45 protein-coding genes (1 of these 45 only partly in view) are annotated in these 57,671 nt (G+C 40.9%); 25 read left to right on the forward strand and 20 right to left on the reverse strand.

Going from position 1 to position 57,671, the window contains the following annotated elements:
* Nucleotides 1-200 precede the first annotated feature (200 nt).
* Together AACW45_RS18425 and AACW45_RS18430 are read left to right on the forward strand one after the other, a co-directional pair.
* Complete coding sequence (locus AACW45_RS18425; RefSeq protein WP_190628288.1) at nt 201-902, forward strand: calcium-binding protein; 702 nt, start codon at nt 201-203, stop codon at nt 900-902.
* 272 nt (nt 903-1,174) lie between these two features.
* Nucleotides 1,175-2,806, forward strand: a complete 1,632-nt coding sequence (locus AACW45_RS18430; RefSeq protein WP_190628292.1) for a tetratricopeptide repeat protein — start codon at nt 1,175-1,177, stop codon at nt 2,804-2,806.
* A 260-nt stretch (nt 2,807-3,066) separates the two neighbouring features.
* On the opposite strand, the gene AACW45_RS18435 is transcribed toward AACW45_RS18430, so the two are convergent.
* Nucleotides 3,067-3,216 (reverse strand): hypothetical protein, encoded by a 150-nt coding sequence (locus AACW45_RS18435; protein WP_190628294.1) that lies wholly within the window; start codon nt 3,214-3,216, stop codon nt 3,067-3,069.
* Between the two features lie 205 nt (nt 3,217-3,421).
* On the opposite strand from AACW45_RS18435, the gene AACW45_RS18440 reads away from it, so the two are divergent.
* Nucleotides 3,422-3,991 carry a hypothetical protein gene (locus tag AACW45_RS18440; protein ID WP_373462036.1) on the forward strand — a complete coding sequence of 190 codons (570 nt, stop codon included), beginning with the start codon at nt 3,422-3,424 and terminating at the stop codon, nt 3,989-3,991.
* Between the two features lie 75 nt (nt 3,992-4,066).
* Nucleotides 4,067-4,693, forward strand: a complete 627-nt coding sequence (locus tag AACW45_RS18445; protein ID WP_190628298.1) for a Uma2 family endonuclease — start codon at nt 4,067-4,069, stop codon at nt 4,691-4,693.
* Between the two features lie 199 nt (nt 4,694-4,892).
* Here AACW45_RS18445 and AACW45_RS18450 read toward each other — a convergent pair whose 3' ends face one another.
* From AACW45_RS18450 to AACW45_RS18460, 3 genes are all read right to left on the reverse strand, one after another.
* Entirely contained in the window at nt 4,893-5,873 is a 981-nt protein-coding gene (locus tag AACW45_RS18450; protein ID WP_190628300.1) for a PRC-barrel domain-containing protein, read from the reverse strand.
* 58 nt (nt 5,874-5,931) lie between these two features.
* A complete protein-coding gene (smc, locus tag AACW45_RS18455; RefSeq protein WP_190628301.1) occupies nt 5,932-9,603 on the reverse strand; it encodes a chromosome segregation protein SMC in 3,672 nt (1,223 codons plus the stop codon).
* 228 nt (nt 9,604-9,831) lie between these two features.
* A complete protein-coding gene (locus AACW45_RS18460) occupies nt 9,832-10,020 on the reverse strand; it encodes a hypothetical protein (protein WP_190628303.1) in 189 nt (62 codons plus the stop codon).
* A gap of 68 nt (nt 10,021-10,088) precedes the next feature.
* Here AACW45_RS18460 and AACW45_RS18465 point away from each other — a divergent pair, with 68 nt between their 5' ends.
* The 4 genes from AACW45_RS18465 to AACW45_RS18480 all read left to right on the forward strand — a co-directional run bounded on the left by AACW45_RS18465 (nt 10,089) and on the right by AACW45_RS18480 (nt 15,422).
* Nucleotides 10,089-12,275, forward strand: a complete 2,187-nt coding sequence (locus AACW45_RS18465) for a glycoside hydrolase family 10 protein (protein ID WP_190628305.1) — start codon at nt 10,089-10,091, stop codon at nt 12,273-12,275.
* A gap of 650 nt (nt 12,276-12,925) precedes the next feature.
* The gene (locus AACW45_RS18470; RefSeq protein ID WP_190628308.1) at nt 12,926-13,519 is read left to right on the forward strand and encodes a COP23 domain-containing protein; all 594 of its coding nucleotides are present in this window, start codon (nt 12,926-12,928) and stop codon (nt 13,517-13,519) included.
* Between the two features lie 63 nt (nt 13,520-13,582).
* The gene (locus AACW45_RS18475) at nt 13,583-14,302 is read left to right on the forward strand and encodes a S1 family peptidase (RefSeq protein ID WP_199330937.1); all 720 of its coding nucleotides are present in this window, start codon (nt 13,583-13,585) and stop codon (nt 14,300-14,302) included.
* A 229-nt stretch (nt 14,303-14,531) separates the two neighbouring features.
* The gene (locus tag AACW45_RS18480; protein WP_190628311.1) at nt 14,532-15,422 is read left to right on the forward strand and encodes a S1 family peptidase; all 891 of its coding nucleotides are present in this window, start codon (nt 14,532-14,534) and stop codon (nt 15,420-15,422) included.
* Nucleotides 15,423-15,505: 83 nt separating this feature from the next.
* Here the strand turns inward: AACW45_RS18480 and AACW45_RS18485 are convergent, their stop codons facing one another.
* The 5 genes from AACW45_RS18485 to trxA form a co-directional block, all read right to left on the reverse strand.
* Nucleotides 15,506-16,204 carry a glutathione binding-like protein gene (locus AACW45_RS18485; RefSeq protein ID WP_190628737.1) on the reverse strand — a complete coding sequence of 233 codons (699 nt, stop codon included), beginning with the start codon at nt 16,202-16,204 and terminating at the stop codon, nt 15,506-15,508.
* Nucleotides 16,205-16,283: 79 nt separating this feature from the next.
* A complete protein-coding gene (locus AACW45_RS18490; RefSeq protein ID WP_190628313.1) occupies nt 16,284-16,973 on the reverse strand; it encodes an SDR family NAD(P)-dependent oxidoreductase in 690 nt (229 codons plus the stop codon).
* Between the two features lie 173 nt (nt 16,974-17,146).
* Nucleotides 17,147-17,812, reverse strand: coding sequence for a nitroreductase family protein (locus AACW45_RS18495; RefSeq protein ID WP_190628315.1), 666 nt, complete (start codon nt 17,810-17,812; stop codon nt 17,147-17,149).
* Between the two features lie 597 nt (nt 17,813-18,409).
* Nucleotides 18,410-19,525 (reverse strand): alkene reductase, encoded by a 1,116-nt coding sequence (locus tag AACW45_RS18500; protein WP_190628317.1) that lies wholly within the window; start codon nt 19,523-19,525, stop codon nt 18,410-18,412.
* Nucleotides 19,526-19,642: 117 nt separating this feature from the next.
* On the reverse strand, nt 19,643-19,969 hold the full coding sequence (gene trxA / locus AACW45_RS18505; protein WP_190628319.1) for a thioredoxin: 327 nt from the start codon (nt 19,967-19,969) through the stop codon (nt 19,643-19,645).
* An 80-nt stretch (nt 19,970-20,049) separates the two neighbouring features.
* Here trxA and AACW45_RS18510 point away from each other — a divergent pair, with 80 nt between their 5' ends.
* Nucleotides 20,050-20,403: an ArsR/SmtB family transcription factor gene (locus AACW45_RS18510; RefSeq protein WP_190543295.1), complete on the forward strand. Its 354-nt coding sequence runs from the start codon at nt 20,050-20,052 to the stop codon at nt 20,401-20,403.
* 46 nt (nt 20,404-20,449) lie between these two features.
* On the opposite strand, the gene AACW45_RS18515 is transcribed toward AACW45_RS18510, so the two are convergent.
* Together AACW45_RS18515 and AACW45_RS18520 are read right to left on the reverse strand one after the other, a co-directional pair.
* Nucleotides 20,450-21,253, reverse strand: coding sequence for a creatininase family protein (locus AACW45_RS18515; protein ID WP_190628321.1), 804 nt, complete (start codon nt 21,251-21,253; stop codon nt 20,450-20,452).
* Nucleotides 21,254-21,620: 367 nt separating this feature from the next.
* A complete protein-coding gene (locus tag AACW45_RS18520) occupies nt 21,621-22,517 on the reverse strand; it encodes a LysR substrate-binding domain-containing protein (protein WP_190628323.1) in 897 nt (298 codons plus the stop codon).
* A 316-nt stretch (nt 22,518-22,833) separates the two neighbouring features.
* Between AACW45_RS18520 and AACW45_RS18525 the strand changes: the two genes are divergently transcribed.
* Nucleotides 22,834-23,733 carry an aspartoacylase gene (locus tag AACW45_RS18525; protein ID WP_190628325.1) on the forward strand — a complete coding sequence of 300 codons (900 nt, stop codon included), beginning with the start codon at nt 22,834-22,836 and terminating at the stop codon, nt 23,731-23,733.
* A 282-nt stretch (nt 23,734-24,015) separates the two neighbouring features.
* Here the strand turns inward: AACW45_RS18525 and AACW45_RS18530 are convergent, their stop codons facing one another.
* From AACW45_RS18530 to AACW45_RS18540, 3 genes are all read right to left on the reverse strand, one after another.
* Nucleotides 24,016-24,744 carry a DUF3891 family protein gene (locus tag AACW45_RS18530; protein ID WP_190628326.1) on the reverse strand — a complete coding sequence of 243 codons (729 nt, stop codon included), beginning with the start codon at nt 24,742-24,744 and terminating at the stop codon, nt 24,016-24,018.
* 95 nt (nt 24,745-24,839) lie between these two features.
* On the reverse strand, nt 24,840-25,532 hold the full coding sequence (locus AACW45_RS18535; protein WP_096641605.1) for a manganese catalase family protein: 693 nt from the start codon (nt 25,530-25,532) through the stop codon (nt 24,840-24,842).
* A 165-nt stretch (nt 25,533-25,697) separates the two neighbouring features.
* The gene (locus AACW45_RS18540; RefSeq protein WP_190628328.1) at nt 25,698-25,976 is read right to left on the reverse strand and encodes a GlsB/YeaQ/YmgE family stress response membrane protein; all 279 of its coding nucleotides are present in this window, start codon (nt 25,974-25,976) and stop codon (nt 25,698-25,700) included.
* Nucleotides 25,977-26,444: 468 nt separating this feature from the next.
* Between AACW45_RS18540 and AACW45_RS18545 the strand changes: the two genes are divergently transcribed.
* Together AACW45_RS18545 and AACW45_RS18550 are read left to right on the forward strand one after the other, a co-directional pair.
* Nucleotides 26,445-27,803, forward strand: a complete 1,359-nt coding sequence (locus AACW45_RS18545; RefSeq protein WP_190628330.1) for an amino acid permease — start codon at nt 26,445-26,447, stop codon at nt 27,801-27,803.
* A gap of 170 nt (nt 27,804-27,973) precedes the next feature.
* Nucleotides 27,974-28,621 (forward strand): SAM-dependent methyltransferase, encoded by a 648-nt coding sequence (locus tag AACW45_RS18550; RefSeq protein WP_190628740.1) that lies wholly within the window; start codon nt 27,974-27,976, stop codon nt 28,619-28,621.
* A gap of 265 nt (nt 28,622-28,886) precedes the next feature.
* Here AACW45_RS18550 and hemN read toward each other — a convergent pair whose 3' ends face one another.
* Complete coding sequence (gene hemN, locus AACW45_RS18555; RefSeq protein ID WP_190628332.1) at nt 28,887-30,269, reverse strand: oxygen-independent coproporphyrinogen III oxidase; 1,383 nt, start codon at nt 30,267-30,269, stop codon at nt 28,887-28,889.
* A 619-nt stretch (nt 30,270-30,888) separates the two neighbouring features.
* Here hemN and acsF point away from each other — a divergent pair.
* The 10 genes from acsF to hypB all read left to right on the forward strand — a co-directional run bounded on the left by acsF (nt 30,889) and on the right by hypB (nt 41,231).
* Entirely contained in the window at nt 30,889-31,965 is a 1,077-nt protein-coding gene (gene acsF, locus AACW45_RS18560) for a magnesium-protoporphyrin IX monomethyl ester (oxidative) cyclase (RefSeq protein WP_190628334.1), read from the forward strand.
* 474 nt (nt 31,966-32,439) lie between these two features.
* A complete protein-coding gene (locus AACW45_RS18565; protein ID WP_190628336.1) occupies nt 32,440-33,657 on the forward strand; it encodes a hypothetical protein in 1,218 nt (405 codons plus the stop codon).
* Nucleotides 33,647-36,025 (forward strand): carbamoyltransferase HypF, encoded by a 2,379-nt coding sequence (hypF, locus tag AACW45_RS18570; protein ID WP_190628338.1) that lies wholly within the window; start codon nt 33,647-33,649, stop codon nt 36,023-36,025. The genes AACW45_RS18565 and hypF overlap by 11 nt, the downstream gene beginning before the upstream one ends.
* Nucleotides 36,026-36,089: 64 nt before the next feature.
* On the forward strand, nt 36,090-36,335 hold the full coding sequence (locus tag AACW45_RS18575; protein WP_190549382.1) for a HypC/HybG/HupF family hydrogenase formation chaperone: 246 nt from the start codon (nt 36,090-36,092) through the stop codon (nt 36,333-36,335).
* 357 nt (nt 36,336-36,692) lie between these two features.
* A complete protein-coding gene (gene hypD, locus AACW45_RS18580) occupies nt 36,693-37,877 on the forward strand; it encodes a hydrogenase formation protein HypD (protein WP_190628340.1) in 1,185 nt (394 codons plus the stop codon).
* Between the two features lie 33 nt (nt 37,878-37,910).
* Nucleotides 37,911-38,126, forward strand: a complete 216-nt coding sequence (locus tag AACW45_RS18585) for a tautomerase family protein (protein ID WP_096594867.1) — start codon at nt 37,911-37,913, stop codon at nt 38,124-38,126.
* Nucleotides 38,127-38,322: 196 nt separating this feature from the next.
* Nucleotides 38,323-38,736 carry a hypothetical protein gene (locus AACW45_RS18590; protein ID WP_190628343.1) on the forward strand — a complete coding sequence of 138 codons (414 nt, stop codon included), beginning with the start codon at nt 38,323-38,325 and terminating at the stop codon, nt 38,734-38,736.
* A gap of 87 nt (nt 38,737-38,823) precedes the next feature.
* Nucleotides 38,824-39,927: a hydrogenase expression/formation protein HypE gene (gene hypE / locus AACW45_RS18595; protein WP_190628742.1), complete on the forward strand. Its 1,104-nt coding sequence runs from the start codon at nt 38,824-38,826 to the stop codon at nt 39,925-39,927.
* A 102-nt stretch (nt 39,928-40,029) separates the two neighbouring features.
* Nucleotides 40,030-40,371 (forward strand): hydrogenase maturation nickel metallochaperone HypA, encoded by a 342-nt coding sequence (gene hypA, locus AACW45_RS18600; RefSeq protein WP_190628345.1) that lies wholly within the window; start codon nt 40,030-40,032, stop codon nt 40,369-40,371.
* A complete protein-coding gene (hypB, locus tag AACW45_RS18605) occupies nt 40,362-41,231 on the forward strand; it encodes a hydrogenase nickel incorporation protein HypB (protein ID WP_190628347.1) in 870 nt (289 codons plus the stop codon). Before hypA ends, hypB begins: the two co-directional genes overlap by 10 nt.
* Before the next feature lie 103 nt (nt 41,232-41,334).
* On the opposite strand, the gene AACW45_RS18610 is transcribed toward hypB, so the two are convergent.
* The 4 genes from AACW45_RS18610 to AACW45_RS18625 all read right to left on the reverse strand — a co-directional run bounded on the left by AACW45_RS18610 (nt 41,335) and on the right by AACW45_RS18625 (nt 47,366).
* Nucleotides 41,335-44,295: an SdrD B-like domain-containing protein gene (locus tag AACW45_RS18610; protein ID WP_190628349.1), complete on the reverse strand. Its 2,961-nt coding sequence runs from the start codon at nt 44,293-44,295 to the stop codon at nt 41,335-41,337.
* A 380-nt stretch (nt 44,296-44,675) separates the two neighbouring features.
* Nucleotides 44,676-46,541 carry a WD40 repeat domain-containing protein gene (locus AACW45_RS18615; RefSeq protein ID WP_190628351.1) on the reverse strand — a complete coding sequence of 622 codons (1,866 nt, stop codon included), beginning with the start codon at nt 46,539-46,541 and terminating at the stop codon, nt 44,676-44,678.
* 254 nt (nt 46,542-46,795) lie between these two features.
* Nucleotides 46,796-47,083: a hypothetical protein gene (locus AACW45_RS18620; protein WP_190628353.1), complete on the reverse strand. Its 288-nt coding sequence runs from the start codon at nt 47,081-47,083 to the stop codon at nt 46,796-46,798.
* 67 nt (nt 47,084-47,150) lie between these two features.
* Nucleotides 47,151-47,366, reverse strand: a complete 216-nt coding sequence (locus tag AACW45_RS18625) for a hypothetical protein (RefSeq protein WP_190628355.1) — start codon at nt 47,364-47,366, stop codon at nt 47,151-47,153.
* A gap of 1,751 nt (nt 47,367-49,117) precedes the next feature.
* On the opposite strand from AACW45_RS18625, the gene AACW45_RS18630 reads away from it, so the two are divergent.
* The 3 genes from AACW45_RS18630 (at nt 49,118) to AACW45_RS18640 (ending at nt 52,776) form a co-directional block, all read left to right on the forward strand.
* Nucleotides 49,118-51,211: a hydantoinase/oxoprolinase family protein gene (locus AACW45_RS18630; protein WP_190628357.1), complete on the forward strand. Its 2,094-nt coding sequence runs from the start codon at nt 49,118-49,120 to the stop codon at nt 51,209-51,211.
* A gap of 571 nt (nt 51,212-51,782) precedes the next feature.
* The gene (locus tag AACW45_RS18635) at nt 51,783-52,319 is read left to right on the forward strand and encodes a protein-tyrosine phosphatase family protein (RefSeq protein WP_190628359.1); all 537 of its coding nucleotides are present in this window, start codon (nt 51,783-51,785) and stop codon (nt 52,317-52,319) included.
* 283 nt (nt 52,320-52,602) lie between these two features.
* Nucleotides 52,603-52,776: a hypothetical protein gene (locus tag AACW45_RS18640; RefSeq protein ID WP_190628776.1), complete on the forward strand. Its 174-nt coding sequence runs from the start codon at nt 52,603-52,605 to the stop codon at nt 52,774-52,776.
* Between the two features lie 108 nt (nt 52,777-52,884).
* Here the strand turns inward: AACW45_RS18640 and AACW45_RS18645 are convergent, their stop codons facing one another.
* On the reverse strand, nt 52,885-57,671 hold the 3' portion of the coding sequence (locus AACW45_RS18645; RefSeq protein WP_190628361.1) for an ATP-binding sensor histidine kinase. The gene runs 610 nt beyond the window's last position; only the last 4,787 of its 5,397 coding nucleotides appear in the window; its start codon lies off the right edge, out of view — the gene reads right to left on this strand; the stop codon is at nt 52,885-52,887.

The raw sequence follows: 57,671 nt of genomic DNA on the forward strand, positions 1-57,671 counted from the left end.
GCGGGGTTTCCCCGCCCTGGTGAGGGTTTCAATGTTACGTTTTAGATTGCAGTTTGGTATAAATTGAAAATCAGGACTATACCCGGATTTCTAACCCCTAAAGCTTTCAGCCGCTATAAGCACAAAGCCCATTTAGATGGGATAACCTCAAAGGCTTATTAATCGACAACAAGCATTTCTGAAAATTTAGGAGATTACCCATGTTTGCAGCAGATAGAACAAACATTCATCCTTTAGATGCTAAAAATACCAGTTTTGTGAATGGTACTCAAGCAAGCCTACTTGACTCCAGCTTGGATCTGAAAGTCCTCAGTACAGACAATGGATTTATTAGCAAGTCTAGCAGTAGTGCCTCAAGCTTAACAGACTTGACTGTATCTCAACAATCATCGCACTTTTCAGTTGGTGAGTATAGCAACAAAAATACCACTTACAGCTTAAAAGATTACAATACCAATGCTCTCCTCAGTAGCGACGATAATGACCTCACTGGTACCAGTGGCAATGATACCCTAGAGGGTGGCAGCGGCGATGACATCCTCTTAGGTTTGAGTGGTGATGATATTTTGTTTGGTGGAGATGGAGACGATCGCCTTGACGGTTATGGAACTAGTGGCACAGAATATGACACTCTAGTTGGTGGTGCTGGGTATGATACTTTCGTAATTGGTGGTGACTGGGGAGTTTCATACCAAGACGATGGTTTTGCGACTATTACTGACTGGGATTTCCAGACAGATTTTATCGAAGCTGTTGGTGATGCTAGTCAATATACACTAGTGTCAGAAGACTACTCTGGTAGTTCCGCTCTCGATACGGCGATTTACTTTGGTGATGATTTGATTTGTGTTGTAGAAGACTCAACCAACGTAAACTTTGATCGGGATTTCATCTTTGTTTAAAGTGGTTAGGGACTGTTTTCAAGTCTGACGTTATTCCTCAAATTTTGCGCCGATCCCCCCAACCCCCCTTAACAAGCAAAAAGCCTTAGATCCCCTTTTTCAGGGGGAATTAAGGGGATCTAAGACTTTGAAAATACGCCCTAGTGAAGGAGAAGAAGGGGAAAAATAGGAATGCCCAATGCCCAATACTTCGACTTCGCTCAGTACAAGTGCCCCATGCCCAATGCCCCATCACCTGATATAATCTCATCAAAAGACTCGCAGAATTTTCAATGGACTGGATTACTTTACTGCGATCGCTACAGTCTGATTTTATTAAGAGGTTAACGTCTGGTTGTCTGCTTCATTGTGAAACAGAAGGTCAATATAGTGAGTTAACTATAATCTCTGGAGAGAGGTTAAAAGCACTCAGAGATTTTTGCTGGCTGATGGCTGAAAAATATAAACGTACTTCGCCAGTGCGGGATGTTTTTATTAGTAATTTAAAAGGGAAACTCGGTGAGGAAGTTGTTAAAGAACGTTTAGCCGATTTTATTACAGAAGTTGATTATGAAAAACGTTTCGGTGGTGATGGTAAAATTGATTTTACTTTAACTGCTAACCCTACAATTGGAGTTGAAGTAAAATCGCGTCACGGCACTATTGATAAGGTAAGATGGTCGGTTAGTTCGGAAGAAGTGGAAAAAAATGCAGTTATTGTCTGTGTTTTAATCCAAGAAGAAGTGCATGAAGCGCAAAGCGAATATCATCTTTTTTTAGCTGGTTTTCTACCAACACAAATGATTAAACTCAAAAGAGGAAGAATTGCTTTTGGGATTAATCAATTACTTTATGGTGGTGGTTTATATGCTTATTTAGAACAGTTACAAGGCGAACAACCAATTCAACAACCAGCAACAAATAATAATTATCATCCGCCGCAAGTTACAGCAATTCATCAAAATAATCATCAGCTAAACAAGCTAGTTGCATATCCGAAAAAAGAAGAGGTTTTGTTAGAACCAGAACCAGATTTAAATTTAATTTATGTAAATCTCGGCGATAAATCTTTTGAGCAAGGCGAATCTGATAAAGCGATTATCAACTATAATCAAGCCTTGGAACTTGACCCTGAGAATGCCGAAGTTTATTACAAACGGGGAATGGTGCGCTATCACCTGGGAGATTACGAAGGTGCGATCGCAGATTATACTCAAGTTATCCAAATTAATCTCAATCATCCCAAAGCTTACCAGCAAAGAGGTTTAGCTCGTTATCAGCTAGGAGATTATCATTCAGCAATTGATGATTATACTCAAGCCATCAGACTTAATCCCCATGTAGCCGTGACTTACAGGAACCGTGGTGATGCTCGTTCTCATTTAGGCGATCGTCAAGGCGCTATTGAAGATTATTCTCAGGCAATCAAAATTAATCCCCATTATGCAGTTACAGATAAAAATAGCAGTATTTCTCGCTATTTACTGATAGAACAACAAAAATTTACCCAAGCCATTAAAATTAATTCAAATGATGCTGTTGCTTATTATAACCGCGCTCAAGCCCGTGCTGATTTAGGCGATTATGAGGGAACAATTGCTGATTATACCCAAGCAATTAAGATTAATCCTAATTATGTGGATGCTTATTATAGCCGTGGTAATGCCCATTTTGATTTAGGGGATTATCACAATGCCATGAAAGATTATACTCAGGTAATTAAGCTAAATTCTCATTATGTTGATGCTTATTATAATCGCGGTCATGCTCGTTTTGGTATTGGCGATAAGCAAGGCGCATTAGAAGATTTCCAAAAAGCAGCAGATATTTATTGGAAAGAAGGAAAGATAGCCGAACACAACGAAGCTAGAGAAAAAATTTTAGATTTAGAAATTGAGGAATCATTGGATATTTTAAATTTTTAATGAGTTCTTTAGATTTAGTTGGGCATTGGGCATTGGGCACTTGTACTGAGCGAAGTCGAAGTATTGGGCATGGGAAAGCGATATTTTCATGTTTATTTGTGAGATTATTTCGTGATTGACTACCTTAAAAATAGGAGTTAGAGACTAGAGAAGATAGATTTTTATTGTTCTTGGTGAAAGCAGTTTAAAGTCTCTTGTAAAAGTCCTAATTTCCGCGTTCTTCTCTGCGCCTCTGCGCCTCTGCGTGAGCTTTCAACCTTCTAATCAACAAAACCATAATATTTATACAATAACTCTATTCCATTGATTTCGCGGTACAATGGTTTATTGGGTGAAATTTGCGCGATCGCATGATAATTAACGGCAGATATACTGAGGACAGTGAGGAATATAAAACCGATTTTTCGCATATTTAAGTTATTTCCTCAGACTGTATCTGTATAAATTGTTAAATTTACAATTCTCAGACTTATATCTCAAAATAACAGTTCCTTGATTAGCTACAATTTTGCAGACCGCTATTTTTTAAAACTCTGGACAATCGGCGTAATTCAATACTAGAATTGGGCTAAAAACTTAAGTATTTACTAGTAAATAGGTGAGAGGATTGTGATGATAACCTTTGGTTTTAAATATTTCACTGCTGCTTGTACTGCAATTTTACTAGCCAGTACTCACCATTTACCCGATCCGGCGATCGCATCTGTAAACAATCAGTCTCAGCAAATAGCCCAAAATCAAGCTCAAACAACTAATTCTGAACCTAATTTAGTATTTAGACCTATTTTAGCTAAAATCAAGCAAAAGAGCCGAATTCGTATATTATTACCCAAATTTATTCCTGAATCCGATGGCGTAACCAAAATTTACGCTATTGTCGAAAGCGCTACCAGAAATAAATACGAAATTTTACTAGGTTTTAGTCCCGATTGTAATGGTGGAACGGCTTGTAGGTTGGGCGTTGTCACTGCGGAAGCTGTAACGCGGAAAACACCTAGCCTCACAGGTAAAACTGTGACTTTAGCAAGGGGAATCAGGGGTTATTTTGTCGATGCTACCTGTGGTGCGAATTGCTCAGATGCTACCTTGACTTGGCGGCAACGGGGAGTGCAATATACTGTAGGGTTAAAAGCAGGCGATCGCGCTTCGTTGATTAAAATGGCTAATTCTGCGATTAATCCCTAAATGTCGATGCAGTTTTGCAGTGGCTTGTTGGTGTAGATTTGAAAGATATATAAGGCGATATAAAGGCGAAAAATTATGACTCAAGCCTTACGTAAGTTGGTAACATTTGATGATTTTATCGCTTGGTATCCAGAAAACTCCCAAAAACGCTATGAATTGTATGACGGAGTAATTGTTGAGATGACACCACCTACAGGCGATCATGAACAAGTAATTGGGTTTTTAGTTGGAGAAATAGTTGCAGAATATAAACGGTTAAAACTACCTTACTTCATTCCTAAAACAGCGTTTATCAAGCCGTTAGAGGGTGATTCAGCTTATTCTCCAGATGTGTTGGTATTAAATCAGCCTAATTTAGTCAATGAGCCTCGATGGAAAAAAGAATCGACTGTCAGCCAAGCTGAATCAATTCCCTTAGTAATTGAGGTGGTGAGTACTAACTGGAGAGATGATTATTTAAAAAAAGCGGCTGACTATGAAGCGGTAGGTATCCCGGAATACTGGATTGTTGATTATGCAGCGTTAGGTGGTAGGCGGTTTATTGGTAACCCAAAAAAACCAACTATTACAGTTTACTCGTTAGTTGAGGGGGAATACCAAGTTCGGCAGTTCCTTGCAGGAGAACGCCTGATATCACAAGCTTTCCCAGAATTAAATTTGAATGCTGAACAAATTTTTCAAATTGGCGGTGTGTCAAGCTAGAACATCGATTCAGTAGTAGTAAGTAGGTTGGGTAGAACGAAGTGAAACCCAACAATTGCAAGACTTTGAGGTGTTGGGTTTCGTTCCTCAACCCAACCTACGCAGTTTAAGATTAATAAATTAAACCCCTCTTCGCGGGCGAGGAGAGGTTTAAATTTAAAATCAATTACGAATTACGAATTATGAATTACGAATTACTTTAATATCCTTCTTCTTCGTATTCTGGCTGTTTCTCTTTGACTTTCTTGGGAATATTCACGGGTTGGGGTTCATCTTCCCAAGCATCGCCTTCTACGTCGTCGTAATTGTCGTATTCATCGACATAAGGCTTTTTGTAGGGTTGCGCTTCAAATTTCACAGGCTGTTGATACCTGTCTTTGTCTGTCGCTTCACTCCAGTTGTCTTCTTCGTCGTCTTCTTCGTATTGAATCGATTCGTATTGACGCGCTTGCATGACTTGGCGCTGGGGTTTTTCTTCTTCAATATAATCTTCGTCCCATTCTTCCCTCGCTACGGGTTCGGGGGTGCGGACTTTGGGTTTGGGTGGTTGTAATGGTACACCACTTGGGAGTTGATTTCCAGGGGCGACGGTACGGGGTGCGGCGTAGTATTCTTCATCAGCGTCTCGTTCCCAAGGTGCTTTACCAATACCCAGACGTTCGAGAACGCCAACTGACAATTGGGTGGTTCTTTCTTCTGCACCTTCAAAGACAATCAATCTACTAGGCCCTGTGCTGACGACTTCATCAATTGAAAGTTCGTAGGTACTTAGGACTTGTTCGGGAATTTGGGGTAATCCCAAGGAGGCGATGACTATGGAGTGGAGTTTACCATTTTCACCGTTAAATTTAAAGCCGCGCACTCTTCCTAATACTTCACCTGTTTCTGTAATTACTTCCCAGTTAATCAGGTTACTTAAGGCTTCAATTTCAATATCTTCGATTACGTCCTCGTTATCTACCAGGATGACATCGCCAATCTGGCTGATACTGCTCAGGTACATGTTGCGTGGTATACCAGAAATAGAGATCAGGCTGTCTCTCAAGCCAAGAGCTACAACCTCTCGTTGATCTATATCCACCCAGACTTGACTAACGATACCTACTCGCTTACCGTTGTCGCGGGTAATCACCTGAGTATTTAATATGTCGGAACGCCTAATTATCTGTTCAGAGGTCATTCTATACCGAGTCCTGATCTCGAATCCGGTTAATCTATACACTATTATTAACAAAAACTCAAGCAGATGTATGGTCGGCTGGCAATTTAATTCCCAAAACTTGGGTGTAAGCTCCCCGTGCTTGAGTAACGCCTATTGTGCGTTCGGCTGATTCTATCATCGGGCGGCGCAAACTCACAACTATAAATTGTGCTTGTTTAGCCTGTTGTTTAATCATTTTAGCTAATCGTTCTACGTTTGCCCCATCTAAGAACATATCAACTTCATCGAAGGCGTAGAAGGGGGAGGGACGATAGCGTTGCAAAGAAAAGATAAAACTTAAGGCTGTGAGGGATTTTTCACCCCCAGACATGGAAGCTAATCGCTGTACTGGTTTACCTTTGGGGTGCGCAACTAAGTTTAAGCCACTGCTAAAGGGATCTTCGGGATCGTCTAGTTGTAAGTATCCGTCACCTTCGGAAAGGGTGGCGAAAATTGATTGGAAGTTTTCGTTCACGGCGTCGAAGGCTTCTTTAAAGGCGCGTTGGCGTAATGTAGTAAAGTTTTCAATGCGCAAAAGTAATTCGGTGCGCTCTCCTTCTAGGGTTTCCAGCTTTTGCGTCAGTTCTTGGAGACGGTTTTGTGTGCGTTCGTATTCTTCTAAGGCCAGCATATTTACTGGTTCCATTGCTTGTAAACGTTTGGCAAGCGATCGCAATTCTTTCTGCAATTCTTCTAAGTCTACTTGATCAGGGACTTCTGGCAGTGGATCAGGTAATTCTGGCGCTAAGGTTTGCAGTTGTTCTCTGACGTTAACTAATTCCTCGCGCCTAGCTGTGAGGGTTTCTTGCAGTTTTTCTAGTTCCCATTCTAGTTGTTGTTGCCGCAGTAAATGCGATCGCAATTCTTGTTCGGTGCGATCGCGTTTTTGTTTCTCTTCCCCTAAATTCTGTTCCATCTCGCTCAATTTGGCACGAGTTTCGGCAATTTGGCTGCTGAGGGCGCTATGTTGAGTTGTAATGGTTGCGAGTTGATTTTGCTGGGTTTCTTGCTCTTGCTGGTACTGGGTGATGCGTTCTTCGGCTTCTTGGATTTTCTCTTGTAAGCGTTGCTGTTGATTTTCTAAATTTCTTAATCTTTGTTCTGCTTCCCGTAAAGCTGTTTCTCTTTGTTGTAATTGTTGCTCTTGGTTTTTAATGGTGGCTTGGATTTGTTGCCATTCGCTAGGGGTTTGGGAGGCTTCTAACTCTGCTAGAGTTTGTCGCAATTGTTGCAACTGCGTTTCCTGTCCCGGTAATTCCCGATCCAAAACTTCTAAGCGGGATTGTGCTGTGGCAAATTTTTCGCTATTTTGGGCTAATTGCGATCGCGTGTTTTCTAACTGCGCTGTTAAGGTTTTAATTTCTTTTTGCAGCTGTTCTAATTGAATTTGCTGTTCTCTTCTGGCTTGACGCGCTTCTGTCACTTGCTGCGATAAAGTTTTGGCTTTGGTTGCGAGAGTAGAAATCGCTTCGCCACACCGTTCTAAAACCTTCTCAATTTCCCCTAAACGTCTGCGTAATGCGGCGACTTCTTCCGGTTCTGCTGCTTCGCTGTTCCCAAACCGCAAAGATGAACGCTGGGTGTTACTACCGCCAGTCATCGCGCCACTAGTTTCTAGTAATTCCCCGTCTAGGGTAACGATACGGTATAAACCGAGGTTTTTCCGCGCTTGTTCTAAGGTGGAGAAAATAACAGTGTTACCAAAGACATAACTAAAGACATCTTTATAACGGCGATCGCATTCTACTAAGTTCACCGCATAATTAACAAAACCGCTAGCTAATCGGAGAGTAGCATCTTGGGTAAATCTCGGCGGATTAATTTTATTTAAAGGTAAAAATGTCGCTCTCCCGGCGCGTTTCTGCTTTAACAGTTCAATTCCCGCAGCCGCAATCCCGTCATCTTCTACCACTATATGTCCCAATCTGCCGCCAGCCGCAATTTCTAAAGCCAGTTGATAGCGGGGTTCGACTCTGCCTAACTGTACCACTAAACCACACAATCCCGGCATTCCCGATTGTAAAATCACTTTGCTGGCTTGGGTTCCTTGAATTTCCTGCTGTGCTTGCGCTTGTGCTTCTAATTTATCTAATTGGCGTTGTTTTTCTCGCTGTTCTTGTAATAATCGCTTTTGCGTATCTTGTTGAATTTGCAGTTCTTGTTCTGTGGCGGCGAGATTTTGCGCGAGATTTTGAATCGGTTCGCTAGAACTATTAAATTCTGTTTCTAAGCGACTGCATTCAGCTTGTTTTGTCGCTAATTCTGGTTCTAAACTAGTTACGAGTTGAGTTTGTTCTTGAATTTGCTGCTGTAACTGATCGTTCCGTTCTCTCAGCGTCGCTTGTTCGGTACGTTGGGGTTCGAGAGTTTGCAGCAGCGTTTCAATTTGATGGTTTAACGCCGTTTGTTGCTGTACCCAAGCTTCAGAAGCAGAAGCGATTTCCGTTGCTGCTTGGCGAGAAGTTTCTAAAGCTTGTTGCGTTTCATCCCGTTGTTGCTGACAGTAAACAATCGATTGCTTTTCCACAACCTGAGTTTCTGCTATTTGTTCGAGGGAACGCTGATGTTGTTGAATTTCTTGCTGACTTTGCGCTTGGCGTTTTGTCGTTTCTTGAATTGCGGTGTCTAATTCGCTGCGCTGACGCTGGAGTTGTTTGTGTTCGGCTTCTTGGGTAGCTAGGGTAGATTGTACTGCTAATAATTCTTCTTCACCCAAAGCTTTCACATGGGCATTGAGTTGATCTAATTCAACAGTAGTTTGCTCAATTGTAGTATTTAGGGCAGTGAGTTCGGTAGAAAGTTCTACGGATTTGCGATCGCCATTTTGAATTTGGTTAGCTAATTTTTCCTGCTGTGCTTGGAGGGAACGCCAAGATAACACTGCTTCCCAAGATTGCTTTGCTAAATATTCCGCGCGGAGTTTTTGATATTTTTCCGCTTTGGCGCGGTCTTGCGACAGGCGATCGCGTTGTACAGTTAATTCAGTTTCAATAATCCGACAACTATCTTCCTTTTCCTTCACCTCATCTAAAGTCGCCTTCGCTTGGTGAATTTTGCGATCAAATGCTGCTACACCCGCTAATTCGTCAATAATTTCGCGCCGTTCCCTGGCGTTCATCGAGATAATACTGGTAACGTCCCCTTGCAGTACAACGTTATAACCTTCAGGATAAATCCGCAGCGTCTCTAAAGCTTCATGTAATTCCGTCAGGGTACAGGATGCACCATTAATATAGTAATTCGATGTATAAGTTCCTTGGTAAGTTACCCGCAGCTTTCTGGTAACACTCCACTCATTTGAGGTTTCTGGGTTAGGAAGCTTAGAATTTGTCTTAATTTCTTCCGTTTCCTCGATTTCCTCGGTTTCCTCAACTTCTACAACTTCTACATCCTCTAAACTATCTTGTACTGTTGGCTTGGTATCATTAATCGAAACCGCATCGCTAATATCAAAAGTCACCGTCACACTAGCTTCCACAGTCGCGCGACTTTTCGCCGTTTGAGTATTATTCACCAAATCCGGTAAGCGATCGGCACGCATTCCTTTAGAACTAGCCAATCCCAGACAAAACAGCAGCGCATCGAGAATATTCGATTTACCAGAACCATTCGGCCCAGATATTACAGTAAACCCCCCCAGTAAAGGAACTTGGGTAGTACCACCAAAGGACTTAAAGTTGGTAAGTTCGACGCGCTTGACATGAACCATAGGCGCTATGCTGCTAGGCTAATGAAGTAAAAGTGTAGCAAGTAAATTTAGATTGTCTACTAATTCCGCTAGAGAATTTAGGATTTATCTATCCAAACAACAGTCAGGTGAGTTTAGCAGCATTGCCGATAAATTGGTATAGTTTTACGCAATTTTTCGCCATAGCTATTTCCGTGAGGAAGCAAACTCTGCAATTTGAACAATTGTACTAGCGTGAATATAGCAGTCTTAACTTATATCATGTTTGACGAAATAAATGTTATTGGATGAATATTTTATTGCGCTGCGCATATCAAAGGTTTGTGAAATTTTCTCCCCATTAGGGACTTCCAGAAAATCAATTATCCAATATACTCCGAAAATATTTTCTTTCTCCCCCTTACTCCCTGCTCCCTGCTCCCCTGCTGCTGAATTCACCCGCGATCGCCTTTCTGTTGCTAAATTAACAAAGTAGAATAAAAAATCACAGCTAGGTGCAATCCACAATGGTATCTACTTCTACATCATTCTCGGATATCAAAAACCATTGGGCACGCTTATTTATTGAAGCTTTATCAGCGCGTCGTATTTTAAGTGGGTATCCAAACGGGACTTTTCGTCCAGATAACTCAGTAACTCGTGCAGAATTTGCTGCCATTATTAAGAAAGTATTTACAGTAGCGCAAAAGCGCCAATATGTGCCTTTTACTGATGTCCCTACTAGCCATTGGGCTTTTAGTGCGATTCAGCAATCCTATGAAACAGCATTTATCAGTGGATATCCCGATCGCACTTTTCGCCCTAATAATAGAATTGCCAGGGGCGATGTCTTTGTCGCCATAGTCAATGGCTTGGATATTGCCACTAAAATTAAACCCGATTTGGTAAATAAGCTGTCGCAATTTTATCAAGATGCCAATGCGATCGCGGCTTATGCGAGAAATCAAGTAGCTATTGCTACTAGTACTGGGTTAGTAGCTAGCTATCCCAATATCAAATTACTCAACCCCAATATCGCCGCCACTCGCGGTGATGTTGCAGTAATAGTCTATCAAGCTTTAGTTTACCTGGGGCAAGCAGATAAAATTACCTCTACTTATTTGATTGCGCCACCCACGCCAATCCCCTCATCAACGCCAGTACCAACACCCGCACCAGCGCCAGTACCAGTACCAGTTCCAGTTCCAGCACCCGCACCAGTACCAGTTCCAGTTCCAGTACCAGCACCAGCGCCAGTTCCAGTTCCAGTTCCAGCACCCGCACCCGCACCAGTTCCAGTACCAATACCAACCCCAACACCAGCAAATACGGTGAGGGTAAATCATCAACGGGAATTTCGCGGTGTGTGGGTAGCCTCAGTTTGGAATGGAAATTGGCCTTCTAAACCGGGATTACCAACCGAACAACAAAAATCAGAATTAGTTGCGATTATTAAACGATTGCAGCAACTTAACTTTAATGCGCTAATTTTGCAGGTACGTCCCGAAGGTGATGCGCTGTATGCTTCGACTTTAGAACCTTGGAGTGCTTGGCTTACAGGAACTCAAGGGAAAGCACCAGATCCATTTTATGACCCCTTAGAATTTGCGATCGCCGAATGCCACAAACGCAACATTGAACTTCACGCTTGGTTCAATCCCTATCGCGCTAAAACCTCTATTAGACAAGGAACAAACGTCATTCCTCACATAGCCGTCACTAATCCCCAAGTTGTTTATCAATGGGGTAGTCAGCTATGGATGGACCCTGGATTGCAAATAGTCCAAGATAGAGCTTATAATGTCATTCTCGATGTTGTGCGCCGTTACGATCTCGATGGCGTTCACTTAGACGATTATTTTTACCCTTATCCCATATCCGGTCAAAATTTCCCCGATAGCAAAACCTACGAAACTTATCGACAAGCTGGCGGCGGATTGAATATCGGTGACTGGCGCAGAGAAAACGTCAACCTCATGGTGCTACGTCTAGCGGAAGGCATTAAAGCTGCCAAGCCCCATGTTAAATTTGGCATCAGTCCCTTCGGTATTTACCGACCCGGACAACCAACAGGAATTACCGGCTTAGATGCCTATGATGTTCTGTATGCCGACGCAAAGAAATGGTTAGAACAAGGTTGGATTGATTACATTGCCCCTCAACTCTACTGGCGTACCGACCAAGCACAACAAAGTTATACCGCCTTACTTAGATGGTGGACGCAGGTAAATACTAAGCAAAAACATGTTTATGCTGGTAACAATTTAACAGAACCCAGTAACAAGAGCCGGGAGAGTGAAGAAATTGAAAAACAAGTAGTATTTAGCCGTAGCCAAACGGCAAACTTGTCTTTAGGAAATATCTTCTTTAATCTCGATGTCTTGATCCAAAACAGTCAAGGTATCGCTGATAAATTCCAAACTCAGCTTTATACCAAACCTGCCATAGCACCAATTATGCCTTGGCGCGACACCACACCGCCAGCACCCCCCACCGCATTGCAATATGTCAACGGTAGACTTAATTGGCAACCAGGGGATAATCAACCAGTTCGTTCTTGGGTACTGTATCGCCAAGCGGGAGAAAATTGGGAGATTCAGCGCATTTTATCTGCTGGTACTAACTTTGCTACAGTAGGGGCAGGTACCTATGCAGTCTCCGCAGTGAATAGGTTAGCAACTGAGAGTTTAGGCGTGGTAATTACAGTTAGTTAATTTTTGCAATCTATATCTGCAAATTGAGATTATTTGTGTAACTTCCCGTCATCAAATTGATGACGCGGAAGTTTTTTAATATGGGAGTAATTAGTCACAGATATAACACTAATCTTAAACAAGAATGCGAAAGATTGTAGGGGCATGGCATTGCCATGCCCTCTAGAATATTTTGATGTGTCGCTAAAAATATTAGTACATGCATAAGTCTATATACAGTTTCTAACCCTTTTTATAGCTCAGTAATTAGCTATAAATTTTCAATTATTCAAGACTCAGGATGGTAATTCATTCTTGATATAAATACTTACAGCATATTTCAGGTAAATGAGTAAGCGCTTCGGGGCATGGCAGTGCCAGTGCCCCTACAATCAACGATTATCTGTACCTCACTAACTGGCAATCTGCTGTAATTCATGAATGTTAATAAGCGAATTTTGACGATTAGATAATTATAATTGCCAAAATTGTGCTGAATTGACTATAATTAATGGAACAATTCATTTTTGCTGATTATCGCAATTGCGTTGCAATTAGTTGGGGATTTTTGCTGATAATTAGGCAAAAAATGAGATGAATTTAAAATTGGGGAATCCTTAAAAAAGAATAAAAAGCTAACTTTATTTACATTTAAGGAGTATAGCATCACGATGAAACTGCAATCATTAACAACAGTTTTCACAGTAGGTGCGATCGCATTTGGGGCTACTGTTTCTCTACATCAACCAAGCTACGCCCAAGCAAGAGGATTTTATTGCGATCGCACCACAGGCGTACCCGTAACAGTGTACCAAACTTACTCCGGTGCGAGGGAACCTTGGATTCGCTGGACTTCTAATTATTTCACACAATCAGGCTACGACCCAGTACAACGTTGTGAAGAAGTCAGTGCCAGATTAGAAACATATCGACTGAGCAAAAAGCTGAGATTTATTACTGTCGGTATCATGAATGGGCAAAGAGTTGTCTGTACTGCTAGCAGATTTAATGGACGTTGTGAAGGCTTGATATTTACCCTCAAACCCCGTGAAGATGGAGTAAGAACCCTAAATAATCTCTTAGCATGGCGTGATGGACAAGCTGGTGCCCCATCCCTCTATGAAAGTGGTACAGTACCTTATATAGATGTGAGCGATCGCTTAGGACAAGATACAAACCCTACACCATCGTCTACTCCTAGCAATGTTGAGCCAGTACCATCCCAACCGCAACCGGATGGAGGACGTAGCGGAGAGTTCAATTAAATGTCCCTCAGTGGTTGGTTATTATTGGGGCTGATCATAAATTTAGCGAGCGCGCAATTTGATTTGCCAGTTCAGCAGAGTACTATTGCCCAAACAGTCCCTAAATATTCTCTCACAACTCCCACCCAGAAAGAGAAGATTCAAAAATTAGCACAACAAACTACTGTGCGCATCCTCACCGCTAATGCTTCAGGTTCTGGTGTGATTGTGCAGCATCAAGGACAAATCTACACAGTATTAACTAGCTGGCATGTAGTCGCTTTTAGCGATCGCCATACAATTATCACCCCTGATGGTCGTCGTTATACTCCATCGCGCCAACCACAGCAACTAGGTAATAGCGATTTAGCAATTACTCAGTTTCGCAGTAATTCCCGCTATCAAATCACAACAATTAGCACTGAACCCGTAAAACTAGGAGAGCCTGTATTTGCAGCTGGCTTCCCCATGTACCAAGGACAGAGTTTAGCCACTACTTTTGATCGAGGTATCAAAATATTCCGCTTTACCACTGGCGAAATATCAGTCTTACCCCCAAAATCTCTCGCGCAAGGTTATCGCTTAGGTTACACAAATGATATTGCTATAGGTATGAGCGGCGGCCCGATTTTTAATGCTAGTGGCTTGCTAATTGGGATTAATGGACGCATGAAAAACCGCGATCCAAATTTTGGTATGTATACCTTTGAAGATGGTACAGAACCACCACTAGGATTGTTACCACAAATAGTTAGTTCTAGTTGGGGAATTCCTATTACTAATTATTTGCAGTTTCATAACTAGCTTGGAAATAGCGTTGACGGTTGACGGTTGACTGTTGATTGGGAAGAAAGAGAGATTTTCAGGTTTGGTCTGTCCTAAAAGAGTTATTTCCCCCTTGTCCTCCTTGTCTCCCTTGTCCTCCTTGTCCTCCTTCCCTTCCCTCACCTTCCCTTCTCTTTCATACAAGGCGATGAAAATGGTTTCATCGAGACTGCCTTTTTTGATAATTTTCACCTCAGAGTAGTTAATTATGAATTTCAGTTTTTCTCGCTTTAACTCTGTTCCTGGATTCTTAACAGGAACAGCAGTAGTAGCAGCCATAGTAATTAATCAGCCTGCATCTGCTAAAACAGCCAAAGAAGTAGCGCAAATTGCAGTACCCACAACAGTGCGAATTGATAATTCATTAGGTAGTAATTATGGTGGTTCTGGGGTAATTATTAGTAGAGATGGTAATACTTATACTGTATTAACAGCAAATCATGTGGTTAAAAGTGCAAATACTGAATACAGCATTCGCACCAGCAAAAATAAAACTCATAACGTCATTTCTGTGCAAAATTTACAGAGAAATGATAGCGATCCAGATTTAGCAATTGTGAAATTTGAAAGTACAGAAGAGTATCCTGTTGCCCCAATTAGCAATTCTGATAATGCGGGAATTGGTACAGGTATTTATATTTCTGGTTATCCCATGTCTATTGAGAATAATAACGACCGGGAATATGAGTTTACAAAAGGACAAATTACCAGCCGTCCAGAAAGCAAGCCTCAAGGCTATACTATGCGTTATGATGCGGTGACGCGACGGGGTATGAGTGGCGGCCCGGTATTTGATGTGAGCGGGCGTGTGGTAGGAATTCACGGACAAGGCGATCGCGACGGAGTAATTAAAAATGAGTCTGCTAGCGGCGGAGAGATAGAAATCAAAACAGGCTTTAACGCAGCCATTCCGATTAATACATTCAAGGAAGTAATTTCTCAAACTGGCGTACAAGTTGCATTCCAAGAAGATAATTCCCAAGCTGAAAATGTGGAAGCAACCCAACCAACAAAAGCTGAAGTCAGAAGTTGGGCGCAAGATTTTGCCACCGGAGTAGTTAACACCATTATTGAGAGGGTGATTCCTCGTTTTTGGTAAGAAAAAACTGAATACCAATTTGAAAAAAGAATGCGCCAAATTGTAGGGGCATGGCATTGCCATGCCCTCTAAAATATCCAGGATTAACGTTGAATAGTCTGGGCGGATTGATTAAATAATAAATCCCGTGACTTCTCAATATCTAATGCCTGATTTTTCAATGCTTCCGCCTTTTCATAAGCGCGAATTGTCGCCGGACGAGCTTTAATTGCCTCAAACCAACGCTTTAAATTGGGAAAATCTTCTAAGTTTTGACCTTGACGTTCATAAGGCACAATCCAAGGATAAGTGGCAATATCAGCAATGGAATAATCGCCTGCTACAAATTCTCTATCTGCCAATCTTTTATCTAAAACTGCATATAATCGCCCTGTTTCTTTAACGTAGCGATTAATAGCATATTCAATTTTTTCTGGTGCATATTGGCTAAAGTGGTGGTTCTGTCCCGCCATTGGCCCTAAACCGCCGATTTGCCAGAATAACCACTGTAAAACCTCTACACGTTGGTGTAAATCTTGAGGAATTAACTTTCCGGTTTTTTCTGCTAAATATAACAGAATTGCACCAGATTCAAAAATAGAAATTGATGTGCCGCCATTGGCAGGTTCATTATCAACAATTGCTGGGATACGATTGTTAGGTGAAATCTTTAAAAATTCCGGCTTAAATTGGTCACCAGCGCCAATATTTACCGGAATAATATTATAAGTAAGTCCAACTTCTTCTAAGAAAATTGTGATTTTATGACCGTTGGGTGTTGTCCAATAATATAAGTCAATCATGGTAGGTTCTCCTGATTTTGGGCATTGGGCATTGGGCATTGGGCAGACGCGATGAATCGCGTCTCTACAATTGTGTTTATTAAAAACGCTCAACCCAAGGACGTAGTTCTACTTCCCATGTCCAAGCGCTGCGGGGTTGATTTAAGATGTTGAGGTAAGTTTGAGCGATCGCATCCGGATCGAGGGTACTATCTGGGTTATCTGCTGGATCTTGGCGTTCTGTAGAACGAATTACACCATCGATGACAAAATGTGCTACGTGAATATTCTTAGGTGCTAATTCCCTAGCAATGCTTTGTGCTAAACCCCTTAAGGCAAATTTACCCATTGCAAACGGTGCAGATTGCGAGTAACCTTTAATACTCGCAGAAGCTCCGGTAAAAAATATCGCCCCTCCTCCTTGCTGTAACATTCTTTTAGCAGCAGCTTGGGCAACAATAAACCCTCCATAAGCAGTAATTTCTAAAGTCTTAGCAACTTCGCTAGGTTCGAGTTCAATTAAAGGCCCTCGTACTCGAAAACTGGGATTGTAAACAACTACTGTCGGAGTACCAAGTTGATTTTCAACATCGCTAAATAACTGGTTTACTTCCTCTGGTTTTGCAGCATCAGCAGCGAAGCTAACTGCACCTATTTCATTACTTAGCTGTGTCAGTTTCTCAATGCTGCGAGCAGCTAGGGCGATTTTCAGTCCTGATTTGGCAAATAAACGGGCAATAGAGGCGCTTAATCCATTACCGGCTCCGACTATTAAAGCTGTTTTTGGCATAGGTGCAATTTTCCTTTAAGGGTGAAATTTGATGAGCTAGGGAAAAATGTTAAACCTGCAATGAGCCAGCTATGATGAAGCGAACCACGCGCCGAAAAATAAAGGATTGTTGAATGTTGACTGTTGACTGTTAACAGTTAACCGTCAACAGTCAACTTTATTATCGCTAAGAATTACCCCTGATAAGCGTTACCAATTCTGTCTACAGATACGTTAGCAGATAAAGGTAAACGACCAGGATTAAGGCGTGGTTCTGCGGCATAGCCAACAGGTACAATAACTGCGATCGCTAAATCTGGATCTTCAGCTGCACCAATCACTGCTTTCACTTGATCTTCAATCCAACCATTCATAAAACAGGTGGATAATCCTAAGCTTTCGGCTGCAAGTACTAAATGGGTAGCTGCAATGATTGCATCTTTGATTGCATATTCGCGTCGCTTGTCTCCTAAACCAGCTTGGAATTGCGGGATAGCATTTTTAAAGTAGTTGACTGTACCTTCATTCCAGGCACCAGTTTTCAGTGCTTCTTCGTAAATTGGTGTTAAATCTTTTTCTCCAGCGTTCGGATCTGCTGCAAACACAAATGTTACAGGTGCTTGGATAATTTGTTTTTGATTCCAAGACGCAGCTGCTAAAGCTTCTTTTTGTGCTTCATCTTGCACCAAAATAATTTGCCAAGCTTGAATATTAAAACTACTAGGTGCAGCTACGGTTAATTCTACTAGTTGCTTGAGTAGTTCTGGGGCTATGGGGTCTGATTTAAAAGTCTTAATAGAACGACGCTGAACAATAGCAGTGGGTACATCTAGGATTTGAGTAGGTGCGATCGCGCTCATGAGATTCTCCTGATTGTTGAAGTTGCTATCCAGTGATAGCGATTCTGATTATCGGTCTAAATGCTTTTTTGGTGTAAAAGGTTGCCACCCATTACGCCAAAGCAATTATAATGGAACCCGTTGAAAACTCAAGCGCCTTTAGGCAGGGGGATGGCAGTTGCTTCAAGCCTGGGAACCCTTTCGGCAGTTCCTCCTCGGGGAAACCCCCAAGATCGAACGGCCGCACCAACGCACTGCCTAATAAAAACGATTTGAGGTGTTTAGTCCTCAGTAAAATCTAGTAGAATACCTATAACAGGCATGGTAATCAACCTGTATAAAAACCTAACTGCCTAGCGGCAATCTGTACCTTGACAATTGAAGATATGGGGTTCTATTCCATAGTTCTAGTTCCTTGCCAGGAATAGGTAAAATCTACATGGGGGCTAGACGACACAGAATTTAAACAAACAAATTCTTGGAGTAATCCAGCTACCGAGGGGCACTCGGAAAGTTAACGCTTGAGGAGAGAACCACCTCTTTTTTAGATACCGCAAGGGGTCTAATTTAAGTGGACTCGTTGAATCAAGAATCTCCTTGCCTTTAGGCAGGAGAGTGTCAAAAACTCACTGCTGGTTCGTTCGCAGGCGACCAAAACGGATAATCTGTATATCCCTTTTCCCCGCCACCATAGAAGCTTTCAGGAATTGGCTGATTTAAAGGTGCATTTAAAGCCAAACGTCGCGGTAAATCGGGATTAGCAATAAATAAACTGCCAAAAGCGATTAAATCAGCTTGTTGATTCGCCAACACCGCATTACCTTTTTCCGCCGTATAACCACCACAGACAATTAGTGTTCCTGTATACATTTCTCTGAGATAATCCGTTGGTACTGCTGTTCCGCCATGTCTGATATCTGCGTCTGTGGATTCAATCAAATGCAGATAAGCTAAATCAAATTGGCTCAATACTTGCGCAATATATCCAAAAGTTTCTAAAGGATTAGAGTCACGCATATCGTTAAATGTCCCGCTAGGGGAAAGGCGAACTCCTACCCGTTTACTATCCCAAACGCTGGTAACAGCCTCGACAATTTCTCGTAAAAATCGGACGCGGTTCTCAATACTACCGCCATACTCATCTGTTCTTTGATTCGTACCATCCCGGAGAAACTGGTCAATTAAATAACCATTAGCCGCGTGAATTTCTACGCCATCAAACCCCGCAGCTAGAGCATTTGCTGCTGCTTGACGGTACTGTTCTACAATAACCGGAATCTCGGAAGTTTCTAAAGCGCGGGGAGTAACAAAAGGTTTTAATCCTTCAAAAGTTAATGCTTGACCTTCTTGAGGTGCGATCGCCGAAGGTGCAATAGGTAATTCGCCATTTGGTTGCAAATCAGGGTGAGAAATCCTGCCTACATGCCACAGTTGCAGAAAAATTCTACCACCCTGTTGATGTACAGCATCCGTTACCAACTTCCAACCCGCCACCTGTTCTGGTGAATGAATCCCCGGTGTATTTGGATACCCCTGTCCTTGGAGTGAAATTTGAGTTGCTTCTGCAATAATCAATCCAGCCGAAGCACGTTGCACATAGTATGTAGCATTTAACTCATGTGGTACATTGCCCTGACCGGCTCTTTGCCTAGTTAAGGGAGCCATAACTATGCGATTGGGCAGTTCTAAGTTACCCAATTGATAAGGAGAGAACAAGTTAATACTATTATTCATTGCTCAAATTTTGAGTATAAACAATTCAGCCATAGTTTGGGAAGGGAGCAGGGGTGCAGAGGGGGTAAATAAATCAATGCCCAATGCCCAATGCCCAATGCCCCATGCCCATTAACTTTAAGAAATATGCTGTGCTAAAGTCTTAGCTAAAGTGGTTTTGGGCACCGCACCCACAACCGTATCGACTTGTCGTCCACCCTTAAATACCATTAACGTAGGGATACTCCGAATACCATAATGGCTAGCAACAGTAGGATTTTGATCTGTGTTCAATTTCACTACTTTTACTTGTCCATCGTATTCGCTAGCGACCTCATCGACAACCGGAGCTACCATTCTGCAAGGGCCGCACCAAGGTGCCCAAAAGTCTACTAGGACAGGAACTTGGCTTTCTAGAACTTCTTGCTTAAATGTGGCTTCCGTGACACTTGTAACGGATGACATAATTGTCCTCCTAATTTAATTCTATTATTCGATATTATCGAATAAGTAAAATATAAGCCATTTTATGAGATAGTGCAACTATGAGATTTTTGTATCATCCAGACCGAAAAGATATAACATTAGCGGGAGTGCTATACGCCTTAGGCGATCCGGTGAGGCTAGAAATTGTGCGGTTGTTAGCTACCAAGGGGGAGCAATGCTGTGCAGGGTTTGATTTTGCGATCGCCAAATCCACAATGTCCAATCATTTTAAAATTTTACGGGAGTCAGGCGTAGTACTAACCCATAAAGAAGGAACGCAGCACATCAACCAATTGCGGCGAGAAGATTTAGAAGCCAGATTCCCCGGATTACTAGATGCAGTCTTGCAATCAGCCCAACCATTAAATATTTGTGCCACAGCAGGTAAGCAGGTATTGGGGCATAGGGTATAGGGCATAAGGGGGACAAGGAGGATAAATGAAAATTGTAGAGACGCGATTAATCGCGTCTAATTGGTTGAAAGTGATAAATGTCACGTATGACTTGTACCCAGCCATCGGAAAGGGATTCGAGAATGCGATCGCCTTTTTCTTTGGTAGCGGTTGTAGCATCGCCAATCACACCAGTTTTACTGATATCTTTTGTTACCCAAGCTACAGGTAATTGACCTTCCCAACTTAGCAATGTACTTTGTGGTTGTTCTGGTGGATATTCAGCAACAACTTTATCGAGTTTTACTTGCTCCGGTAACAGTGCCAACATTAAACTCGTTTCCGCATCGCCGGCGTGCATACCTAATTTAGCTTCTTTAGGAGTTAGCAATTCTTTGGTAATATTAGGCGCACGCCAGGTAAACAAGGGAAATACCGAAAAATCCCCATATTTTACATGTAAATCCCGCGCCGCCATTTGCATAACTTGCGGCTGTCCCCCGTGGGAATTCATCAACACTAATTTTCTAAATCCAGCCCGGTAAATACTTTCTCCCACCTCCATAATTGTGGCTGTGAGAGTTTCTGTACTCAAGGTAATAGTGCCGGGAAAGTGCCAGTGTTCGTTAGATTTACCATAGTTAATGCTGGGCAAAGCATAAGCCGGAATGCTGGAGTCAAGTTTTGCCAAAGCTTTCCCCAACACCCCAACCCCAATAGCCGCATCCACAATTAGCGGCAGATGGGGGCCATGTTGTTCAATTGCGCCTACTGGTTGAATAATTACTACATTTTCCTTATTTGGCATCTCTTGGATATCAGTCCAACTCAGGTAAGGAAAAAAGCGTTCTGGGGGTATGAAGCTATGCATTTGATTAATCTCGCGTCCTTTTTATCTTACCTGGGGGCAGGGGGACAAGGAGGACAAGGAATTTTAGATTTTAGATTTTAGATTCAAACCCAATCCAAAATCGCAAATCCAAAATCCAAAATTGAATTGCCCAATGCCCAATGCCCAATGCCCAATTTCCGCCAAAGTTTAATTTTTTTGGAAAATGTGATCTAGAACACCGACTAGAAATTGAACGGATGATATCGTTTAGTTGTGTGTGAGGAGCAAGTTAAAACGAAAAACACCCGGGGTGGAAACACGGCAACACTCCCAGGTGTTTTTTGTTTCATATACAAGAAATATATTTTACTAAAAATAAGCAAGGCGATCGCTAAATTTAACCCCACTAAATTTGAAAGTAGGTTAACTCCCGAATTACCTTGAGAAATTCCTGCAAAACCGGTGATGAATCTTCTCGTCGCCAGACAACGACAATCTCGCGGGAGAAATCTGCACCTTGGATTGGGCGATAAACTACGCCTGTACGTTGCAGATTTTGCACGTTGCTAGGTAACAGTGCAACTCCCATACCGCCAGCAACTAAACTGAGAACGGTGATTGTCCAAGTTGCTTCTTGAACTACTTGGGGGAAAAAACCAGCTTGCTGACAGAGGTTAATAATTTCTGTATAGGAAGGGACAATTTCCGGCGAAGGTAACACAAAAGGTTCATTAGCCATCGCAGCGAGAGGAATTTCTGCTAGATTGGCGAGGGGATGGGTAGCGGGTAATGCAATCACCAAGGATTCGCGGACAATGGGTAGATAACTTAAGTGAGAATTTTGTTGATGGGAATGGGATAAACGATCGAATGCGACATCGAGACGACGATTGAGGAGTTCTTGAATTTGTTCGGAACCTGTGAGTTCGCGCAATATAAGTTTGACATGGGGAAAGCGATCGCGAAATGTGCGTAACATATCTGGAAGCACGCTATTAGCCACAGAACTATTGGTTCCGACGATTAACTGGCCAATTTCGCCGCGACTCGCCCTTTGCGTTTGAAAAATCGCTTGTTCTAGTTGATTTAAAACTAATCTCGCTTCTTCTAAAAATACTTGTCCCGCAGATGTAAGTTGTAAGGGGCGCTTTTTGCGATCGAATAATTTAACACCAATTTCGGCTTCTAAGGCGCTAATCTGTTGACTGAGGGGAGGTTGCGCTATATGCAGACGTTGAGCTGCGTAGCTAAAGTTTTTTTCTTCAGCCACAGCAATAAAGTAGCGCAAATGTCGAAGTTCCATCGCTTCCCCAAACCACTATTATTTTAGGACTTATGCAAGTGTCATATTTTTTTCGTTTAGGTTGTCAAGAGTCAAAAGTCCAAAGTCCAAAAAACCTTAATTTTTGACTATTGACCCTTGACCCTGGACTCTTAGACCAGAAGATAATTGTGCCATTTGCATAAATCCTATATTTATTACTATATTTTTTATATATAGTGTACTTGTGCAAAAAATATCTTAAATATAGTTGCTTTCCCTTATATTGACAAATAGAGACTATTGAGCAAGATTCATCCCAAGAACGTCTCAGGTTATCGGGGTAATCAGTAGGAATATGAGCAAAATTAAGCGTGTTGTAATTGTTGGTGGAACTCACGGAAATGAAGTTACGGGAATTTATCTAGTTAAAAAATTTGAGCGATCGCCTCATTTAATTCAACGTTCAAGTTTTGAGAGTCGGACATTGATCGCCAATCCTAAAGCTAGTGCGATCGGTAAAAGATACGTAGATACAGATTTAAATCGCTGTTTTCTCCGCGAAGATTTAGAAAACCCAAATTTGGCTAGTTATGAAGCACAACAAGCCAAATTAATTCATCAAACTTTTGGCTTGCAAGGTAGTCAGCCAGCAGATTTTGTGATTGATTTACATAGTTCTACAGCTAATATGGGGCTGACTATTATTTTAGGTAATGAGAATTCATTAAATCTGCATTTAGGAGCTTATCTGACATCAATTAGTCCTAAAGTAAATATCCTATTTTCTACCAGTCAGCAAAAGTTCAGACCTCACTTAGATTCAATTTGTGAATTTGGCTGTACTTTGGAAGTTGGTGCAGTGGCACAAAATGTTTTAGATGCTGCATTATTTCAAGAAACGGAAACAATTATTCACGCTATTTTAGATTATTTAGAAGCTCATAATCAGGGAACAGCACCGCCTGTAAAAGATAATATCAACGTTTATCACAGCATTGAAACCATCGACTATCCCCGAAATGAGATAGGAGAAATTGAAGCAATGATTCATCCAAAACTACAATTTCAGGATTATCAACCATTGCATCCGGGAGAGCCGATATTTTTAAATTTTGAGGGTAAAGAAATTGTTTATGCAGGTGAATCTACAGTGTATCCCGTCTTTATTAATGAAGCAGCTTATTACGAAAAAGGAATTGCAATGTGTATAACGCAATTAAGCAAGATAAATATTAATAATCAGAGACGCGATTAATCGCGTCTGTACAATTGTGAATTAATATAGGATTCATATTTGATTTTTTTACCTAAAATATTCTGTATGTAGGGTGTGTTGTCGCGTAGCGCAACGCACCAAAGCCCAGAATACTGGATTGACACAGCTAAAATAGTGCATCAGTAAAACTCTTGTGGGATGGGCGTCTCGCCCGTCCTGGGCGGACAAGATGTCCACCCCACAAGAAAATATATTGCAACATTTTAGCTGTGTTAGTCCACTAGATATACTAATCGCGTCTGTACAATATTCAATTAATAGCTAACTTTTTACAAATGTCCACTCTAAGATTTTGATGGGTGCTTCTTGGAGTGCTTGAGTAAGTTCAGCGCTGTTCTTGAATTTCAACTGATTAATTTTACAGGCTTCGATATTGACTGTAAATTTCTCATTCTCAAAAGGCCAAGGTTTGACAGTTACTAAAGAATCGTTACGTTGCATAATATCATAACGCTCATCATCAGGGCCTTTGCTAATTTCTAACCAGCGTTCATCCTCAGGTAGTTGTTGTTGACAGAGAATTAAAGACAGGCGATCGCACCATTGCATAAATGCATAAGCTGCATCTACATCTTTCTTTTGAATCCCTAATTCTTTAGTCCAAATTTTTTGATTTTCTATTTGCTCATCCAGAAATTTGGCTAATTCTGGACTTTGATCGCGATTTCCTTCATATAGATAACTCACATGTCTAGAAATTAATAAAGCTACCCAGCGTCCGCGATAACGAGCATTTTTGACTAAATTTATTTGTTTATCTACAAGTACATCTTTACCTAAGGTGAAATCCATTGGCGCACCAGCGTCGGTGACAATATCTTCTTCCCATTCTTTCTCTAAATCATCATGATGAGAAATTGCGGCGATGGTTTCATATAAGCGAGGTGGAGCATTTTTACGCCGCCACTGTCCTGCTAATTGTGCTGCTAATAAAGCATGTGCGCGATGGTAAATAATTTCCCAACCATCGGATGTAACATTTACAATCACTAGTTAATTCTCCATAATTTTAACTTTATTTTTCCGGAAAAATGAGCCAGAGAATTAACTTCTAACTGGCTCATCTTATGTTATTCCTCAGTTAATTAGGAATGCTTTTGTAGTGGATCGGCAATATATTTGAATGTTGGTTCAGAATTCCAGGGGCCGCGCTCATCATGACCATTACCGTTTGTAGATAAATTGTAGTAGAGAGCGACAGTTTCATCTGGCTGAATATTACCAAAAAGTGGATCTGTTAATTTACCCAGAGAATCCAGTGCTTTCATAAACATTTGGGTATGAGAGATTTCTCTGGTTAACAGATGAACTAATGTTTTTTTAGTACCATCATCTGTAGCTAACTTAATCAACTCTTCGTAAGTTTGACGCGCACCAGCTTCGGCTGCAATATTAGCTCGCAAATCGCGGACTACATCGCCACCTTCGTTGATATAATTTGCAGTCCAAGCACTACCTTGACTATCTAAAAAGTGAGGCCCGATACCACGAATAGCAAAGAGAGTACTCTTATAAGCCTCTGTTTGATCGGTATTTTTTGTATGGGATTCAATGAGTTTACCCACCATTTCTAAATGACCAAACTCTTCAATCGCAATATCTTGTAGCATGTCTTTAATACCAGCATTTTCGACATGAAAAGATTGCACCCAATATTGTAGAGCAGCTGTAAGTTCTCCTGTAGCTCCACCAAATTGTTCGAGGAGTAACTGCGCAAACCGAGGGTTCGCCTCGCTAACGTTTACTACATGAATCGGTTCTTTTTTATGAAAAAACATTTCTTGGTTCTCCCTGAAACAATAATGTGGTTAAACTAATTAATAATTCATCCTTCGTAATCCGTACTCACAAGTAATGCTGATGTTGGCGAAGAGTAATTAATTACATTTATCTTGTCTGATTTAATTACGAATTACGAATTACGAATTACGAATTAGTAATTATTACGCTCTGCTGCTTCTGTTTAATAATCCCCATAAATAAATAGCAATAATTGCACCAATTACAGCTATAAATAGACCTGTTAGACTAAATCCAGCACCAGCAGCAGTAATTTGCAAAGTTCCTGTTTGTAAAAGCGTGTACAGACTTCCACCAATGAAAGCGCCGATAATGCCTAAGACAATTGTGGAAAGGATACCGCCACCCTGATAACCTGGATAAATTGCTTTTGCGATCGCACCAGCTAAAAGTCCTAAGACAACCCAAGCAATAATATTCATAAACTCCTCAGAAATCTTGTCTGGTTATTACATAATTTATCTATTAATCATTTAAATTGTTTCTACCAGTTGAGATAAATGTAACAACCGAAAGACAGATAAAGATTTTCTTGATTTATGAGAATTATCTGCTCTAATTATGTTGATTGCTTGATAAGAATCTGAAAATCACAAGTGATATTTTTAATTCTAGCTGTTTTGCTCAAGGCTATAAAAATTAGGCTATCTGTTTCTACCTTGAGAAATAAATTGCTTATCTGTCTTTTTATAGATGTGTTAATTAATCTAAATATTTTTAGATATAAATATTGCGCTTTTAAGCTGCATAAATAATCTTATGAGCTTTTACTAAAGCTAAGTAATTTTTTAGTCTTGAGTATCAAGAGGAGGGTAATTCTGTTGCTATCACAATGATGAAATTTAAATACAGAATACCCCTCGAACGCTCAACAACAATCAGGAGTACCAGTGACTAGACGTGAAAACTTCAGTTTAATTCAGCAGGTAGGATCGCCGGAAATAGCCACACCCAAGCAATCGCTAACATTACCGGATGCTGTGGCGCTGATTGTGGGGATTGTTATCGGGGCGGGGATTTTTGAAACCCCGGCGTTGGTAGCGAATTATGCAGGTAGCGATGTTGCGGTGCTGCTGTTCTGGCTAGTTGGTGGTGCAGTTTCTTTGGTAGGCGCATTATGCTATGCAGAGTTAGCCACAACTTATCCTGATGTTGGTGGTGTTTATTATTACTTGAAACGAGCTTTTGGTAAGGGAATCGCCTTTTTATTTGCTTGGGCGAGGATGACAGTAATTCAAACAGGTTCCATTGCACTGTTAGCATTTGTTTTTGGGGACTATGCTTCTCAAATATGGCGCTTGGGGACATTTTCACCCTCTATATATGCAGCAGTGGCGATCGCACTTTTAACTGCTTTGAATATTGTCGGTTTGCAACAAGGTAAGTGGACGCAAAATTTACTCACTGCGGCGAAAGTTTTAGGTTTATTACTGGTGGTAATTATTGGTTTAACTGCCACATCTGATACTACTATCCCTGTAGAATCCACAGCGTCTAGTAACTGGGGATTAGCAATGGTGTTTGTGCTGTTGTCCTACGGTGGCTGGAACGAAGCAGCTTATATTGCAGCAGAAATACAAAATCGACGCCGTAATATTTTGCGATCGCTTTTATTGAGTATTGGTATTATTACCACCATTTACCTGCTAATCAATTGGGCTTATCTGCGCGGCTTAGGTGTAGCAAATATGGCACAATCGGAAGCCGTCGCCGCAGATTTAATGCGATCGCTTTGGGGCGCACCCGGAGCCTTTTTTGTCAGTCTACTGATAGCAATTTGTACATTAGGCGCAACCAACGCCACAATTTTTACCGGGGCGCGGACTAATTACGCCTTAGGGCAAGATTTTGCGCTGTTCGGTTTCATGGGACATTGGCGACAAAGGCCTAGCACACCTACCTATGCCTTACTTTTGCAAAGTGCGATCGCCTTAGCCTTGGTTATCTTGGGTACCCTCACCCGCAAAGGCTTTGAAACAATGGTAGATTACACCGCCCCAGTGTTTTGGTTTTTCTTCCTGCTTTCCGGGATATCGCTGCTGGTATTACGCCAGCGCGAACCGCAAATACCACGAGCCTTTCGCGTACCTTTGTATCCGTTCACACCTTTACTTTTTTGTGCAGTGTGCGCCTATCTGCTTTACTCCAGCTTAGTTTATACCGGAGTAGGTGCAGTGCTTGGCGTCGCAGTTGTCGCAGCAGGAATACCCCTATTTTTGTGGAATCAATACCGTCAACGAAGGGCGTAAGGTAAAGGGGACAAGGAAGACAAGGAGGACAATTGTAGAGACGCGATTCATCGCGTCTTTGCCCAATGCCCAATGCCCAATGCCCAATGCCCAATGCCCAATGCCCAATGCCCCATGCCCCATGCCCATTTTCAAATAACCCAAATACCAAAAAAATTAGGAGTCTTGTGATGAATTTCTCCAAAATTCTGCTTTTACTAGCTACAGGATTTAGTGTTGTCAGCTTTGGTATTACTGGCTGTACAACTCAACAGCAAAGTTCAGAAACAGACACTCAAGAACCAGCAGTAACTGTTCAGCAAACCGAAGCACCAGCAACTACAGAACAACCCCAAGAACGCCCTGGTGATGTTCCCTATGTTCCTACGCCTCAGCCTGTGGTAGATGCAATGTTAAACGTTGCTAAAGTGGGTAAGAATGATGTACTTTACGATCTGGGTAGTGGTGATGGCAGAATAGTAGTCACAGCCGCCCAAAAATACGGAACCCAAGGCGTAGGTATAGATATCAATCCCGAAAGAGTTGCCGAAGCTAATCAGAATGCGCAAAAAGCTGGAGTAAGCGATCGCGTTAAGTTTGTCCAGCAAGATTTATTTAACACCGATTTGAGTCAAGCTACAGTAGTGACGCTCTACTTGCTACCTGATGTTAACATCAAACTCCGCCCCAAATTATTTAAAGAACTTAAACCCGGTACTCGGATTGTTTCTCACGCCTTTGATATGGGCGATTGGAAACCACAACAGACATTAAATGTTGATGGTAAAACTATTTATTATTGGGTAGTTCCGGAAAATGTTCCGGCGAATTTGCGATAGTCATTGGTCATTTGTCATTGGTCATTTGTCATTGGATTGATTTTTGGCATTAAGTTTTATGGTTTGAAAAAAGAAGGCCATAAATGGTAGGGGCATGGCAATGCTATGCCCTCTAGAATATATTGATGTGCTTACCCGACATATCGCCCGCAGGCTGGAAGCCTGGGGCTATAGATACGAAGCCTGCCTTCGCAGGCTTTGTTAAATTAGCCGCACCATTCTATGGTGACGGCGGGATTTGAGGATGAGTGAGGATTTAAATCGCCTATATTGCTCTTGAGAAATGTTTTTCCTTCTTTCTCATGTGATTATCAAAAATCACCGCAATATTTCTCACTAACAATCGACCAACATCTGTAATTAAAATGTAGTTTTTAGATATACTAACCAGCCCATCAGCTTCTAGGGGCTTTAACATCTCTAATTCGTGGCTGAAGTATTCATCAAAACAAATTTGATATTTATCAGCGATGTCTTGTTTATGTAACTGAAAGTGAGACATAATACTCATGATGACATCGCGTCTAATAATGTCATCTTGATTGAGTTTGATACCTTTACTCAAAGGCAAATTATCTGTAGAAATTGCCTGATAATATTCCTTCAGTTGCTTGTGATTTTGGAAATAAGCATCTTCTAACATGCTGATAGAGGTAGCACCAAACCCAAAAAGTTCCGTTTCCGCGTGGGTGGTGTAGCCTTGGAAGTTCCGCTTCAGAGTGCCATTGCGTTGCGCGATCGCTAATTCATCGTTAGATTTAGCAAAATGATCCATACCAATAAACATATACTCATTATTGGTTAATTCTTCAATGGTCATTTTGAGAATTTCTAACTTTTCCTGGGGAAGAGGTAAAGCTGATTCAGGAATATTTTTTTGTGCTGGTTTAATCCAGGGAATATAAGCAAAATTAAAAACTACAATTCGGTCAGGATCTAATGCAATTGTCTTTTTGATTGTTTCCCGAAAACTTTGCCGAGTTTGATAAGGTAAACCATAAATTAGGTCTACATTCACGCTTTCAAATTGGGCTTCTCTCACCCAACTCATGACATCAAATAGCATTTCCTCCGGCTGGATACGATTAATTGCTACTTGAACTTCATGATTAAAATCTTGAATGCCAAAACTAATGCGATTAAACCCAATTTTTCTCAGAAATAAAATGTAGTCTCTATCTACATAGCGGGGGTTAATTTCAATAGAAATTTCTGCCGATGGGTCAATAGTAAAGTGTTGGGTGATATGTTTCCAGATAAATTCTACTTGCTCAGGTTCTAAGTAATTAGGTGTACCGCCACCCCAATGAATTTGCAGGACTTTGCGCTCAGAATCGATTAAAGCTGCGGTTTGCTGAATATCTTTAACCAAATTTTCTAGGTAAGGTTTGGCAATATTCTTGTTATTAGAAATTACCGTATTACAGCCGCAAAAGTAGCAAGCACTCTGACAAAAGGGGATGTGGAAATATAAAGATAAGGGCGTTTTTCTTTGATTTGAAGCTGCGATCGCATTTTGTAAATCATCTAGGCTGAATGCTTCGCTTAATTCAGTAGCAGGTGGGTAACTGGTGTATCTGGGTGCAGGTGCATCATACTTTTGGATCATCTCCAGATCGAATTTGACACCAGGTAAGAGAAAAACCATCAAAACCTCCGAAGTAATGCGACAATGCGACCTTGCGGTTTTTGCTTGTATGGGGTATTAGAGACGCGATTAATCACTCTTGTAGAGACGCGATTAATCGCGTCTCTACTGTTGTTTTGTCCGCATCTTTCCCATATGTGAATCGAATAACTTATTGAACTCAGGACTTACGCAGGTGTTGAGGATTTGTACTTCCTTCATATTCAATCGTCAGCACTCTCGGCAAATGAGCCACAGTTCACAGTCAATGCCAGAGCTAGAGAATTGTTATTCTGGGGTAAGGCAGGATTCGCACCAATCTATCCAGCACATATCATGCCGATGCGTAGAACCAATGGTTCTTGCCCTAAGGCATCGCCGCCATTTTTCTTTCTCCCAAAATTATTTAACTATTTCTCTTTGTATAACTATTAAGCTATTAATATTTCTTTATCTTTGTCTGTGTGTGTAGGCACATATTAATGGGGCATTGGGCATGGGGCATGGGGCATGGGGCAACAGTCAACAGTCAACCGTCAACCGTCAACCGTCAACCCCTCCATTTGCAGAACTTAACTATTCAGAACAATATTTTATGCTTATATAACTATTGGAAGATTTAATCATAAAAGGATTCTCAATGGTGAAGTCTCTTGAAACTCCGGAGCCTCAGATGCTGAAGCCAGGTATTAAAGCGCCTGTGCAGGAAACATTATTAACACCCCGGTTTTATACTACTGACTTCGCCGCAATGGAGAAGTTAGATATTTCTGCTAATGAGGCTGAGTTATTAGCAATTGTTGAGGAACTGAGGGCTGATTATAACCGCCATCATTTTGTGCGCGATGATGAATTTAAACAATGTTGGGATGGCATTCAAGGAGAAACAAGACGTTCTTTTATTGACTTTTTAGAACGTTCTTGTACTTCCGAATTTTCTGGGTTTTTATTGTTTAAAGAACTGTCACGCCGCCTGAAAGAAAAGAACCCAATTTTAGCAGAAGCTTTCCAATTAATGGCAAGAGATGAAGCACGCCATGCAGGTTTTCTCAATAAATCAATGGCTGATTTTAATCTTTCCTTAGATTTGAGCTATCTGACCAAAAATCGTACTTATACATTTTTTCCGCCAGAGTGGATTATTTACACAGTCTATCTATCGGAGAAAATTGGGTACTGGCGCTACATTTTAATGTATCGGCATTTGCAGAAAAATCCCCAATATCAATTTTATCCCCTCTTCCGAAAATTTGAGAGTTGGTGTCAGGATGAGAATCGACATGGAGATTTCTTTAAAGCGTTACTCAGGTCGCAACCCAAATTATGGCAGAATTGGAAAGCGCGGTTGTGGGTGCGGTTCTTTTTGCTGACGGTGTTTGTTACCCATACTATTACAGTCTTTGAACGCGCTAGTTTTTACCAATCCATCGGTATACATCCGCGCAAGTATAATCAGCAAGTGATTCGCGAGACGAATAATACCGCCGCCCGTGCATTTCCGTTGATTTTAGATACTAATCACCCGGAATTTTTCTGGCGATTAGAACAGTGTTTTGAAAATAATCAGAAATTGGCAGAGATTAACAACAGCGATCGCTCTAATTTTCTCAAGTTCTGGCTGAAAGTACCAGCGATCGCGGCTATTATCTGGCACATGTTGCGGATTTATCTGGTTAAACCCATTAATGCGGAGTTAACAAGGGAAACAGTTCTGTGAATGCGTCATAGCAGTAGTCTTGATGAAAAAATTTTCATCGCCATGTAAGAAACAGAAGGAGGACAAATAACCAATGCCCCATGCCCAATTCCCAAATTGCAACTACCAATACACAAATACTCACATCCAGAGTTTTACAATAATTAGTAATGGAATTAGTTGAGGATTTAGGGACTTCCAAGTAAAAAAATATTCCATTAGTATTTTTCACTGTTTACAGTCAATCAATTTTAGATTTTGGATTTTAGATTTTAGATTAACTACACCGATTCCGGGATGCAGCTTGGGGATTTTAGATTAACGATTTTAGATTTGTTCCGCCCACGTTCGCGTAGCGTCTCGGAGAGAGGGGCGGGGCTTGTACCAAAGAAGTAATCCAAAATCCAAAATTTAAAATCTAAAATTGGCACGGTCAACAGTCAACAGTCAACAGTCAACAGAATTACGAATTAGATTCACATCCCTAAGCGGTTAATGCACAAATCCATCAGACTGAATTCCTCATCTTCATTACCGCCAGAATCAACAGAAATTGCTCCAAAATTACCCTTTGATTCAACAGGTGCCGAGGTAATTTTAGGTGATATTCTTGAACCGGGACAATTAGCGATTCCATTAGCGCCTAATTCCAAAAATATGTTTGGCCCTCGTGGTGCTTGTTTATTATCAGAAACAGGGCCATTATGGGTAGCAGATACAGGACATCATCGCTTATTAGGATGGCGAAATTTACCTACTAAAGATAATCAAAGTGCTGATTGGGTAATTGGACAACCAGACTTTTATCATGAGGGACAAAATGCTAAAGGTACGCCAGGAAAAGCAACTTTTAGCGTACCTACAGGAATTTGTGCTTGTGGTGCAGGATTAGCTGTTGCAGATGCTTGGAATCATCGTGTATTAATTTGGCATAAATTACCAGAAGATAGTCATGTTCCTGCCGATTTGGTATTAGGACAAGCTAATTTTACTGATAACGAACCAAATCGCGGCACTCAAGTAGCCGCAGCTAATACAATGCATTGGCCTTATGGTATTTGCTATCACCAAGGACGGCTATTTGTGGCGGATACAGGTAATCGGCGGCTGTTAATTTGGCAGCAATTACCAACAGAAATTGGACAACCAGCCGATTTAGTTTTGGGACAACCAGATATGGTATCCCGGAATGAAAATGGCGGCGGTTCTCCCACCCCTTCTAGTATGCGCTGGTGTCACGATATTACCTTTTGGGGTGACAATTTAGTTGTCGCTGATGCTGGTAATAATCGGGTGATGATTTGGCAAGGGATACCAACAGAAAATAACGCCCCTTGTGCAGTGGTATTAGGACAGAAAAATTTTGAATTTACCGAGTTAAATCGAGGTGTTTATTTTCCTTCTGCTGCTAGTTTAAGTATGCCTTATGGTGTAGATGTGGCTGGTGATTGGTTAATAGTTGCCGATACAGCTAATTCGCGCTTGCTAGGATGGAAGAAACCAGAGTCAATTTTATCACTGCAAGGTGTGGCGGCAGATGCAGTTACCGGACAAACAAATTTTCAAAATAAAGGTGAAAATCGCGATTTTGGCTTGCCTACAAGAGACAGTTTAAATTGGTGTTACGGCATAAAAATTTGTGGCAAAACTGCGGTAATAGCTGATTCTGGAAACAACCGAATTTTGCTGTGGCGGTTTAATTATGGTGAGTGAAAAAATTAGAATTCGCGGTACAGTTCAGGGTGTGGGATTTCGCCCGACTGTGTACCGTATTGCTAAAGCTTGCGGTTTGCGGGGCGATGTTTGTAATGATGGAGAAGGCATATTAATTCGCGCGGTTGGTAGCGAAGCAGCTTTAGAAGAATTTATCCACAGATTACAACAAGAATGTCCGCCTTTAGCGAAAATCCAGGAAATTATCAGAACTCCTGGTGTAGATGAATGGGAATTTGCTGATTTTGCGATCGCGCATAGCCTCAGTGGTACAGTAAAAACAGAAATTTCCCCCGACGCTGCTATCTGTCCCCAATGTCAACAGGAAATTTTTGACCCCTTTAGCCGCTTTTTCCGTTATCCCTTCACCAACTGTACCCATTGCGGCCCCAGATTAAGTATTATTCGCGCCATTCCCTATGACAGAAGCAATACAAGTATGTCTGCATTTGTCATGTGTCCCCAATGCGAGAAGGAATACTACGACATAGAAAATCGCCGCTTTCACGCCCAACCTATAGCTTGCTATAATTGCGGGCCTCAAGCTTGGTTAGAACGTGCTGATGGTAAATCAATTACCGCTTCTATGTTCTCTATGTTAGATGATGTGGATGCAGTTTGTACCTTATTACAAAAAGGCGAGATAGTTGCAATTAAAGGTTTAGGGGGAATTCATTTAGCTTGTGACGCAACTGTAGAGGCTGCTGTGCAAAAATTGCGTCAGCGTAAACAGCGATATCACAAACCCTTAGCTTTAATGGCAAGAGATATAGATATCATTGCCGAATATTGCATAATTAGCGATCAAGAAAAAGAATTACTCACGAGTCCGGCTGCGCCTATTGTTTTGTTGAAAAGGAAGAGGCTAGGGAATGAGAAATTAACTAAGTATGCAATTGCACCTTCAGTTGCACCAGGGCAAAATAGCCTTGGTTTTATGTTACCTTATACGCCCTTACATCATTTAATTCTCAAGCGGATGAATCGCCCAATTGTGTTAACTAGCGGTAATTTATCCGATGAACCACAATGTATTGATAATGGCGAAGCTAGAGAAAGATTAGGAAAAATTGCTGATTATTTTCTCCTACATAATCGCGAGATTGTTAATCGCGTAGATGATTCAGTGGTGCGTGTTGTTAGCGATAAAGTGCAAACAATTCGCCGCGCTAGAGGCTATGCCCCAGCACCAATTAATTTACCACCAGGATTTGAAAATATCCCGCCAATTTTAGCAATGGGTAGTGAGTTAAAAAATACCTTTTGCCTATTAAGAGAAGGCGAGGCGATTCTCTCCCAACATTTAGGCGATTTAGAAAATGCTGCCACTTTTAATACTTATCAAGATACTCTAAATTTATACTTAAATTTATTTCAACATCAACCCCAATCTATCGCCATAGATAAACATCCAGAATATCTTTCTAGCAAACTGGGTAAAGAATTAGCAGCCGCTAACCAAATCAAAATTTATCCGATTCAACACCATCACGCCCATATAGCTGCTTGTATGGCAGAAAATGGGATTCCTCTCAATTCTCAGCCTGTTTTAGGTATTGCTTTAGACGGCTTAGGTTATGGCGAAGATGGTACATTTTGGGGTGGAGAATTTTTATTAGCAGATTATCGCCAATTTAAGCGCCTAGCAAGATTTAAACCAGTGGCGATGATTGGGGGAGAACAAGCAATTTATCAGCCTTGGCGAAATACCTACGCCCACCTCATCGCCGCAGATGATTGGCAAAATTTAACACAAAAGTATGGCGATTTAGAAATATTAAATTTTTTCAAGCAAAAGCCGCTAAAGTTACTCAATCAGCTTATAGAGCAAAATATCAACTCTCCCTTAGCATCCTCAGCCGGGAGATTGTTTGATGCAGTAGCGGCGGCGATTGGCATTTTTAGAGAAGATTGTAGCTATGAAGGACAAACTGCGATCGCAATGGAAGCATTAGCCGAGAGTCATAACTTAAATAATTCTGAAGAAAATCCAAACTATCCTTTTAATTTTACCTTTTTCGATAGTATTTATTGTATAGACCCTAGCCCCATGTGGCTTGCCTTACTCACAGATTTACAGCAGCAAATATCTCCAGGGATAATTGCTGCCAAATTTCATAGAAGTTTAGCCATAGCAATTATCGAAATGGTTAAACATCTATCTCAAGAAAATCTCATTCATCAAGTAGTCCTAACAGGAGGCGTATTTCAAAATACTCTTTTATTGAAGCAAGTCACCCAGGGATTACAAACATTAGGAATAGAAGTATTAACTCACAGTTTAGTTCCTCCCAACGATGGAGGTATATCTTTAGGACAAGCGGTCATTCTTGCCGCATATAATTTAACAGAAAACACGCTTATTTAATTATATATTTTGGATAGATTTTCTGCGCCTCTGTAGTTCGTCCTCTCCCACAAGGAAAATACCAATGTGTTTAGGAATTCCCGGTCAAATTGTCGAAATAACAGACAATAATAACAAACTAGCGATAGTCAATGTAGGTGGTGTAAAGCGCCAAGTCAACATAGCTTGTATAGTAGACGAACAACATCCCCCAGAAGCTTGTATCGGTGATTGGGTATTAGTACATGTAGGCTTTGCGATGAATCGCATTAACGAACAAGAAGCCGCAGAAACATTAAAAATGTTAGAGGAAATAGCAACCTATATCTAATTTAGTCAGTCATAATTGCAACCAACCAAATCCACCACAACCCTTACCAATAACAAACAACAAATGACAAATGAAGACGTTGCTGAATGAAGAAATGAAAATTAAAACTTTGATTTCTCAAACTCTTACTCTCTGCGCCTCTGCGCGACGGACACTTTGCTCAAGTCGGCAAAGCCGCCCACGCAAGTGTCCTCCTCTGCATGAGACAAAAATCATTCTACCAATAAGCAACGCCACAAATGACCAATGACAATTGTACAGACGCGATTCATCGCGTCTCTAAGAAATGACTAAATTTTCCTTAACGTTTTCATAAAAAGCTTCCTCTGTAAACACCCTTCCTCACACCATCACAATATGAAATACGTTGATGAATTCCGCGAACCGGAAAAAGCTGAAGGTTTACGCCGTGAAATTACCAAATTAAGTCAACAGCTAGAAAAACCCATCAAAATCATGGAGGTTTGCGGTGGGCATACCCATTCTATATTTAAGTATGGGATTGAAGAGATTTTACCAAATCGCATTGAATTAATACACGGGCCTGGTTGTCCGGTATGTGTCATGCCAAAGGGGAGAATAGATGATGCGATCGCTATCTGTGAACATGATAACGTCATCTTCACCACCTTTGGCGATGCCATGCGCGTTCCTGGTTCCCATACTAGCTTATTGCAAGCCAGAGCGACAGGGGCAGATATTCGCATGGTGTACTCGCCCCTAGATAGTTTGCAAATCGCCAAAGACAACCCCGACAAAGAAATAGTATTTTTTGGACTTGGTTTTGAAACCACAGCCCCCAGCACCGCCTTGACAATTCTTCAAGCTGCGGCGGAAAACATATCTAACTTTAGTATGTTTTGCAATCACGTTCTCGTAATTCCCGCCTTAAAAGCACTACTAGATAACCCTGACTTACAACTAGATGGATTTGTCGGGCCTGGTCATGTCAGCATGGTAATTGGTACTGACCCTTATCAATTTATTCCTCAACAATATCATAAGCCAATTGTTGTTTCTGGCTTTGAACCTTTAGACATACTCCAATCAATTTGGATGTTATTGCAACAAATATTAGAAAATCGTTGCGAAGTTGAGAACCAATATAATCGCATAGTGCAACCAGCCGGAAATCAAACTGCACTAGCTGCTATCAATCAAGTTTTCATGGCGCGAGAAAAATTTGAGTGGCGCGGTTTAGGTGATATCCCTGAATCCGGGTTACAAATTCGCCCAGAATACGCTCAATTTGATGCTGAATTAAAATTTACCATTCCTAACATAAAAGTTGCCGATCATAAAGCTTGTAAATGTGGAGAAATTCTTAAGGGAGTCTTAAAACCTTGGCAATGTAAAGTATTTGGTACAGCTTGCACTCCAGAAACACCAATCGGAACTTGTATGGTATCTTCTGAAGGTGCTTGCGCTGCCTATTATAAATATGGCAGACTCTCTACCATTGGCAAAAATACAATGCCAGAAAAACCAAAGCTAGCATTATCTCAAGAACCTCTGCCATCCTGTAGTACATCTTTGGTATAGCTAATCTCAACCACATATTTGAGGAGACATTTTATGCCATTTGTTACAGTTAAAATTGCCAGAGGACATTCCATTGAAAAAAAGCGGCGATTAGTAGAAGCCATTACTAATGCTTTAGTTGCAGCTTTAGATACCAAGCCCGAATGGATTACCATTCATATTGATGAATTTGAACGAGAAAGCTGGGCTGTAAATGGTGAGTTACTATGTGATAGACATCGTGGTAGACACGATGAATCAGGTAGATAAATCAAGGGCACAACAATGTTGTGCCCTTATCAATCAGCGAATTTTAGATTTAAAATTTTGGATTTTGGATTTAAAATTCCTGAATTTACAGATTCAATAAGTTAGGGAGCAGAGTTTTTTATTTGCAGAGACTTCATAAATAGCGTAAATCTTAATTCCAGAATTGTTTCACAAAATAAAATTGCGGGGAATCTCTATGCATACAACCTATAATCAGCGCCAAATTTGGTTATTTGTTTTAATAGCCATTAATATATTTGTTTCCATTGTGCATTACACCGATCATATTATTTTCTTTGATGAATATCCAGAAACATCTTTATTTACACCCCAAATTACACATTCTCTTTGGCTAGTTATGACACCTTTATGTATAGCAGGTTATTATCTATATATTAAAAGGGCATTTTTATCAGCATATTTCTGCCTTTATATCTATATTATTATGAGCCAAATAACTTTAGGGCAATATATTATTACCCCAATGTGGCATCTATCATTAAAAATGAACACCTTAATTTTATTAGAATCAGTTAGCGCTATTCCTCTGTTAATTTTTGTTACCTGGTCGCAACTTTTTCTCAAAGAGTCAACAGTCAATAGTCAATAGTCAATAGTCAGTTGTTAGAGACGCGATTAATCGCGTCTGTTGTCAACCGTCAACAGTCAACAGTCAACAGTCAACCGTCAACAATCAATGGATTTATCACCAAATACCTCAGAACAAAACCCATTATTTCAAAAGCTAGAAAAAGTTCGCCGTCGCCAAGGTAAAGTACGAGATACTCATATTACTCTCGCACATGGTAGCGGTGGTAAAGCCATGCGCGATTTAATTGATGAGATATTTGTTAAAAGTTTTGATAATCCCATTCTTTCTCAATTAGAAGACCAAGCTAGTTTTAATTTAGCCCATCTCATGTCACAAGGAGATAGACTAGCTTTTACTACAGATTCCTATGTTGTAGATCCGCTATTTTTTCCTGGTAGCGATATTGGCGAATTAGCCGTTAACGGTACAGTAAATGATTTAGCCGTGAGTGGTGCTAAACCTTTATATCTTACCTGTAGTGTAATTTTAGAAGAAGGATTACCAACAGAAACCTTACGCCGAGTAGCTGCTAGTATGCAAGCTGCTGCGAGAAAAGCCGATATTCAAATTGTCACTGGTGACACCAAAGTTGTGCATCGAGGTGCGGCGGATAAATTATTTATTAACACGGCTGGGATTGGTGTTATACCTAAAGGAATTGAAATTTCTGCCCAAAAAGTTCAACCAGGAGATGTGGTAATTATTAATGGTGAATTGGGCAATCATGGGGCAGCAATTTTAATTGCTAGGGGAGAATTAGCTTTAGATACTGATATTGAAAGCGACTGTCAACCATTGCACGATTTAGTCGCAAATATCCTTAAAGTTTGTCCAGAAGTTCATGCAATGCGCGATGCTACCAGGGGTGGTTTAGCGACAGTATTAAATGAATTTGCCCTCAGTTCTAATGTAGGAATTCGCCTTGATGAAAAATCTATACCTGTAAGGGAAGAAGTGAAAGGAGTTTGTGAAATTTTAGGTTTAGATCCTTTATATTTAGCGAATGAAGGTAAGTTAGTAGTCGTAGTACCCAAAAAATATGCAGAGGCTGTTTTATCGGCAATGAAATCTCACCCTGCTGGAAAAGATTCCGCAATTATTGCGGAAGTATCAGCTTCACCGCCAGGGGTAGTTTTATTAAAAACTGTATTTAATGCTGACAGAATTGTTGATATGTTAGTTGGCGATCAACTACCACGCATTTGTTAATTTTTAATATTTAATCAGGAGATAATTTCAAAAAAGAGAAGCATCTAACCAAAACTGAACTTATCTAAAAGCCTCCTTCCTTATGCCTTCTCATCAAAACTTATGCACGAACTAGGAATTACGCAAAATATTGTAGCGATTGTTCAAGAACATGCCAATGGTAAAAAAGTCAGCCGAGTATTATTAGAAATTGGCAAGTTATCAGCTATTATGCCTGATGCTATTCGCTTTTGTTTTGATATTTGCGCCCAAGGTACAGTTTTAGCAGGAGCGAAATTAGAAATTTTAGAAATTCCTGGTTTGGCAGAATGTCGTCAATGTGGTGCAAAAATACCTTTAGAAAAACCTTTTGGCGTTTGTCAATGTGGTAGCGTGCAATTAGATTTAATCACCGGTGAAGAACTGAAAATTAAAGAAATTGAAATCGAGGAAGTATGTGTGTAACCTGCGGCTGTTCTGAAGATGGAGAAAGCAAAGTTACGAATTTAGCGACTGGTGAAGTTGAACAACAACATCATCATCACCATAATCACGAGCATACTCATACTCACACCTTACCTGATGGGACTGTAGTTACTCACACTCACAGTCATAATACCCACGCAGAAGCATCAGCAATTCATGCAAAAATGCATGGCACAACTATATCCTTAGAACAAGAGATTTTAACAAAAAATAATTTACTTGCTGCCCAAAATCGCGGCTGGTTTAAAGGGCGAAATATCCTGGCTTTAAATTTAATGAGTTCTCCCGGTTCGGGGAAAACTACATTATTAACGCGCACCATTCACGATTTACAGCCAAAATTATCTATTAGTGTCATTGAAGGCGATCAAGAAACAACAAATGATGCCAAAAAAATTCAAGAGACAGGCTGTAAAGTTGTGCAAATTAACACGGGTACAGGCTGTCATTTAGATGCATCAATGATTGAAAGAGGTTTACAACAACTCAACCCGCCATTAAATTCAGTGGTGATGATTGAGAATGTGGGTAACTTAGTTTGTCCCGCTTTATTTGATTTGGGAGAACAGGCGAAAGTCGTAATTCTTTCGGTAACAGAAGGCGAAGATAAGCCTATCAAATATCCTCACATGTTTCGTGCTAGTCAGGTGATGATTCTCACGAAAATTGATTTGCTACCTTACGTGCAATTTGACGTACAAAAATGCATAGAATATGCACGCCAAGTTAATCCAGAAATTGAGATTTTTCAGGTTTCATCGACTACAGGTGCAGGCTTAGATAGTTGGTATGCTTGGCTATTGCAAAAGGTTGGAGGTTTGCAAACTCTTGTGACTTAAAGTCAAATGAAGAAACTGGGTCAAAAGAAGCGTCAAAAATTTTACTCTACTGGTGGGGATGTAGAAACCCCACCCGATAACGTTGTAGGGTGGGGTAGTTCATTTATTGATTGGCGATAAACTCTACATAGAGTAAAGGCGCGCCGAGTTGGTCACCCTCAAAGGCTTCCGCCACCCGTTGGCCAGTACCGCTAATAATTGTCGCCAGCGCATTACCGCTACTCCAACCAGGACGATTGACAATTTCTTGAATCACCGCAGCCAGATTGGGAGTACGTTGATCGACACCTGCTGCACCCTCAACATTCCAGGTGGGTACAGAATTCCAGACAGCATTAGCATCTGTGAGGGTACGGGAAGAAATATCACCTCTAGTCGTGGTGAATGTGCCAGCATTATCCGCATCTTGTCCGCGAATCGTCAGGTTAGTTGCTACTGAAGTTCTTTCATCAACCTTAAATTGAATATAAGCATTAGTGATTGTTGCTGCTTGAGGAATATTCACGCCAACAAAACGTAAACCTACAAGTTGATCTCTGCTACCATCACGAATTAGTTCTAAATCCGTGCTAGTCAAATCCATGCTTCCAGAAGAACTTTGTTCAGCATCATCGCTACCAGCTGCAACTCTAACTTGGATAGCTGTTGGCGCTGTTGGGAATCGATAACCAAAGTCCTGGGTGAGGTTATTCTGGCCTGCTACTAGGGTGACTAGGGATCTGTTATCGTTACCACCATCAGGATCGGCAGTGAGGATAGTGCCATTGGGTAGAGTATTGGTATCTACTTGTACAGTATAACTGCCTGCCTGGAGATTGTTAAATAAGTAGCCACCATTAGCACCTGTTAACTGAGTAGCAATCACACTATTACCAGAGAGTAGGTTAACTCTCACACCTGTAATTCCGCTTTCACCATTATCCTGGGTGCCATTGCTATTAACATCATTCCAAATGCGATCGCCAATTGAACCAACTAAGGGAAGTCGATAACCAAAATCCTGGGTGAGGTTATTCTGGCCTGCTACTAGGGTAACTAAGGATCTGTTATCGTTACCACTATCAGGATCGGCAGTTAAGGTAGCTCCACTGGGTAGAGTAGTAGTATCTACCTGTACAGTGTAACTGCCCGCTTGGAGATTATTAAATAAATAGCTACCATTAGTATCTGTTAACTGAGTAGCAATCACACTATTACCAGAGAGTAGGTTAACTCTCACACCCGTAATTCCGCTTTCACCATTATCTTGGGTGCCGTTGCTATTAGCGTCACTCCAAATGCGATCGCCAATTGAACCCAGTGGTGCTGGTGGTTGATTAATATATTCAATATGCAACAGTGGTGCGCCTGCAGCATCGCCCTCAAATGACTCCGCTACCTGTTTACCAGTACCAGTAATAATTGTGGCTATGGAATTACCACTTGTCCAACCAGGTCGATTGATAATTTCTTGAATAATCGCAGCAATATTACTAGTGCGTTGGTCAGTACCTGCTGCGCCTACAGTACTCCAGTTAGCCGGATTCCAGGCTACAGAAGCTGCGGTTCTGCTGCGGCTAGAAATATTGTTGCTTGCTGTGGTAAATGTCACAGCATTATCAACTGCTTCCCCGTGAATTATCAGGTTAGTTGCAGTAGTTGAAGTTTCATCAGCTTTAAACTGAATATAAGCATTAGTAATCGTCACCCCTTTAGGAATATTAATGGTGTTGAAGCGTAACCCAACGGTTTGAGTACTACTATCAGTCACTAACTCCAAATCCGAACTGCTTAAATCAACGCTGGTTCCGCCTTGTTCAGCATCATCACTACCAGCAGTAATCCGACTTTGTACGGTGATGATATTCGGCCCAATATTGGCGCTGGCTTGATCATCTTCGTTGGGGTTGTTATTGTTCGGTGTAGAGTCGGGATCAGTCACAGATGAGGCTGTTACCTGGGCGGTATTGGTAATGATAGTAGTTGGTGTAGTGTTGACTCTAGCGACTAGATTCAGGGTCAAATTGCTACCACTGTTAACTGTACCCACTGTCCAAACACCAGTACTGCTGTTGTAACTCCCCTGGCTAGCAGTAGCAGATACAAAAGTTAATCCTGTTGGTAATTGGTCTGTAACTGTAACGTTGTTGGTGCTTTGCGGGCCTCTGTTATTTAATCTCAGGGTAAAGGTAACATTTTCACCGCCGGTGGGGGTGGCGTTACTAACTGTTTGCGTCAGTTCTAAATCTGCGCCTGTAGGTGGTTGGACTGGTGGTGGTAGGATAAACTCGAAAATCTTACCATCATTTTCATTGGGGTTGCTGTCATTATCAATGCCGCGATCGGCAACATATATACTTAAGCTATTGGGGTCATTACTAGTAGGCGCAATTGTTAACCCTGCTGGTTTGAGTAGACCTGGTGCAGAAATAGTCAAATTGCGAATTAAAGTTCCCGTTGTGCTAATTTCGGCGATGGTATTTATTGGGTTACCAATGATGTAGATGGAGTTAGTTAGCGGATTATAATCGATACCCTCCGGATCTAAGATTCCTAAACGAGCTGTATCAAATTGTTCGATCACTTCTCCCGACAATCTGTCTATCTGATATACTTCTGCGTTCACCCCATCAAGCACAAAAATCGTTCCGTTGGGGCCCCAAGCTATACCTTCAGGATCGCCACTACCAAAACCTCTCGTAGACAAGATGTTTCGTCTATCATCAGCATCGCCATAAATTCCATTTACAGGATTAATAATAAAAATTTCCCGTTTATCGTCATCAGAAATCAGCATCCATCCGTTCAACGGATCGTTTGGATTATTAGCATTAAAGTAAATATCTACACCAGTAGGTTCATTAGTAAAAGATGTTGTACTCCATCGGCGATCCCAAGCTGTTTGCGTACTATTGATACCCAGTTCAAAGACGTTAGATCCCTGAAAGATGAACATCTCTTCAACTTCGCCATCAACAATCACTAACCGATTGGTGTATGGGTTGTAAGCGATACCTGATGGATCGGGACTAGCGGGCGAAAATCTTGAGGTATCAATGGTGCGTCGTAATGTCAAATTAACCATAATTTTTCAATTAGATTTTAAGTAATTTTGCTTTATTGGCTTTTAATTGTGATGAACCGAAATATCTACTATTTTGTAGATATCTACTAAAAATAGTCACTAATACAGGTTTTTTACTTATTTGAAAACATGCAAATAGTGAGGAATTATTATCGTTATGTTTTTTGGTTAACGCACGTGGATGAATACATTGAATGCGAGTAATAAAGGGAAGTTGAGATTTTGATGAGGGTTAAAGAAAGATAATTCGTAATTAATAATTCGTGATTTTTCCCCTATGTAATTTGATATTAGGCAGATTTTTGACTAACAGATTCAAATAATTACATCTGGAATTAATCGCGAATTTAAAATTACGAATTACCAATTTCTAGACTGCACTAAGAAACTAGCTGGAAGCCATCAACGCCACTGGGCAAACCGGCACTGGCGGCATCCCAAAAAGCACTAATACCACTGATGGTGTTGTCACTGTTGAGAGCGACTTTAAAGATAGAACTGCCGCTACCGGTGAGGCTGGTATCACCTATACCAAGAACTGCATTTCTTCTGGTACTGAGGAAAATTTCACCTGAGTCATCGATCCAGGCACTATCCACATCTTCATCGGTGTTAGTATCCAGTCCTATTTGCGCACCAACAAAATATAGTTCCCAGGTTTTACTGATGGAATTTAATTTCAGTAAATCCTCATCTTTGGCAATCACCCCGCCTGCATTGAGGTTACCGTTGACGCTGATAACTAAATCGCCTTTTGCTGTAAAGGTAATGGCATCAATGTTTTCTCTTTCGCTATCTTCCAGCCCGACTGTGGAACCATCGAGGAATAATTCGTAGGTTCCAGCGCTGTTATCACTAGGGGTTGCTGGTTTAAAGCGGATAATGTCAGAATTATCCACAATTAAATCGCCTAATACAACACCACTCTTGTCAAGGCTGATTAAAATGCTGCCATCATCTTGAACGGAGAAAGCATCAATATCCACACCTCTGCCATCTAAGCCAACTTGGGAACCGTCAAAGAAGACTGACCAGCTTCCTTGTTTGCTGTCATACACCAAAATATCTTCATCTGAGTAAGAGATGCCATTGATAGTGCCATTTTCATTAGCGCTGACATAGTATTTGTGGTTAGCTGTCTCAAATACGTAAGCTGCACCAATGTTAGGTTTAATGCCGTCATGGCCAATAGCACCAATTACCAGTGCATCACCGTCTTGAATATCGACAGAATTAGCAAAGAGGTCACCATTGCCAATATCAGGGTTGGTCAAGGTTTCTAATAAATTGCCTGTTATGGCATCAAACAAGTAGGCAGAGCCACTGTTATCTGCACCAGTGTTATCACCACTCGCACCAATCAAGACTTTGTTATCGGCGATGGAGACGGAAACCCCAAACTTGTCACCTGACTCTGGGGTGGGGTTAGCAAAGGTTTGTAACAATTTCCCTGTGACAGCATCAAACAGATAAGCTGAACCAGCGTCAACAGCACCTAAATCGTCAGCGCGAGCGCCAACGACGATTTTGTCACCATAAATAGCTACAGCACTACCAAATAGGTCAGCCTCTTCAGCTTGGGGATTGAGAATGGTATGTACTAGTTCTCCAGTTTTGGCATTAAATACATAAACACTGCCTGTATCAGCTGCACCTGTATCATCTAAGAAAGCACCGATAACTACAGTGTCACCAGATATCGCCACCGAGAAGGCAAACAAGTCTCCACCCTTAGGTGTGGGGTTGTCGAAGGTGCGTAAAAGTTCTCCAGTAGTGGCGTTATACAAGTATGCTCTGCCACTGTTGGATTCTCCCCGATCGTCGTATGGTGTACCAATTAGCACGTAGTTGCCAGACATTGCTACTGAGTAGCCAAAGTAGTCACCTCCTGAAGCATTGGGTTTGGAGAAAGTTTGTAAAAGTTGCCCTGATAGCTTGTCATAAAGATAAACCTCTCCTTTATCGTTATGACGAGGGGCACCGATCAGTACAGTTTTCTCAGAGATATCTATGGAATTACCATACATATCACCACTCTTGGCAGAGGGGTTGAGATAAGTCTGTAATGTCTTCCCTGTAAGGGTGTCAAACAGATAGACTTTAGCATTACCAGATTCACCTTCCTCACCTCCAACTGAGGAAACTAAGGTATGAGTCCCGGAAATAGCTACTGCATTGGCAAATAGGGTGCTATTAGGCGCGGGATTCAGTAAAGTTTGAGTCGGGGAGAATTTAGTAGTAGCCATAATGATGCTTTTTATCTCTGGGTTGTAGAACAATGGCGATCGCTGTCAATACGTCAGTAAAAGTTTTCACAGTAGCCAGGAACAACTAATTAGCTAGAAAAACCAGCCATCACGATCCTGGAACATCCAATAGCGGAGCCGTCTCAAATGAACTGTAGTTATCGCTTGTGTTGATAACTAATAAGCTAGGGCTAAGTTTGAAAATGTCATCACCTCCTCCATCAGATCGCAAACGTTGAAAGCTCTAAATATAGTTAGGTAAATACTTCCATGAATGTCATTCCTACACCGTTAATATCTTTGCTGTGAGCATTTTTGAGACCTACTTCAGCACCATCAAAATAGAGCAACCCAGTAGTTCTGATGTTGACTCTTATGCTTGTAGGTGATACACCTTGACCTTTTGTGAATAAAAAAAATTTTTTGTTGTGGGCTGAGTCAATGAAATCTTGACAATGAGGTTGGTGAATCAAGCCATCATCATCGCTGGCTGTGATGACAAATGCACCCGTTATCAATTTATCGTCAGTTTGATGATTCATTAACCCTGTAACACCCCATTGTCTTAGTAGCCTGATCTTTTCCTAGCTTTCTTGTGTTTTGAGGATTTTAGCCTACAGCGAAACCATCAATGCTGTTAGTTGCATCTAATCCGGCAGCTGTAACATCCCAAAATTGAATGAGATTACCACTAGTATTTAAACCGATAGAATTGAGAATAAATATGAAGATTGTGTTTCCGTTGCGTAAATTTAGCAGTTTTCTACAAAAGATATTGCTAAATCTTTGAGCCGCTAAATTGAATCTATAGAGTGAATAATTCATGCTTATAAAGCGCTTAAGCTTTGGTAATGTACTGTGATGTTCATGGCTAAAGCCTTTTAGCTGATTTAAATTTTTATACAAAAAGTTTTTCGTTGTTGGTGGATTTTGATCTGTAATTTTACAAAAATTTTATAATCAAATAAATCTGACATTTGTTATTCTGTATTGACCGCTAAAATGCGGAGAATGTAATAATTTTTATGGACGAAAATAGTCGCAATAATTATTGCGATCGCATTTTATATATAGTAAAAATTATTAATAATCGTGATGTTCTTACTATACAGATGTAGTTAGAGAATAAAGACAAATATATATTCCTGAAACTATTCACTTATGCATACTTACAATAAGTTAGTTACAGCCGCTCTTAATAAGTAAATTGGATGAGAGCAGGGATGTGGATATGTATTTAGCAGCTTTATCCGGTGTATCTTCATTGGCTGAGAGCTATATAGCGAATCAATTCTGCGATGCAAAAAAATTATCCAACCGCGTAAGTCTCAGGAAAATCATTTATAGTCTGATTAGTCAGTCTAAGACATGGGAAGCCGCTTTTAGTCTTTGTGCGAACATTGGCAACTTCTAGCCTGAAAGTGATTTTTCCAAATTAGGTACACCTATCGAGCGCATGATAAATTTAATAAAAATCTCTCTTGTTAATCTATATGTGCGATTGACAAGAAAATTTTAAACAGTGTGTTTTGATTTAGGCTGTCAAGGTTTAGTTTATGGCGTCAGTTTTATTTGACTGACTCTTAATTACCCTCCTACCAATAGATGACCCTCAAATTAATGAACCAAGTTTTGATAACTCTATTATTACTTGATTTCACTGAATGTGGATCTGAGTTTATCAACTGCAATATCTGAAATATTACAGTTATCTTTGAGATTTATAACACTTCCTAGATAGTAAGTTTATATAGATTTTATGAATTAACTCGATTATCGTCAGCAAATATATATAGATTTCATTAAGCAGGCAAATACATCGGCTATTTCCGTAGGGTTAGCCGATCTCGTCTAGCATATATCAAGCTAGTTGCTACATAGCGTTAATTGTCAACGAAGCATTGGTTTTTTAAATTTGGAGCTAGGTCTATGGCAAGCGATCGCTATCCTACTATGAAAAGTATATGTCTCATGCAACTTGACAGCACGAAAATTTTATGCTTAGGTGTTTGGGCTAGGTCAGGCTAGGAATGACTAGCACAAAGATTAAGGCAACTTGGGTGGGCGATTTGAATGAATTTATAATACGAGGCTCTTGGTTAAGAAAATGTTATTAGAAGACAGATTTTTGATTAAGGTTTGCTCATGGTTCAGTTGTTCGGGGAGTTTGAGAAATTCAAGAAATTTTAAATTTGCTAAGGCTTGTTGAAAAACTAACTATTGCTATTCTACTGTTACAGCAGTTTTCACCTATTTAAACCACATCTGTCGTAGGGGCACGGCAACAGTAAAATTATTGTATGTACCAAAAGATTGTCGGTGCCCATTGGTGTCAACTTAAGCTAAAAGCTATATAGGGCGGGCATTGTACAAAAACCCTCGCCCTCATCCCCTAACCCCTTCTCCCTGGGGGAGAAGGGGAATTGAATCTCTTGCTCCCCTCTCAGAGAGGGAGAGGGGCTGGGGGCAAAACCTTGCAACCAAGGGGGTTTCACGTTAAGTTGACACCAATGGTCGGTGTTCCCTACAGAGTGGTCTATTTACCTGAAAATAGCTGTAATTTAGAAAACAATCAAATGTTAAAAATTTTTGCTGACCGCGGTGGGACATTTACAGATATTGTTGCTGTAACTAACAATCAGGGGATTGTGGAAAGATTATCCAGGCAAAGAGAACGTTTTTTAATTGTGCCCCTTCCTCAAAGAGAATGGATTATAGTCTACAAGTTACTTTCGGAAAATCCAGAACAATATCAAGATGCAGCTATCCAAGGGATGCGGGATATTATCGGTTTGGCGAGGGATGAACCTATCCCCAGTGCGGCAATAGAAGTAGTGAAGATGGGAACAACAGTGGCGACAAATGCGCTCTTAGAAAGAAAAGGCGATAGAGTTGCACTGTTAATTACCAAAGGTTTTAAAGATGCGTTGCGCATTGGTTATCAAAACCGTCCAGATATCTTTGCGCGTCAGATTATTTTACCCACAATGCTTTACGAACAGGCGATTGAGGTGGAGGAACGCTATGATGCTGAGGGTCAGGAATTAATTCCAGTTAATATTGCTCAGGTAAAACAAGACTTAGAAAGATTGTACAGCATAGGGATACGCAGTTGTGCAATTGTTTTCATGCATAGCGATCGCTATCCGCACCACGAACAACAAGTTCAGCAACTCGCCCAAGCGGTAGGATTTAGCCAAATCTCAGTATCCCATGAAGTTAGTCCGTTAATGAAACTGGTCAGTCGAGGCGATACAACCGTTGTTGATGCTTATTTAACGCCGATTTTGCGCCGCTATGTCAACCAAGTAGCGAGTCAGTTACCTGGGGTGCAATTAATGTTTATGAAATCTGACGGTGGTTTAGTTGCGGCGGAGAAATTTCAAGGTAAAGATAGTATTTTAAGCGGCCCGGCTGGGGGAATTGTTGGTGCGGTACAAACGAGTAAAAGGGCGGGTTTTGACTTAGTTATTACCTTTGATATGGGTGGAACTAGTACAGATGTTGCTCATTTTCAAGGAGAGTATGAACGCCAATTAGATTCAGAAATTGCTGGTGCGAGAATGCGAGTTCCTGTATTAGCAATTAATACTATCGCGGCTGGGGGCGGTTCAATTTTATTTTTTGATGGTTCTAGTTATCGCGTCGGCCCGGAATCGGCGGGTTCAAATCCCGGCCCCGCTTGTTATCGCCGTGGCGGGACATTAGCGGTAACTGATGCTAATGTAATGTTAGGTAAAATTCACCCGCAATATTTTCCTGCGGTGTTTGGCGTTGCGGGGAATTTACCTCTCGATCAAGAGATTGTGGTGGAGAAATTTAGCCAATTAGCTCAAGAAATTGCCACAGCTACAGGTAACCATCGTACACCAGAACAGGTAGCAGCTGGATTTATAGCGATCGCAGTCGAGAATATGGCGAATGCGATTAAAAAAATTAGCTTGCAAAGAGGTTATGATGTCAGCCGATATGTACTTTGTTGTTTTGGTGGTGCTGGCGCACAAGTTGCTTGTTTAATTGCTGAGACTTTAGGAATGAAGCAGATTTTTCTCCATCCTTATGCGGGGGTTTTATCAGCTTATGGAATGGGATTAGCTGATGTCCGCGCTATTAGAGAAAAAGGAGTAGAACAACCTTTAACGGCTGCATTAATTCTTCAATTACAACAGTTAATGCAGAGTTTGCTGATTCAGGCGAGAAATGAACTCAGCGAGGGAGATGTTGGACATGATGAAGTAGTGCAAAAAGTTAATTTAAAATATCAAGGAACTAACTCAATATTGACAATTGATTTTGATACAGATGTAGCGATAATGCAGGCGAAATTTGAGAGCGAGCATAAATCGCGTTATGGGTTTGTGCAATTAGAGAAACCCTTAATTGTTGAGTCTGTTTCTGTAGAATTAATTCAGAAAATGGATACACCAGATGAATCTTTAATTATTTGCGATCGCGCTTTGGATGAACATCCGCAATCTGTGGAGATAGTGAAGATGTTTGCAGGCGATGAATGGCATGATACACCAGTTTATCGCCGGGAAGATTTACAGCCTAAAGATATTATTAATGGCCCGGCGATTATTGTGGAGAAAATTAGCACAATTGTTGTAGAACCTAACTGGCTAGCTAGGTTAACTGAACGCAATCATTTGATTTTACAGCATTTATAAAATTTTATGATGGATTTTAAATTTCACAATATCGTGTTGATAGATGTACCGCCCTACAGTGAACTGTAGGGCTAATAGCGTAAGTCCACTCAAGTGGACTGGGGTATGTAACTAATATCAATGCTGTAAAGGATAGGACTTACGCAAAAATTGCCAAAAAGCTTAATTTATTGAACCGCCAAGACGCCAAGAACGCCTTCTCTGCGAGAGGCTTCCGCCAACGCGCAGCGTCTCCCCTTGGGAGAAGAATTCGTAGAGTATGCGTAAGTCCTAAAGGAAAGGAGCAAATTTTAATTAATAAACTCTTCCTAGATATAAATTTTTGCGTTAGAAATGGGTATTAGTAGGGGCGGGTTCACAGATATGCTCCAATAATTCACGACTATCTCGCTTAACCCGCCCCTACTTTCGCTATGAGCCTGGTAATTCATTCCCAGGTGGTTAAGCAGCGAAGTGAGGATTTATTGGTTATGTATAATTATCGCGATTCTAATCTGAGGGTTGATTTTAACTCAGCAAAATATTTTCATCAGCATTAAATTTAATATTACCTCTCACAACTTCTAAAAATATGTATAAATTTGCGGCTGCTTGCGAACAGGAAAAAATTGTATTTGGTGCTGCAAAACCTGGATATAGTGATGTGCAGATTCAGCAATGGCTCGAATTTATGCAAAGCCAAAATATTCAACATATTTGCTGTTTACTTGCTCCTGTGCAACTAAATAAATATTCAGATTTGCTCGGAATATATCAAGATAAATTTGGTAGTGAAAGGGTATGTTGGGCACCAATTGAAGATTTTCAATTAGTCAGTCGGGAAACTTTACAAGAGAAAATTTTACCTTTTCTACTACTAGCAAATCAGCAAAATGAAAAGGTAGTAGTTCACTGTGCTGGGGGAATTGGACGCACGGGACATGTTTTAGCTGCTTGGTTAGTTAGGGGACGAGGATTTTCCAATCAAGCAGCAATCTCAGCAGTGAGAAAAACTGGTAGAAACCCTTATGAAGCAGCGATTGCGGCTTTTTTAAAAGGTCGAAATCCTTGGAAAGTAATTGCGGAGTTAAACGCACTGCTTGATGATTGTCGTCAAAATAGTCAATAGTCAATGGTCAATGGTCAATGGTCAATAGTCAATAGTCAATGGTCAATGGTCAATGGTCAATGGTCAATATAGCAATCCTATCTGAGTTGTGAAAATATTTTTTTTGATGCACCGCCTTCTCTGCGAGAGGCTTCCGCCAACGCGTAGCGTCTCGCAGAGAAGACGCCAAGTACGCCAAGGATTAGAGAAAAACGGAGAATTAGCAAATTTCACCAATGATTTAGGATTGCTATAAGCTAGTACAGGTCGGCGGAAATGAGCATACCATTGTAGTGCGAGCATCTTGCTCGCTGACAAACGCGAGCAAGATGCTCGCACTACTCTAGATTATCAAAATGAATTTATAAAATGGTATGGTTATTTACGCCATGCAGCACTAGCTACAAATGTAGGTTGGGTTGAGCAACGAAACCCAACACCCCAACGCCTTGTATATGTTGGGTTTCACTTCGTTTAACCCAACCTACGCATCTGTCGCATTCTTTTTTTAAATTGGTATTAATTTAAGCAGGTTTTAATTTGTAGGAGCGATCGCTATCTGCTAAAACCTGCTATTCCTAAACGTTCACATAACTGGTAGTTGAATGCAGAACTCGCTGCCTTTACCTAACTGAGATTGTACTTCTAAACTACCGCCATGTTTTTCTACCACAATTTGACGAGCGATCGCTAATCCTAAGCCTGTACCTTTACCTACGCCTTTAGTGGTAAATAAATGGTCGAAGATTCTCGCTTTTACATCTTCGCTCATCCCCTTGCCGTTATCTGCAATCGAGATGAGAACTTGATTTTCTAGCATTGCCGTGCGAATCGCGATTTTTTGCGGATGGGCGGCTATTTCTTGATATGATTGAGTTTTTGCTATCTCATCGAACATATCAATGGCATTAGCCAGGATATTCATAAATACCTGATTTAATTGTCCGGGAAAGCATTGTATTTCTGGTAACTGACCATATTCGGTAATTACTTGAATGGCGGGACGGGAATCATTAGCTTTCAGGCGATATTTTAAAATCAGTATTGTGCTGTTGATACCTTCGTGCAGGTTAGCCCTGACTTTATACTCAGTATCAGCACGGGAAAAGGTGCGGAGGCTGGTGCTGATAGACTGAATGCGATCGCTTGCACCCTGCATCGAATTAAGTAATTTTGGTAAATCCTCGCTGAGATATTCTAAATCAATGTCTTGAGCCTTTTTCTGTACGGGTGCGGCGGCATCGGGATGATATTGTTGATATAGGGCGATATAATCGAGTAAATCCTGCACATATTCTTGGGCATTATTAATACTGCCATTCAAGAAGCCGATGGGATTGTTGATTTCGTGGGCGACACCGGCGACTAAGTTACCCAAGGATGCCATTTTTTCACTCTGGACTATTTGCAATTGTGATTGTTCTAGTTTTTGGGCGTAGGTTTGTGCTTTTTGATAAAGTCGGGCATTTTCTAGAGAAATCGCCGCCTGAGTGCAGAGGAAGTTAAGCACGAAAATGCGATCGCTAGTAAATACTCCACTAGTTGAGCGATTTTTTAAGGATACAATGCCAATTAATTGTCCGTGGCTAATAATTGGCAAGCATAACAAACTCTTTGGTTGTTGACGAATAAGATATTCATCTATGATTGGTAAATCAGTTTTGAGATTGTCAATTGTTACGATTTGTTGCGTGTTCTTGACATACTGAATCAATTTTACAGGTAGATTGGGATTAGCATCGAGTGGTTCTGAACAAAGTTGTGTGGTTTGTGGTGTAGCTATAGCGACAACTTGCCATTCACCCTCAGAATTAGGACAGATTAAAGCACAGCGATCGCCCCCGGAGTTTTGTAAAATAATTTTTGTGAGTTGATGTAGTAAATCATCGAGTTGCAGAGTAGCAGATAGGCTTTGAGAAGCTTTGATCATAGTGGCAATATCAATAGCGTTATTGATGTTTGTGCTATGACCCAGGCTAGATTCTGAGGTATTCAGGGAAATATCTGGAATTGTGCTTGTCAAGCTTTCCCACAGTTTCATGGGTTGGGAAACTGATTGCAGAATCGGACGCAGTAAATGAGGATAGCGATGTTCTAGATCGTTACTTTTTGCTTTCGCTCCCCAACGAGCATAGCAGTAATAAGCTTCCTGCATATAGACAGCAGCAATTTTTTCTTTGCCCCAACCAAGGTAGAATTTAGCAGTAAGTTCATTAGCGATCGCTTGTTCTAGGATATAGCCATTTTCCTCAGCTTGAGAAATAGCGCGATCGTAGAAATCTATTGCTTGCTGTGGATGTCCTAAAACACGCTGTTCTTCAGCACAAATCAAATCATATCGGTGCTGACAATTCATGGGTGCATAGGTAGCCCAATTTTGCAGCTTTTCTTTAGCATCCGCAATTAATGCCCATAACTCATCTGTCTGAGAATTTGCTGATAACTGGGTGAAACAGGCTAAAGCTGTATAAAAATACAGTGTTGGTACATTTAGCATCCCAGTACCGCCGCCAGCATTTAGCTTTGCTTGTTGGCAATGATAAAATGTCTGGTCATGGCACTCAAATAAATAGGTTAAAGTTACTTTGCACATATGGAAATGCCATAACCCCGTTTTGTCGTTGGCTTTTTCCAGATTTGCTAAAGTTACCCCTTCATCAAAAATTGTGCCTACTAATTTGGTTGGGTTCTCACATTTTCCTAAGAGATTGGCAACGGTTTGATGGACAATATGCAAATAGCCTAAAAGTGCTTGTTGTTTGATGTTTGCCAAGCCTATGCTGTAAGCCTGACATTCTGTTTCTAAAGCTGTAAGTTCTTTACCGACAAAATAAGCATGAAAGGCGTAGGTATAACCAGAATAGCCAGCATAAGCAAGATCGCCAACTTTTAGTCCCAGGGTATAGGCTTCTTGTAAAGGTTGTAAAGTTGTCGCCGCATTTTTCACCCAGTGAACAGTAAACTTATTGGTCATGTATAAAACTTTAGCGGCATATTCCTGATTATTAAATTTATCTAATAACTGTAAAGCTAATTGACCAAATTCATAACCTGTTTTGATATCACCAACGACAGCACAAAGTAATAATCCGTAAACCACATATCCAAAGCTGGAGGCGGGAATATTACCGTGGGTGACTGATAGCTGCACCTGCTGACAGCAAATCAAGGGATACAGGGGTGGACATGCTAAGTATGTAGTTGGGCTAATCTTAACTAAGATTTGCAGCAGTGCTTGGAATTGAGGCGAAGTCATCACAGGTAAGTTTAACAGCTCATCTGTTGAACGTCCTGCTAATTGCTGTCGGGTTTGCTGGAGAAAATCAGCAAAATCTTGTTTCTCAGGCTGACTGGGAAATTCAATCCCAAAAGATTGGAGAAAGTTTAAACCTGTGGTTAAAGCTTTGCTAAATTCACCTTGGCTAGTGTAAGCATCGATTTTAATTTCATACACCTTGGCAGCATCCAACAAATTCCGCGCTTGTTGCAAGACAATTTCCGCCAAATTTTCCATCTGCACCAAATCTGTATTCAGATAAGCAGCTTCAGCCGCGCTACTATAGCAAGCTAATGCCAAATCATACTGAGTTTGCCAGCTATCAGTCGGCAGCAAATTACAGGCATATTTTAAGCAATAGGTAGCAGTATCATAGGCAGTAGTAGCGATCGCTTTTCGTCCTGCTCTTAAATTCAGCTCTATCAGCCTTCCTTGCTCTAGGGTATCACTGATCAGCGTACAGCCAATATTCAATTGGTTGACGATATCAAAAATTTCCTCCTCTAATTGTTCCGCAGATGTATGGTTTAATAAGTGACGACCAATGCTAAGATGTACAACCTGTTTCTCTTGTTGGGGAATCAGGGAATAAGCAGCTTGCTGGACGCGATCGTGTAAGAATTTGTAAGCAACGGTAATTCCATCAGTGTAGTTATCATTTAAACCATCCCCTTGAAAAAACTTGTAGGTTTCACTGATGGGTAAAATGAATCCTTCCTGTAACCCTGTCCACAAGTCAGTTGCTACCTGCTGCGGCAATTGTTCTGAAACAATCGCCAAAGTATTCAAGTCAAATTGATTACCAATACAGGCTGCCAGTTTGAGAATATTTTGAGTCTCATCAGGTAATTTTTGCAACTGCTTGGCCATGAACTCTACCACATCATCGGTTAATGCAGCCTCGCGTACCTGAGTAATATTACATTGCCAATGTCCAGCTTGGATATTAAAGGTAATAAATTGCTCTTGATGCAGAGTTTTGAGAAATTGCGTGGCAAAAAAGGGATTCCCTTGGGTTTTTTGATAGACTAATTCTGCTAGCGGTTGTGCCAATACCTCAGCACATTTGAGCATATCTGCCACTAACTGATTCAGGCTGGTTCTACTCAAAGATGCTAAAGTAATTCTGTTAATTGTAGCTTTTACTTTGCTGACTTCGTTTAAAGTCAGCATTAACGGATGTCCGGGAAATACTTCGTTATCCCGATAAGCGCCAATCAGCAGTAAATACCCCTGTTCTCTCTCACTCATCAACAACTGCATCAATTTTAAGGATGCAGAATCTGCCCATTGCAAGTCATCCAAAAACATCACTAAGGGATGTTCGGGAGTGGTAAAAACTTGAGTAAATTTCTGGAACAGCAAATTAAACCGATTTTGCGCCGCCGTACCCGATAGTTCTGCTACAGGTGGTTGTATGCCAAGAATACATTCCAATTCCGGGATGACATCAATAATTACTTGGGCATTATCTCCCAAAGCCTCAAGAATACTGGCTTGCCATGCTTTTAGTTGGATATCCGATTCTGAAAGCAACTGTCCCATTAAATCCCGAAAGGCTTGGACAAAGGCAGAGAAGGGGATATTACGATTATACTGGTCAAATTTACCTTTAATAAAATAACCCCGTTGCCGGACGATTGGTTTATGAACTTCATTGACAACCGCCGTCTTCCCAATTCCAGAGAAACCAGCTACTAGCAGTAATTCTGAGGTACCGTTGCTGACTCGCGCAAAAGCATCTAATAGTGTCTGAACTTCTGCTTCTCTTCCATAGAGTTTTTCGGGGATAGAAAAGCGATCGCAAATATCCCGTTGCCCAATGATAAACTGTTCAATATGTCCTGTTTGGTTTAACTGTTCTAAGCAAATTTCCAAATCATATTTTAAGCCTAAAGCACTTTGGTAGCGATCTTCGGCATTTTTACACATTAATTTAGCGACAATTTGCGCGATCGCTTCTGGTATTTCTGAATTAATTTCATCTACCCTGGGTGCAGGTTTGGCAATGTGACTATGCACCAGTTCTAAAGGATCGTTACTAGTAAAAGGTAACTCTCCCGTCAACAATTCAAACAACGTCACACCTAAACTAT

Source organism: Calothrix sp. FACHB-168 (assembly GCF_963889195.1).
Lineage (GTDB): Bacteria > Cyanobacteriota > Cyanobacteriia > Cyanobacteriales > Nostocaceae > Aulosira > Aulosira anomala_A.

Bases quoted from the DNA above. Each gene is read 5' to 3' on its own strand.
- AACW45_RS18525 (WP_190628325.1), top strand. From the start codon at position 22,834: ATGAGCAAAATTAAGCGTGTTGTAATTGTTGGTGGAACTCACGGAAAT.
- trxA (WP_190628319.1), bottom strand. From the start codon at position 19,969: ATGTCATCCGTTACAAGTGTCACGGAAGCCACATTTAAGCAAGAAGTT.
- AACW45_RS18425 (WP_190628288.1), top strand. From the start codon at position 201: ATGTTTGCAGCAGATAGAACAAACATTCATCCTTTAGATGCTAAAAAT.
- AACW45_RS18480 (WP_190628311.1), top strand. From the start codon at position 14,532: ATGAATTTCAGTTTTTCTCGCTTTAACTCTGTTCCTGGATTCTTAACA.
- AACW45_RS18565 (WP_190628336.1), top strand. From the start codon at position 32,440: ATGCACAAATCCATCAGACTGAATTCCTCATCTTCATTACCGCCAGAA.
- AACW45_RS18485 (WP_190628737.1), bottom strand. From the start codon at position 16,204: ATGATTGACTTATATTATTGGACAACACCCAACGGTCATAAAATCACA.
- hemN (WP_190628332.1), bottom strand. From the start codon at position 30,269: ATGGTTTTTCTCTTACCTGGTGTCAAATTCGATCTGGAGATGATCCAA.
- AACW45_RS18590 (WP_190628343.1), top strand. From the start codon at position 38,323: ATGCATACAACCTATAATCAGCGCCAAATTTGGTTATTTGTTTTAATA.
- hypB (WP_190628347.1), top strand. From the start codon at position 40,362: ATGTGTGTAACCTGCGGCTGTTCTGAAGATGGAGAAAGCAAAGTTACG.
- AACW45_RS18615 (WP_190628351.1), bottom strand. From the start codon at position 46,541: ATGGCTACTACTAAATTCTCCCCGACTCAAACTTTACTGAATCCCGCG.
- AACW45_RS18510 (WP_190543295.1), top strand. From the start codon at position 20,050: ATGAGATTTTTGTATCATCCAGACCGAAAAGATATAACATTAGCGGGA.
- AACW45_RS18470 (WP_190628308.1), top strand. From the start codon at position 12,926: ATGAAACTGCAATCATTAACAACAGTTTTCACAGTAGGTGCGATCGCA.
- AACW45_RS18585 (WP_096594867.1), top strand. From the start codon at position 37,911: ATGCCATTTGTTACAGTTAAAATTGCCAGAGGACATTCCATTGAAAAA.
- hypD (WP_190628340.1), top strand. From the start codon at position 36,693: ATGAAATACGTTGATGAATTCCGCGAACCGGAAAAAGCTGAAGGTTTA.
- AACW45_RS18620 (WP_190628353.1), bottom strand. From the start codon at position 47,083: ATGAATCATCAAACTGACGATAAATTGATAACGGGTGCATTTGTCATC.
- hypE (WP_190628742.1), top strand. From the start codon at position 38,824: ATGGATTTATCACCAAATACCTCAGAACAAAACCCATTATTTCAAAAG.
- AACW45_RS18515 (WP_190628321.1), bottom strand. From the start codon at position 21,253: ATGCATAGCTTCATACCCCCAGAACGCTTTTTTCCTTACCTGAGTTGG.
- AACW45_RS18550 (WP_190628740.1), top strand. From the start codon at position 27,974: ATGAATTTCTCCAAAATTCTGCTTTTACTAGCTACAGGATTTAGTGTT.
- hypA (WP_190628345.1), top strand. From the start codon at position 40,030: ATGCACGAACTAGGAATTACGCAAAATATTGTAGCGATTGTTCAAGAA.
- AACW45_RS18610 (WP_190628349.1), bottom strand. From the start codon at position 44,295: ATGGTTAATTTGACATTACGACGCACCATTGATACCTCAAGATTTTCG.
- AACW45_RS18535 (WP_096641605.1), bottom strand. From the start codon at position 25,532: ATGTTTTTTCATAAAAAAGAACCGATTCATGTAGTAAACGTTAGCGAG.
- AACW45_RS18520 (WP_190628323.1), bottom strand. From the start codon at position 22,517: ATGGAACTTCGACATTTGCGCTACTTTATTGCTGTGGCTGAAGAAAAA.
- AACW45_RS18625 (WP_190628355.1), bottom strand. From the start codon at position 47,366: ATGAATTATTCACTCTATAGATTCAATTTAGCGGCTCAAAGATTTAGC.
- acsF (WP_190628334.1), top strand. From the start codon at position 30,889: ATGGTGAAGTCTCTTGAAACTCCGGAGCCTCAGATGCTGAAGCCAGGT.
- AACW45_RS18540 (WP_190628328.1), bottom strand. From the start codon at position 25,976: ATGAATATTATTGCTTGGGTTGTCTTAGGACTTTTAGCTGGTGCGATC.
- hypF (WP_190628338.1), top strand. From the start codon at position 33,647: ATGGTGAGTGAAAAAATTAGAATTCGCGGTACAGTTCAGGGTGTGGGA.
- AACW45_RS18630 (WP_190628357.1), top strand. From the start codon at position 49,118: ATGTTAAAAATTTTTGCTGACCGCGGTGGGACATTTACAGATATTGTT.
- AACW45_RS18490 (WP_190628313.1), bottom strand. From the start codon at position 16,973: ATGCCAAAAACAGCTTTAATAGTCGGAGCCGGTAATGGATTAAGCGCC.
- AACW45_RS18500 (WP_190628317.1), bottom strand. From the start codon at position 19,525: ATGAATAATAGTATTAACTTGTTCTCTCCTTATCAATTGGGTAACTTA.
- smc (WP_190628301.1), bottom strand. From the start codon at position 9,603: ATGGTTCATGTCAAGCGCGTCGAACTTACCAACTTTAAGTCCTTTGGT.
- AACW45_RS18635 (WP_190628359.1), top strand. From the start codon at position 51,783: ATGTATAAATTTGCGGCTGCTTGCGAACAGGAAAAAATTGTATTTGGT.
- AACW45_RS18435 (WP_190628294.1), bottom strand. From the start codon at position 3,216: ATGCGAAAAATCGGTTTTATATTCCTCACTGTCCTCAGTATATCTGCC.
- AACW45_RS18445 (WP_190628298.1), top strand. From the start codon at position 4,067: ATGACTCAAGCCTTACGTAAGTTGGTAACATTTGATGATTTTATCGCT.
- AACW45_RS18465 (WP_190628305.1), top strand. From the start codon at position 10,089: ATGGTATCTACTTCTACATCATTCTCGGATATCAAAAACCATTGGGCA.
- AACW45_RS18430 (WP_190628292.1), top strand. From the start codon at position 1,175: ATGGACTGGATTACTTTACTGCGATCGCTACAGTCTGATTTTATTAAG.
- AACW45_RS18495 (WP_190628315.1), bottom strand. From the start codon at position 17,812: ATGAGCGCGATCGCACCTACTCAAATCCTAGATGTACCCACTGCTATT.
- AACW45_RS18575 (WP_190549382.1), top strand. From the start codon at position 36,090: ATGTGTTTAGGAATTCCCGGTCAAATTGTCGAAATAACAGACAATAAT.
- AACW45_RS18450 (WP_190628300.1), bottom strand. From the start codon at position 5,873: ATGACCTCTGAACAGATAATTAGGCGTTCCGACATATTAAATACTCAG.